The sequence below is a fragment of the Synechococcus elongatus PCC 6301 genome, assembly GCF_000010065.1.
GTDB lineage: Bacteria > Cyanobacteriota > Cyanobacteriia > Synechococcales > Synechococcaceae > Synechococcus > Synechococcus elongatus.
Map to the genome: position 1 here is coordinate 57,672 of NC_006576.1, position 55,275 is coordinate 112,946.

Sequence of the window (55,275 nt, forward strand, 5' to 3'; positions counted from 1 at the left end):
TCCAAGACTGCTTGGTCTAAGGCCTCTTCGCCAACCGCTAGAAAATCCTCGCCTCGCGTCCACTCCACCTGCAGATAGGCGCTGAGGCTAACATCCTGCTGCTGTAGATTCAGCCCCCGACTGTCGATCAGGCGCACCGCTTCCTGACTACAGGTCCATTCGCCGCTGCAGAGTACTGCCGGATAGCGGTCGCGGATGTGGGCGATCGCCGAGCGCCCTGCGGTCATCAACGCCTCTACCGCCACCGGCGATCGCGAATCGGGAAACTGCGCCTGCCAAGGATCGGCTAAAAGCGGTTCTTCTGGATCATTGAGATCACTGAGGGCACAGGCTCGGTCGACCAATTGCTGTGGATCGACGGCGCCATAGGCCACCGCTAGCCCGGGTTTGCCCTGCCGCCACAAGCGCAGAGCGACCCCCTCCGACTGAGTGGACTCCAGTTGCTTCAGTTCATTGGCTTCGAAGTAGACCGGACGGGATTCGCTGCTCGTCCAATAGACCTCAGCCAGCTCCGCGCCCGATCGCTGTGCTAAATCTAGCAGTTGTTCCGGCTGCAATTCGCTGCTCATCGCCTACCCTAGCGGCAACTCGCGCAGCAACCAGAAACCGGCAAAGCGATCGCTGTTGGGATCGACTTGCACGGCCAAGAAGTGCAGTCCCTTTGCCGCCTGTTTCGCAGCGTTAAACTGAGTCGCTTCCTGCTGAAGGGCTGGGACGTTCAGTGCTGCTAAAGTCCAGCGCTCACTGCCACCCGTTTCCAAGAGCAGTTGTTTGGCTGGCGAATCGTAGGTTAGCCAAGCCGGTTCCAGTCCCGAAAGCCAAGCGGCGATCGGCATGGCGCGACTTGCAAAGATGATCAGGCCAGGAATCGGTGTCTCGTCGGGCAAATCAATCCCAGCCAGCGGGAAAGCTTCCCCAAAATCGATCCCCCATTCCCCATGCTCCGCCAGTGCCGCGAAGGGCAAATCGACAAAGGCCCAGCGATCGCCCCGCAGGGCATCAGGCAAGGGCTGGGGGGCTTCGTCGGGCATCTGAACCCCTGCAACTGGGCCAGGGTTGTAGCCGGGATGCGTCGCATAGACCTGCTGTCGCCGCTCTTCCAGCCAGTTGTGGAGACTGACGGTTCGGCGACTGAGCTGACAGGGGAGCCCCAGATCCGTGCAGGCCTTGCGAATCATGTTGTTCATCGGCCGCCGGAAGTAGCGAATCCGATCGGGGGGCGTGCCTGCTTCGGCGATCGCGCTTTTCAAGGCATCCTGCAGCGTCACCGAGTTGACCTGATCGCCGGTGACAAAGTCGGCATAGCGAAAAGTCACGGCGGGAGCCTCAACAGTGGTCACGGTTTCCGCGATCGCCACTTCCCAAAGCTTTTTGCCTGCCTCATCAAGGATCGGCCGCGAGTAAAAATCGAGTTCCCAAATGCGGGTCATGCCCTACTGCGACTCCAGTTGCTTACGGGCTCGCTCAGCGCGATCGGCGGCAGAGGCTTGCAATTCCGCAACGTTTTCAAGAATTTCGCCGGGGTGATTTTCCAACACCTTGGTCGAGAGTGAAATCCGACCTTTGGTGTTGTCGATCGCCACGACCAAGGCTTGAATCGGGTCGCCAATTTTGAAGATTGCGCCGACATCCGCCACAAATTTCTGGCTGATTTGGTTGATCGGCAGCAGCGCCGTCGCCCCTCCCAAATCAACAAAGACGCCAAAGGGTTTCAGCCCCGTCACCTTGCCGTTGATCAACTGACCGACTTCAATTTCCCGCACCAAGGCCGTGCGAGCCGCTTGCCGTTCCGACAGCACCAGCTTTTTATCGGCGCGGTTAACTTCCAAGAACGCAACCGTCAGGGTTTTACCCTTGAGGCTGTCCAAGTCTTCTTTCTCGTTCAGGTGCGATCGCGGAATAAAAGCGCGTAGCCCTTCCAGATCTGCCGTGACGCCGCCCTTGTTGCTACCGGTGACCTTGACCTGTACGGTTTGGCCGCCTTCCTGTAGCTCAGCGACGCGGGTCCAAGCCTGTTCCAAGGCCAAGGCTCGCAGGGACACCGTCACCTGGCCATCTTCGTTTTGGTCGCGGATGACGAGGAACTCAAGCTCTTCATCTTTGGGGAGATGCGCTTCCAAGTCCAATACAGCGTGGAGAGCCGCTTCGCGCTTAGGTAAGAAGGCCGGCGCTTTGCCGCCAATGTCGATGTAGGCCCCATCGGTGCTGTATTCGCAGACCTTGCCGCGTACCAGTTGGCCTTTTTGGGAATCCAGCGACTGGGCTTCCAAGGCTAGGGCAAAGTCGTCGTAGGAAGGGGTGTTGGCGGCAGAAGGACTCATACTGTTCGGACGATGGACTTTCGCAGAATGCGGTTCTTCCTACTTTGACACTGCATTGCGATCGCTCACTAGCCCCTGAGGAGACAAGTCACGGCAATGTTGCATGGATCCATCCCCGCCGAGCGCTTCTTTCCTTACCTAAGCTGGCCTGAGATTGCGGCGCTACCCGATCCCGATCGCGTCCTGATCATTCAGCCGATCGGGGCGATCGAGCAGCACGGTCCGCATTTGCCGCTGGTAGTGGATACCGCGATCGCAACCGCTGTGACCGGCGAGGCATTACGAAGATTGCCTGCCGAAATTGCTGCCTATGCCCTGCCAACCCTCTGCTACGGCAAATCCAACGAACATTGCCAGTTTCCGGGCACGATCAGGCTGCGGACAGAAACCCTGCTGGCCGTTTTGATCGACAGCGCTCACAGCCTCTATGCTGCGGGGTTCCGGCGACTGATCTGGCTAAATGGCCATGGGGGGCAGCCCCAGGTTTTGCAACTCGCGGCTCGTGATCTGCGCGAACAATTTCCAGGTTTCGAAGTTCTGCCACTGTTCGTCTGGAATGTACCCAACCAGATTGGTGAGCTGTTGACACCTCGCGAGCAGACTTTGGGTCTCCATGCTGGCGATGCGGAAACCAGCCTGATGCTGCATCTGCTGCCCGATCAGGTGCGAATGGATCAGGCGATCGCGGAATATCCGCCAGACTTGGATGCTGAGGGTTTGCTGAGCTGGGAAGGCAATCTGCCGATCGCTTGGCTGACCCATGACCTCAGCCAGAGCGGTGTCATTGGCGATCCAACCCCAGCAACCGCTGCGAAAGGGGCAGAAATTTTTGAGCAATTGGTGCAGGGTTGGGTGCAAGTGCTGACGGTGATCGCCCACTGGCAGCGATCGTCCCTGCTGCCACCAAAGTAAATACCGCTAGAGTGTAGATTGGTGCGTACCCCCTGGGATCCACCAAATCCCACATTCTCCCTCTCATCCGTGTCAGGAGACCGCAGACTCATGCCGCAGCTTGAAGCCAGCCTTGAACTGGACTTTCAAAGCGAGTCCTACAAAGACGCTTACAGCCGCATCAACGCGATCGTGATTGAAGGCGAACAAGAGGCGTTCGACAACTACAATCGCCTTGCTGAGATGCTGCCCGACCAGCGGGATGAGCTTCACAAGCTAGCCAAGATGGAACAGCGCCACATGAAAGGCTTTATGGCCTGTGGCAAAAATCTCTCCGTCACTCCTGACATGGGTTTTGCCCAGAAATTTTTCGAGCGCTTGCACGAGAACTTCAAAGCGGCGGCTGCGGAAGGCAAGGTCGTCACCTGCCTACTGATTCAATCGCTAATCATCGAGTGCTTTGCGATCGCGGCTTACAACATCTACATCCCAGTGGCGGATGCTTTTGCCCGCAAAATCACGGAGGGGGTCGTGCGCGACGAATACCTGCACCGCAACTTCGGTGAAGAGTGGCTGAAGGCGAATTTTGATGCTTCCAAAGCCGAACTGGAAGAAGCCAATCGTCAGAACCTGCCCTTGGTTTGGCTAATGCTCAACGAAGTGGCCGATGATGCTCGCGAACTCGGGATGGAGCGTGAGTCGCTCGTCGAGGACTTTATGATTGCCTACGGTGAAGCTCTGGAAAACATCGGCTTCACAACGCGCGAAATCATGCGTATGTCCGCCTATGGCCTTGCGGCCGTTTGATCCAGGAAATCTGAATGTTCGGTCTTATCGGTCATCTCACCAGTTTGGAGCAGGCCCGCGACGTTTCTCGCAGGATGGGCTACGACGAATACGCCGATCAAGGATTGGAGTTTTGGAGTAGCGCTCCTCCTCAAATCGTTGATGAAATCACAGTCACCAGTGCCACAGGCAAGGTGATTCACGGTCGCTACATCGAATCGTGTTTCTTGCCGGAAATGCTGGCGGCGCGCCGCTTCAAAACAGCCACGCGCAAAGTTCTCAATGCCATGTCCCATGCCCAAAAACACGGCATCGACATCTCGGCCTTGGGGGGCTTTACCTCGATTATTTTCGAGAATTTCGATTTGGCCAGTTTGCGGCAAGTGCGCGACACTACCTTGGAGTTTGAACGGTTCACCACCGGCAATACTCACACGGCCTACGTAATCTGTAGACAGGTGGAAGCCGCTGCTAAAACGCTGGGCATCGACATTACCCAAGCGACAGTAGCGGTTGTCGGCGCGACTGGCGATATCGGTAGCGCTGTCTGCCGCTGGCTCGACCTCAAACTGGGTGTCGGTGATTTGATCCTGACGGCGCGCAATCAGGAGCGTTTGGATAACCTGCAGGCTGAACTCGGCCGGGGCAAGATTCTGCCCTTGGAAGCCGCTCTGCCGGAAGCTGACTTTATCGTGTGGGTCGCCAGTATGCCTCAGGGCGTAGTGATCGACCCAGCAACCCTGAAGCAACCCTGCGTCCTAATCGACGGGGGCTACCCCAAAAACTTGGGCAGCAAAGTCCAAGGTGAGGGCATCTATGTCCTCAATGGCGGGGTAGTTGAACATTGCTTCGACATCGACTGGCAGATCATGTCCGCTGCAGAGATGGCGCGGCCCGAGCGCCAGATGTTTGCCTGCTTTGCCGAGGCGATGCTCTTGGAATTTGAAGGCTGGCATACTAACTTCTCCTGGGGCCGCAACCAAATCACGATCGAGAAGATGGAAGCGATCGGTGAGGCATCGGTGCGCCACGGCTTCCAACCCTTGGCATTGGCAATTTGAGGTCTGTGCATGGCTGCACCTGTCACGAAGAAGCCAATTCTGCTGGAGTTTGAAAAGCCCCTAGTTGAGCTGGAGGAACGGATCACGCAAATCCGCACCCTCGCAGCGGACAACCAGGTGGATGTGAGCGGCCAAATTCAGCAACTGGAAGCCCGGGCGATTCAACTGCGGCGAGAAATTTTTAGTAATCTCTCGCCAGCCCAGCGCATCCAAGTGGCGCGTCATCCCCGACGTCCGAGTACCTTGGACTACATCCAAGCGATCAGCGACGAGTGGATTGAATTACACGGCGATCGCAACGGTAGTGATGACCTCGCACTCGTGGGTGGTGTTGGTGCGCTCGACGGCCAGCCAGTCGTTTTCTTGGGCCACCAAAAGGGGCGCGACACCAAGGACAACGTGCTGCGCAACTTCGGGATGGCTTCACCCGGCGGCTATCGCAAGGCACTGCGTTTGATGGAGCATGCCGATCGCTTCGGGATGCCGATTCTGACCTTTATCGATACACCCGGTGCTTACGCTGGGGTCAGTGCTGAAGAACTGGGTCAAGGTGAGGCAATCGCAGTCAACCTGCGCGAAATGTTCCGCTTCTCGGTGCCGATTCTCTGCACAGTGATTGGCGAAGGCGGTTCGGGCGGGGCCTTGGGCATTGGCGTCGGCGATCGCCTGCTGATGTTTGAGCATTCCGTCTACACTGTTGCCAGTCCCGAAGCCTGCGCATCAATTCTCTGGCGTGATGCGGGCAAGGCAGCCCAGGCGGCAGAAGCGCTCAAGATTACGGCGCGAGACCTCAAGCAATTAGGCATCCTTGACGAAATCATCACCGAACCTTTGGGCGGTGCCCATTCTGCACCGCTGGAAACGGCCCAGAGTTTGCGTCAGGTTTTGCTGCGCCATCTGAAGGATTTGCAAGCCCTCAGTCCGGCTCAGTTGCGCGAGCAGCGTTATCAAAAGTTTCGCCAGCTCGGGGTGTTTCTGGAAAGCAGTGACTAAACACCGCCGCCTGGCCCAAATGGTATAATCGGATGCGTTACATTTCGTCATGTCTTGGCGAATCTTGCATTCCCAGGCCGTCACGTCTTCGGCTAAACATCCACGCTTGACTGCCTGATGGCTGGCATGAGTTTTCTGCCTTCTCCTTTTGTTCTGATTACAGGTGCCAGTAGTGGCATCGGTGCAGCAACTGCCCACGCTTTTGCCCAAGCGGGTTGGTCCTTGCTGCTGTTAGGGCGCGATCGCGGTCGCCTGCAATCGGTTGCTGAGTCTGCCCGTTCTCAGGGTGCAGCGGCGGTGGCAACCTACAGTCTTGATTTGACCAACCTGACCGCTATTGGACCCGCGATCGCCCAGCTCGTCGAGCAGTTTGGGGTTCCCGACGTTCTGATTAACAACGCAGGGACTGCCCAAACGGGGCCGCTGGCGACCCTGTCCTTATCGGACCTGGAGTGCATCTTTGCGCTGAATGTTCACAGTCCGCTATTAGTCGTGCAAGCCCTGCTTCCGGGAATGCGCCAGCGTCAGCGCGGCTTGATTCTCAATGTGGCTTCCATCGCCGCCCAACAAGCCTTCCCCGACTGGGGTGCTTACTGTGCCAGTAAGTCGGCCTTGGCTGCCTGGTCGCGGGTGCTGGCTGCAGAAGAGCGATCGCACGGCATCCGGGTCTCGCTAATCTGCCCTGGCTCTGTTGATACGGCGCTCTGGGACCAACCCAGCGTGGGCGCTAACTTCGATCGCCAGGCCATGTTGCGGCCCGAAACAGTTGCCCAAGTGCTGCTGCAGGTGGCGACCTTGCCGGAGACGGCAGTGGTGGATGAGCTGACCCTCATGCCCAATGCGGGCACGTTTTAGATCGGAATCGCGATCGCCTTCTCAATTACTTTGAGGTTTCTTGTGACGATGACTTCTCCCTCCTTGAATGGCAGCAACAGCTTGGTTGATGCGATCCGCCCTGAGACGGAGGCTGTTTCCCAAGCCGAGATGGAAGCAGCAGTCCGCACGTTGCTGCTCGGGGTCGGAGAAGATCCAGAGCGGGAAGGGCTCCTGAAAACCCCGAAACGGGTCGCTGAGGCCTATCGCTTTTTGACCAGCGGCTACAGCCAATCCCTGGATGACTTGGTCAACGGCGCCATCTTCGACGAAGGTCACAACGAAATGGTGTTGGTGCGTGACATCACCGCCTTCAGCCTTTGTGAACACCACATGCTGCCGTTCATGGGCAAAGTTCACGTCGCTTACATCCCCAACCAAAAGGTTGTCGGCCTGAGCAAACTGGCTCGCATCGTCGAGATGTACAGTCGCCGTCTGCAGGTGCAAGAGCGCCTGACCCGCCAGATTGCTGAGTCGGTGCAGGAAATCCTCGACCCGCAAGGTGTGGCCGTCGTCATGGAAGCCACCCACATGTGCATGGTGATGCGCGGTGTCCAAAAGCCGGGCTCTTGGACCGTGACCAGCGCCATGGTCGGTGTTTTCCAAGAGGATCAACGCACCCGCGAGGAATTCCTCAGCCTGATTCGCCATCAACCTGCCGCATTTGCCTAAGCCAGGAATGGCCATCCCGCTCCTGCAAATTGATGCCTTTACGCAGCAGCCCTATCGGGGCAATCCGGCAGCGGTCTGTTTACTGACTGAGCCGCTGCCGGATACTCAGCTACAGGCGATCGCTGCAGAGATGAATCTGTCCGAAACGGCGTTTCTGCTCACGGATCAAACGGCTTGGCAGTTGCGTTGGTTTACCCCAGCTTGTGAAGTGGATCTCTGTGGCCATGCCACTTTGGCCGCTGCTCAGGCTCTCCAAGAGTGGGGGCGTGCTCAGCGTGGTCAGACGCTGCGCTTTCACACCCGCAGTGGACTTTTGCAAGCCAAGCTCAGCGATCGCGGTATCGAGCTGGATTTTCCCCTGCAGCCACCCCAAGGGCTAGAGACCTCGCTGGATTTAGCAGCCGGGATCGGCGCGCCGGTTGTCGCTAGCCGAACCAGTGAGCTGGGCTATTGGCTGCTGGAGTTGGCTTCGGTAGAACAGGTGCGCACCTTACAACCCGATCAAGCGGCGATCGCCCAATGGCCCTGTCAGGCTGTGGTGGTAACCGCTGCAGCTCAAGCAGGCGATGATTGTGATTTCGTCTCGCGCTTCTTTGCGCCACGCTTTGGCATTCCCGAGGATCCAGTCACCGGTTCTGCGCACTGCCTGCTAGCGCCCTATTGGCAGGCTAAACTAGGGCGCGACCGCCTCCAAGCTCGGCAATTGTCTGCCCGAGGCGGCGAGCTGGAAGTGGAAGTCGTGGGCGATCGCGTTTTTTTACGGGGCTATGCCGTGACAGTGTTGCGAGGAGAGTTGCAATGAACGGTCGGTCGGCACTGGCAGAGAAAACTACTGGGCGATCGCCGCAACTCGCTTGGTGGCAACAACCCAGGCGCTGGTTATTGGGTGGATCGGTGGTGCTTCCGGTGCTGGCGCTCTGGGGTGTCAACCATTTGCGACAGTCGCAGCCTAATGCGGCAGAGTTACAGGCGATTCAAGACTCAGAACGGGCGCTAGAGCGTCTGCTTAGCGTTAATCCTGCCGGTACTGCACCGGCAGCCAACTCCCAACCGGCAGCAGCGCCTTCAACGCCAGCCCGTTCCCCTACCGATACCAGTCAGGCTCGCCCCGATCCGCGATCGGCCCCGTCCTTAGCCATTCCCAGTAGTAATCAGCCCGCACCGGCTCTCCTGATTCGGGTTGCGATCGCCCGCGAAGGCTCTCAGGCCAGTGTTGGCAGCCAAACCGAGAGCTATCTGACCCGAGAAGATGGCCAAATTTTAGGGACGCTACCGGCGGGTCGGTCTGCTAATGTTGTCGCCAGCGCCGGTCGACTGCAGCTCGCGAGTTGGGCTTCGGGGGGGCCGCTCTGGCTGCAACCCTCGCAGGGAGGTGCGGTTCTCGTGAATGGCCAGCCCTATCGCGGCAAGCTCAAACTGATTGCTGAGGGCGATCGCCTGATTGCGGTTAACTACGTCGATCTGGAGCAGTATTTGGTCAGTGTGGTCGGAGCAGAAATGCCGGCCAGTTGGCCGATTGAAGCGCTGAAAGCCCAAGCCGTGGCCGCCCGTTCCTACGCGATCGCCCACATGGCTCGCCCCGCCAGTGCCTACTTTGATCTCGGCTCAACGACACGCTGGCAAGCCTACAACGGCATCAATAGTGAAGCCACTCGGTCAGCGCAAGCCGTGCAGCAAACAGCAGGCCTTCTATTGAGCTATCGCGGCGGCATCGTCGAGAGTCTCTATGCGGCAACCTATGAAATCGTTGCGGAAGCGCATGGTCATCTGGGAGCCAGTATGAGCCAGCACGGTGCTCGGGATCTGGCCGAACAGGGTTTTGATTTCACGCGCATTTTGGGCAACTATTATCGAGGTGCCCAGCTGGCGCGACTTTCCCTGTAAGCCCAATGCAAAATTTGCTGCAACTGGCCCAGGCGCAAACAGCAGCAGCCTTGGCCAATGGCGCGCTGCAACCGATCGCGACGGAATCTTGCTGGCTGGAAGACCGAGAGCAGCGGTTTTTGGTGCGGATGCTCAGTGGTTGGACCCGCAAGCACCCTCAGGGAAAACCGCACGGACCAAAACCTAACCCCTTTCAGCCCTACGACCCGCGTCTATTCGTCGCCGATGCAGGCGATCGCCATCTCTGGTTACTCAATAAATTTCCGGTGATCGACCAGCATCTGCTGCTAATCACTCGAACCTATGAACCTCAGACCCAGTGGTTGACGCTGGCAGATTTTGAGGCGATCGCTGTTGGGCTACAAGCAATCGATGGTTTTGCGTTTTTTAATGGTGGCCCCCTCGCCGGAGCCAGTCAGCCCCATAAGCACCTACAGCTTGTGCCATTGCCCCTCGACCGAGACTGTTGTCAGCCCCTACCCCTCAGCGATCGCTGGCAAGCCTCTTTGGCCGGGAATCCCAGTGCCCTGCCATTTCAACATGCGATCGCGGCGCTCCCCAATTTGCTTGAGCCCTCGCCCCAGCAGGCTGGCGTGCTCCTATTTGAGGTATATCGGCAGCTTTGGCAGCAATTGCAGATTGACATGAATGGCGATCGCCCACCTGCCTACAATTTGCTGCTGACTCGGCAGTGGTTGTTGATTGTGCCGCGCAGCCGCGAAAGTCATCTGCAGATCAACGTCAACGCCCTCGGCTTTGCTGGGGCTTTGCTAGTGCGTGATCAGCTGCAGTTGCAACAACTACAGGATTTAGGCCCGCTCCAGCTCTTGCAGAGCGTCGGCTGTTGAAGCCAACTCAACGATCACATTCAGAACCTAGGCAGGATCCTCACCGGTTTGACTAGCAGAAGACCGACGACGGCGACAGCGATCGGAGCAGTAGCGCACCTCTTCCCAGCAATCCTTCCACTTGCGTCGCCATTCAAACGGACGCCCGCAAACCAGACAATTCTTTTGCGGCAGATTCGACTTGGTGTAGCGCTGCGCCATGATTTGCCAAGAGCTGAACAAGTTCCGTCATTGTAGAAATTCTGTCCCTCAGCCCCGAAGCCCCATGAGTTTGCGCATCGTTCTGGTCGAGCCGGCGGGTGCCCGTAATGTCGGAGCGATCGCACGAGTGATGATGAATTTTGGCTTGTCAGACTGGGCGATCGTGCGGCCGCGCTGTGACATCCATGGTGGTGAGGCGCGCCAAATGGCGGTGCATGCAGCGGCGCTGCTTGAGCAAGCTGTCCTCGTGGACAACCTCCCCAGCGCGTTGGAGGGGTGTCAGTGGGTAGCAGCCACGACCGGCCAACGCGATTTGCGAGACCTGCCGCTGGAGTCGCCTACCCAAATCCTGCCGTGGTTGCGCCAAGGCCCCGCTGCCCTGATCTTTGGCCGAGAAGACAGCGGTTTGCAGCGATCGGAGCTCAGTTTGGCGCAGCGCTATCTAACCTTTCCCACCGACCCTGCCTATCCCTCGCTCAACTTAGCCCAAGCAGTTGGCCTCTGTTGCTATCACTACGCTTGCCTGTCTGAGGCGGATTCCCGAGGCGTGCCACAGCAGGAATCCAGTCCAGCAGCAGTCCGGGCAGCATTCGAGCAACTGCATGGCTACACCAGCGATCTCGAAGCCTTGCTCCTGCGTGTGGGTTACCTGCACTCCCACACAGCCGCCAGTCGCATGGAAAAAATTCGCGCGATCGCCCAGCGATCGGCCCTCACTGCGGAAGAGGTAGCTCTGTTGCGTGGCATGGTGCGTCAGCTCAATTGGGCACTAAATCAAGTCCCATCTAGCGATCGCCCTTGAAATTCAGGTAGTAGCGGTCAAATTTGCCGACTCTGCCCAGATTGTCCAGAGGCTGCTAGGCTGTTCGACAGTTTTGGCACATCGCTGCTGGAAGGAAAGGCCATGCCCCCTCGCGATCGCACTGCAAGGCGTCCCAATCGCTCTGCGCGACCTAATCCCAAAGCAGCCCGACCATTGCGAGCCGTCGACAGCCCCAGGCCTCCCCGGCGATCGCCTGCTCCGGCAAAACCACTGCGGATTCCCCCACTGTTGCAAAGTGTGTTGCGCTTACTGGTCTTGGGGGTAGGACTGGGCGTCTTGGCAGGCAGTCTGATTGCCGCTTGGGAACCCAACCTCAAACTCGCCCCCACTCCACAAGCGGCCTCAGCCGCCGCTCCCATACCGGTTGCACCAGTCAAGCCCATCGCTTTCCAAGAACCGCTTGCTCCTCTTCAAACCCAGCTTGCGGCCTTGATTCAGCAGCAACCGGCCCTGAAGGCCGAGTTATTCCTGACGGATCTCGACACGGGCAACTACGTCGATATCAACGGCACAACGTCGATTCCTGCTGCCAGCACCATCAAAATTCCTGTGCTAGCTGCCCTGATGGAAGCCGTTCAGCAAGGCAAAGTGCGGCTGGATGAACAGCTAACCATGACCCAGGACCTGGTTGCCTCGGAAGCAGGGGCGATGCAGTATCAGCCGGTGGGCAGCAAGTTTACGGTGTTGGAAACCGCGATCGAGATGATCCGCATCAGCGATAACACAGCAACTAATCTGCTGATTGCCCGTCTAGGGGGGATTGAAGCAGTCAATCAACGGTTTGCCGCTTGGGGATTACAGACGACCCGTATTCGCAATCTACTGCCCGATTTGGAAGGCACCAACAGCACCACACCCAAGGAAATGGTGGAATTGCTGGCCAAGGTGGAGAATGGTTCGCTCCTCGATCCGCGATCGCGCGATCGCTTTTTTGCCGTTCTTCGCACGACCGAAACCAATACCCTGCTCAGTCGTGGCCTGGGCGAGGAAGCAACGATCGCCCACAAAACCGGTGATATCGCCATGGTGGTGGGAGATGTCGGCCTGATCGATATGCCCAGCGGCAAACGCTACATTGCGGCGATGTTGGTGCGCCGTCCCGACAATGACCTCAAGGCCAACGAATTGATTCGCCAGGTCTCGCAACGTACCTATCAATTCCTCAACAGCTTGCCCGTTTCCAGCAACTCGACGCAACAACCCAGCTAGCCGATCGCTATGTTTTTGATTGCTCAAGCGCCTGCACCGCCGGCTGAAATCGTTCGTCTGCAAGAGGTGCGGCCCCTGCCGGGAGCCTTGGACACCATTCCCGTCTTCAACAGCAACAGCCCAGAACTGGTGCTGCAGGAGGGGATTTTACTCTCCACCTTCCCCGGCAGCGAGAAGCAGCATCCCGCAGCGCACCTCAACTACAGCTTTCAAGGTCGCTTTGACCTGTTCGCTCACCATATTGCCCGCGCTGATCAAGGGCGATCGCTGCGGACGCTGCATTTGGGGCTATTGGTCGGCAATCCCAGCGATCAAGCGGTGACGCTGCGCATTTTGGATGGGGCGAGCTACGTCAGCCAGCCCGATGCCCCCTTTAAGCCATTGCCCAGCCGCAGCGACAACAACGATGGCACCGTCTTTGCTGGGCCTGGCGATCGCGTCATGCTCGACCTGATTCAAGACCGCCGCTCGATCAACCTCCCGACTCGCATCACGATTCCACCCCGCAGCACGAGACTGCTGGCGGATTGGCCGATTCCCGTGGCCAGTCTGACGCCGCCCCTCAATGGCCGGTCGGCTTACCTGCGTCTAGAGAGTACGGGGCCAGTCTACGTTGCCAGTTTGGCTCAATACGCCAAGCTCGATGCCAACAACCAAGAGCGATCGCCCTCGCTGAGTGAATGGCAACGCCTGTTGCAAACCAGTCCAGTCGCAGGGCCGCGCGATCGCACGCCTTCAGCGCCGGATGCACCGGGGCCCGTAATCTACAGCCGGGTCGCAGGGGTCGCCATGGGCAGTCGCTGGCAAGCAACCCTGACCGATCCCAACTGGCGCACCCTGCAAATTCCCCAGCCTGGGCAAGCTTTTTCCTACGGCATCAGCACCCTACAGGGAGGGCGTCAGGGAACCGACCAGATCCAAACGGCACCGCTGGTGGTCCGCTACCCCGATACGGCCTATTCGGCCCACGGTAACTATGGTTTGGAATATGACCTGACGTTGCCGTTGGTCAACCTCGATCGCCAACCCCGCACGATCGATTTGCTGTTGGAAACACCAATCAAAGAAGACCGGCTAAGCAAAGGGGGGCTGCGCTTCTTTCAAGCGCTGCCCAACGCCACGTTCTTTCGAGGCAGCGTGCGGCTGCGCTACAGCGATGATCAAGGTCAGATCACAGTTCGTGATGTCCATCTGGTTCAGCGACGCGGCCAGCAAGGTGATTCCCTGTTGAGCTTGACCCTGCAACCGGGGGAACACCGTACCGTGCGGGTGCAGCTCCGCTATCCGCCCGATGCAACCCCGCCCCAAGTGCTAACGGTGAAAACTCAAGCCCAGGGCACGGCTGGGGTGTCTCAGCCTTAGGTGCTTAGGCATCTGGCGGTAACTCTGCAAAGATAATCGGCGCTTGTTGGAGGCGTTGATAGCTGCGATAGCGGTGGCGCAACTCACGCTTTTTAAAGATGATCAGCGAGACCGCCTCCCAGAGAAAGACCCAACCACTGACGACTGCGCCTTCGACCAAGGTTGAAATCAGGATGGTTTCACCAAGTCGATCGCGAAAGAGGGTGGCGCTGCCAATCAGGCTGAAACCAGCTAGGACAAACAATAGAACGCAGCGGTTCAGACGCTGCTGTTCTTGGCTGAGCAGATAGAGGCGAAAGGCCAAGCAGTTCTGGAAACCATCACAGACTGTCTTTTCTAAGGGGCGATCGCGCGACTTCTGGGGGAGCTGGAAGCAAATTTCCAAGGGATAGCGCAGGGGAATTTCATCGGAACTTTCTTCTAGATACTGCTGTAAATAGGGATCGAGATCACGACGTTTGAAGGGAGCCGGGTCCCATTCGTTAAAAATGTCACTGTATTGATCAAGAGCGATTTCAATCACGTAGCGACCATTCGCACGGTTTTGCGAGTAGACCTGCTGAAATCCTGGCTGATTCTGCATTGCGATCGCCCAATTCCGAAGTCTGCAGCCAATCTGCTGCTATAGGATTCCCAATGGATGACGCCAATTCTCATCACGGCTTTCTAGCCTAAAGCTGTAAGGAAGTCAGGCATTTGACGATCGCTAAACTTGTCATGCAAGTCATGTGACAATTCTGAAATTGTCTTCCTGTTTGAGTGATTTGGAACCCATGCAGAGCTTCTACGTCAAGATGAGGGTCTGTTGAGTTCATATCAACCTCAATGCATTTCTCTTCTCTATTCAAAGGAGCTCTTGTCTCTACGCTCGTCCTGAGCCCAATGCTGGGTTTAATGCCTGCACAGGCAGAAATGAATAAGCCCAACAAATCATCTACTGAAACCACAAAAATCAAAACCTCTCAGCAAGCTCAGACCTCAATTCTGGATATTGCGAAGAGCAACGAAAATTTCAGCACTTTGGTAGCTGCGTTCCAAGCAGCAGGGCTTGAAGAAGTGCTAGCTAGCAACGGTCAATTTACCGTTTTTGCGCCAACTAACGAAGCATTTGCTAAGCTTCCCCAAGGCCAATTAGAAGAATTGCTCAAGCCAGAAAATAAAGCGCAACTGGTCAGTCTTTTGACCTACCATGCTGTTCCGTCAGCGATCGCTTCAACTGCAATTCAGCCAGGTACAATCACGACCGTTGAGGGTCGGAGCTTACAACTCTCGATCGCGGATAGCAAACTGAAAGTGAATGATGCAACGGTGCTTGCAACTGATATTCAAGCCAGTAATGGGGTGATTCACGTCGTTGATAGCGTAATTATTCCCATGGCTCAGTAGCCTTTCGCTTGCCCCAGATTGCGATCGCTCACCTCTTGGATTCTAGAAAAAGTCCTGTCAGCTTGCTGACAGGACTTTCATCATGGTGTGTGGTTTGAGTTGTGCTTGAAATCAGAAGCGGAAGATGGTTCTCAGATAGGGAACGTAGCTGGTTCCGCCGTTCTCAAGACCGTTCGTATTGTTGAACAGATAAATCCCAGGCCAGTCGAAATATTGTCCGTCACTTGGAACTTATAGTTCACTTCCAATCCCAACGAGCCGGTGTCTTCAGCCGACTGTTGGCTAGCACTGGTTACGTAGGGCATTTGTCCCACTGTAATCACGCCAGAATTACCCTTCGCAAACAGATCAGGGAAGGTCAGACCGACATTCCAGGTCTGAATGGTGGCACTGTCAGAACCGCCAGCGACATTCGCGAAGCCAATGCCATACGCACCCGAAATCGTGAAGTTATCGCTGACTGCCCAGCCCATCGTCAGAGCAAGGTTGTTGGTGTTGTAGTTGGCTGCACCGAAGGGGCGCTCAGCGCGGGTTGTGCCTAAATCAGTGACATAGCGATCGTTACGTAGGCTATAGGCTAATGCCGCTCGGAATTTGCGGTTATCCGTTTCAAACCGCAACTGGGTTGCCACATCCCAACCCGATTTAGCGGTGCCAACGGTTCCTTGTCCAAAGAAACCGCCCTGATCTACGCCCACTTGGTCAGCACCTCGGTTGAGGTAGCCCAACTGGAAGCTGAAGTTCGGGTTGATACGCCAGTCGAAACCAACGCCAGCCTTACCGTTACTTTCGTAGATGTTGGCAGGGCCTTTGCGAAACGTCTTGCCTTCATTCGCTCCGCTCGAGAAGGTGGCGTCGCGCATACCATACTCCTGTACGCCAACCCCTACCGTTCCAACGGTGAAGCGAACGCTGCCGGCGGGGAAAGTGTAGTAGAGCTTGTCGATGAAGAAGGTGTTGTTGGAGTTACCGCCGTAGTCAAGCACGGAACCTGGCGCTCTAAAACCTGGGGCCAACCGGTTGGTAATTGGCTCAATGTTGCGGGCGCGCAGCCTTGTTTTCAGGAGGTCTTTGCCAGTGAAGCTGGTGTCTAAGTCTAGGTCGACTTTGTTGCCGAAGGAGACAGCGCCATTGCTGTTGACCTCATTACCGTTGCTGTTGGCCAAGGCATCCAGACCAAAGATGACCTCGCCTCGGAGCTTGGTCGTGCTGGAGAATCGAGTTGCTTCCAGTTCTTTAGTGCGGGCTTCCAAGGCATCGACTCGCCCGCGCAGCGTCGCGAGTTCTGCTTGAAATTCTTCGGTGAGGCGTTTGAGGGTATCGAGATCTTCTTTGGAAGCAGCAAACTCAATTACCTTGTCGAGACAAGCGTTGAGACCTGCCGCAAATTCATAGCGACTGAGTGGTCGGGCTCCCCGGAAGGTGCGGTCGGGATAACCCACAATGCAGCCATACCGCTCGACCAAAGACTGCAGCGCTTGATAGGCCCAGTCGGTTGGTTTGACATCACTCAATTCGTTAACTGAAGTGATTTGTCCTGAGGTGATGCCATCTGGCGTCACAGCATCAATTTTTTGGAGCTGATCAAGGCTCAGTGCTTGACCAGGCGCGATCGCAAGCAGGTTGGCACCAGTGACCACTAGGCCTGCTTTGACGAAAAAATTCATGATTCCGAACTTGAATGATTGGCAAGCGGCAAAGAGTGAGGTTGGGGCGAACCTATCACTGGCGTTTTCGGCGCCGTCGTGTGCCAATTCACGTTTGTGATCTGCTATACCAACCGTGCGCTAGGCGACGACCCCAGCGCTATTCAAGTCCTAGAAAGAAAGGCTCTGCGGTGACCTGACCTAGAACCCGCACCGAGACCATCGCTGCCTGCGGTATCTTGGGGCAGCCGACGCATTGCTGTGGAAAGTCCTCTCATGCTGGTTCCGGTCATCCTCTCCGGTGGGAGTGGGAGTCGCCTCTGGCCCCTCTCTCGCGAGAGTTATCCCAAGCAATTTCATGCGCTGCTGTCTGACTATTCCTTGCTGCAAGAGACACTGCTGCGCCTAGAGGGATTACCAGGGCTGGCGTCACCGCTCCTGATCTGCAATGAGCAACATCGCTTTCTGGTGGCCGAGCATCTGCGAGCGATCGGTCAAACTGCAGCGGCGATCGTGCTGGAACCGGAAGGCCGGAATACGGCTCCTGCTGTGGCGATCGCAGCATTGCAAGCCCAGTCTCAGGGCGAGGATCCACTGCTGCTAGTCCTGCCGTCGGATCATTCGATTGCTGACCCCGCAGCCTTTCGTGCCACCGTTCAAACGGCGATCGCGCTAGCGACGGCCGGCCATTTAGTTACTTTCGGCATAGTCCCTGAAGCACCGGAAACGGGCTATGGCTACATCAAAGCGGGGTCCGATCTAGACCTAGGGGGTTTCGCGATCGATCGCTTCATCGAGAAACCGAACCTCGCCACAGCCGAGAACTACGTCGCTTCCGGCTGCTACTACTGGAACAGCGGCATGTTTCTGATTCGAGCTTCGGTCTATCTCAGTGAGCTGGCTCGCTATGCTCCCGAGATGTTCACAGCTTGCGAAGCCGCTTGGCAGAAGCGCCAGGCTGATCTGGACTTCGTCCGCCTCGATCCTGCCACCTTTGCCCAATGCCCGAGTGATTCCATTGACTACGCCGTCATGGAACACACCCAGCAGGGGGCTGTCCTGCCGCTGCAAGCAGGCTGGACGGATGTGGGTTCTTGGAGCAGCCTTTGGCAAGCCCTAGAACAGGATGGGGCGGGCAATGTCACGGTGGGTGATAGCCTGGCCCTCGACTGTCGCAATGTCTATCTGCGGTCAGAAGGTCGCCTCGTCGTGGGTGTTGGGCTAGAAGACGTAGTCGCAGTCGAAACCGATGATGCCCTGCTGATTGCCCACCGCGATCGCACCCAAACCGTTAAGCAGGTTGTAGAAGCGCTGCAGCGGGAAGCTCGCCGCGAAAGTCGCGCCCACCGCAAGATTTATCGTCCTTGGGGGCGCTATGACTCTCTCGATCTGGGCGATCGCTTCCAGGTCAAACGGATCACGGTCAATCCGGGGGCTAGCCTCTCTCTGCAGATGCACCACCATCGTGCAGAGCACTGGATCGTTGTCAAAGGTACGGCTCTCGTTACTCGCGATAACGAAGAAGTGCTGCTGACGGAAAACCAATCCACTTATATCCCCGTTGGCTGCAAACACCGCCTCAGCAACCCGGGGCGTGTCCCCCTAGAAATGATTGAGGTACAGTCCGGTAGCTACCTCGAAGAAGATGACATTGTCCGCTTTGAAGACCACTACGGTCGTAGCTGAAATTCTCCAGCATCAGCTTTACATCACTTCATGATTTAGGGTTCAGTACCCTATAATCTGGCTGGGGACCCCATCCCTAGTGTTTCCAATAACTAACAGAGACTAAATACAATGGTGCAGGAGCTATCTCGGGTTCTCAAGATTAGTGATTTCCCCGCTACGGCTCCTGCGGCCAACCCTGTTTTTTACCGGACTTACAGTCGCAAGACTGCAACGGGTCGTGAGTCTTGGCAGGAAGTCAGCGATCGCACGATTCAAGGGCTAGCGGAACTCGGCAAGCTGACCCAAGCAGAAGTCGAGCTTCTGCAGCGCTACCAAGAGAAGCAGCAATCCTTGCCCTCTGGGCGCTGGCTCTGGGTGGGGGGCACCGACTGGATTGCCAAGCCGGAAAACTACAACGGTGGCTACAACTGCACCAGTACTAATGTCATTGACTGGCGCGCCTTCGGTCTGATGATGGATCTGGCAATGATGGGCTGCGGCACCGGCGCCATCCTTGAGCCGAAATACATCAACCAACTACCCGCGATTCGTAACGAACTGCAAGTTTCTATCGTTGGCGCACTGGGTCAAACACCCGCAGAAGAGCGACAAGAGCAGACTCGCGTTGCAATCGAGGGTAATAGCGTCACGATTCGCGTTGGCGATAGCCGTGCGGGTTGGGTCAAGTCTTACCAAACGCTGCTAGAACTGAGCAGCGACGATCGCTTTACCGGCCCTGTACAAGTTGCCATTGATCTGTCAGACGTGCGTCCGGCTGGGGAACGACTGAAAGGCTTTGGCGGTGTTGCCAATCCGGTCAAACTGCCGGAACTCTACGATCGCGTCGCGCAAATCCTCAATAAAGCAGTTGGTCGTCAACTTGATTCGATCGAGTGTTGCTTGCTGATTGACCAAGCTGCTGTTGTTGTCGTTGCTGGTAATGTGCGGCGATCGGCGGGGATGCGCCAGTTCGACAGTGGCGATTTGCGCGCTGCTGGTGCAAAAGAAAATCTTTGGCAGCAGGATGAAGCCGGTAACTGGCGAATTGACCCAGAGCGTGATGCTCTGCGGATGGCAAACCACACGCGGGTTTATCACCATAAGCCGACTCGCGAAGAAGTTCTAGAGGCTGTCACCAAGCAGTTCTACAGCGGCGAAGGGGCGATTCAGTATGCTCCAGAAGCGATCGCTCGTTCTAATGCTGACTTGTTGACCACGCCAGAACTCCGTCAGGAATTCATTCAAATCTACCTAGAACTAGGTGCAGAAGAAGCCAAGAACTGGTTGAAAACCAATTGGCCAAATCAAAGCGATCGTGAGTTAAATCACCGCTTGCAACGCTATGGTCTGAACCCCTGCGTGACGGCGGATACGTGGGTACATACCGGCGAAGGTCCGCGTCAAGTCAAAGATCTGATTGGTCAGCAACACAGCACCTATATCAATGGTGAACTGTTCAGTACCACACCGGATGGTTTCTTCTGCAGCGGCATCAAGCCAGTGCTGAAAATCCAAACCCAAGAAGGCTACAGCCTGCGACCGACGGCCAATCACCGTGTTCTCAAAGTCACGGCGCAAACCCAGAAGGCGCAGTACAGCGAGTGGGTTGAAGCTGGTGATCTGCAAGCGGGCGATCGCATATTGTTGCACAACCACCGCGGTCTGCAGGCTTGGGAAGGAGTCGGTACTGAAGCGGAAGGTTGGCTGCTTGGCAACTTCATCGGTGATGGTTGCTTCAGTGTCAATGAAGCAAATTATCAGCGTCAGGGGCTGTTGCGCTTCTGGGGCGAGACCCAGGCGGAAATGGCTGAAAAGGCACTGGCATTGGGAGAAGTCGCCTCAGTAACAACGGCAGCTCATGCAGCAGTCGTTCACCCTCGGAATGGCTACAGCCAAATCAATTCCGCCAAACTCTATCAATTGGCAACAAGCTTTGGCCTTAAGCAAGGGCTGAAGACGATTACGCCAGCGATCGAGCAGGCGAGTTACGCCTTCTATCAAGGTTTTCTGCGCGGTCTGTTTGATGCCGATGGCTCTGTCCAAGGCAGTCAGGAAAAAGGCGTGAGCGTGCGCCTTGCCCAAAGTGATTTAGGGCTACTGGAAGCGGTACAACGAATGCTGCTACGTCTGGGCATTGCGTCAACGATCTATCAAGAGCGACGTCCTGCTGGTGAGCGACTGTTGCCCGATTCACAACGTCAACCGAAGGCTTATTTCTGCAAAGCTCAGCATGAATTAGCGATCGCTAATGATAACTTGCAGATCTTTGCAGAGTTGATTGGCTTCTTGGATGAGGCAAAGCAAGAGAAGCTGACTGAGCTTCTGGGCGCTTACAAACGTCAACCCAATCGGGAGCGGTTTACTGCAACGGTTGTTAGCCTCGAAGCAGATGGCGTTGAAACGGTTTATGACTGCACGGTTCCTGGGCCTGCCCGCTTTGATGCCAATGGGCTCGTTGCTCACAACTGTGGTGAAATTTTGGGTGCAGATTTCCACTGCAATTTGGCGGAAGTTCACCTCAATCAAATTGATCCACAAGATACGAAAACGCAAGAAGATGCTTTCCGCGCTGGTGCCATTTCAGTGGCAGCCCTGCTAAATCATCAGTTCTCAGAAGAACGCTATCAATTCAGTCGAGAAGTTGACCCGATTGTTGGCGTTTCCTTTACGGGCCTGTTCGATTTCTTTGTCCATGCCTTTGGTACGCCGTGGCTGGAGTGGTGGACGGAAGGTCGTCCAGAAACAGAACAAGGCTTGGAGTTTAAGCGTCAAGAAGCGGCTTATCTCAACCGCTGGCGGGATGTGGTGCATGCAGCTGTTTGGGACTATTGCGATCGCCATGATCTGCGTCGTCCCAATCGCTGCACTACTGTTCAACCAACTGGCACGAAATCTTTGCTGACAGGTGCTTCACCCGGTTGGCATCCCCCCAAAGCGCAGCGGTTCCTGCGTCGGATTACCTTCCGTAAAAATGACCCAGTAGCGATGGCCTGCTTGGATTACGGCTATAGCATTGTGCCGTCCCAGTCCGACAAGGATGAAAATGGCAACTTGCTCAATGATCCCTTTGATCCGCGCTGTGCCGAATGGTTGGTGGAAATTCCAACGGAAGTAAGCTGGGCGAATCTACCCGGTGCTGATCAAGTCGATATCAGTCAGTTCTCGGCACTGGCGCAATTCGATTTCTACATGCAGGTGCAAACGCACTACACCACCCACAACACCAGTGCCACGATTGAGTTTCGGGAGCCGGAAATCCAGCCCCTTGCCGATCGCATTTATGAGGCGATCGCGAATAATCAGGGCTATATGTCGGCGGCACTGTTGGCACGCTTTGATGCCAATGCCACTTTCCCACGCTTGCCCTTTGAACCAATCGATAAAGCTACCTACGAGCGCCTAGAAGCAGAAGTGGTGCAGCGTCGTCGCACCGATGACTTCTTGGCTGCACTGCGGCTCTACGATTCTGGCTTCCAAGTGGAAGCAGGACCGGCAGGTTGTGACTCGGATAAGTGCATGATGCCCAGAGCAAAAACCGAATTAGAGAACTCGTGCTCAGGTAAGCATTTCTGCTGAAAAAAGAAGCCCTCTTCAGTCTTTGAAGAGGGCTTCTTAGGCATTCAAGGGAAAATCAGTGAATGAGAAAGAGGTCTAAGACAACTCTTTGACAGCTCCGACGAGTTGGGAAATGACTTCCCGAGCACTGCCAAACAGCATCACCGTGCGATCGCCGTAGAAGAGTGGATTATCGATGCCGGCATAGCCATTCGCCATACTGCGCTTAATTACAATCGTTTGGCGAGCACGATCGACATCCAAAATCGGCATACCGTAAATCGGGCTGCTGTTATCGAGGCGAGCGGCAGGATTGACGACATCATTGGCGCCAATCACCAGTGCAACATCTGTATGTTCAAACTCGGAGTTGATCGACTCGAGGTCGTAGAGCTGACCGTAGGGGACATTGGCTTCCGCCAACAACACATTCATGTGACCGGGCATCCGACCCGCTACGGGGTGAATGGCATATTTCACCTCAACGCCTAGCCGTTGGAGATGCTCCGCCAACCCACGCACTGTATGTTGGGCCTGAGCAACCGCCATGCCGTAGCCCGGTACAATCACGACCGATCGGGCGTAGCCCAGCAGCATTGCTCCCTCATCAGAATCGATCTGGCGAGCATTGCGATCGCCCGCTGCTGACGTTCCCCCATCAGCCTGACCACCAGCAGCAACCAAACCTGAAAACAGGACATTGGTTAGTGATCGGTTCATGGCTTTGCACATGATCACCGTCAGGATCAGTCCTGAGGCGCCGACCAGCGCGCCAGCAATGATCAGGAGGTTGTTGTTAACTGCAAAGCCTGCTGCACTGGCGGCCAAACCTGACAGAGAGTTCAACAGTGCAATCACCACTGGCATATCGCCACCCCCGACCGGCGCGACGAAGAAGAGCCCCAGCAATAGTGTTGCGATCACTAGAGCAGTCAGCACCGCCAAAGCGGTCGGGGCTTGAGGCGCGACCAAGAAGAGGACTGCACCGCTGACAAAACCCAGCAGCAAGAGCAAGCTCCAGAGTCGATGACTGGGCAAGGTCAGGGGTTGACCGCTGATCAAGCCCTGGAGTTTGGCGAAAGCAACAAGACTGCCACTGAGGGTGACGCCGCCAATCAACAGGCCCAACAGCAGTGCAATTAGGGTCGGCAGCTGTTGTGTTGCTGCCAAGGGCACCTGGGAGAGTCGCAAGTACTCCGCGATCGCCACGAGTGCGGAAGCTGCGCCCCCCAACCCATTGAGGAGGGCCACCATCTGGGGCATGGCCGTCATCACCACTCTCTGGGCGGACACAATGCCGGCAATGCTGCCCAGCCCCACGGCGAGAAGGGGCAACCACGGATCTTGGAGGTCAGGATGGAAAGCGGTGCCCAGCACCGCCAAACCCATGCCCGCAGCACCCAAATAGTTGCCTCGGCGAGCGGTGGCAGGATGGCCCAGTTGCTTCAAACCGAGAAAGAAAAAGATAGTTGCAGCGAGATAGCTGCTCTGAACCCAGATCTCGCGCATCACTTCGTCTCCCGTGCTTTGAACATCGCCAACATGCGATCGGTTACCCAAAAGCCACCCACCACATTCACCGTGGCCAGAATGGCAGCCGTAAACGCGAGTCCTTTCAGGAGCGGTGGCCCCTCACCACCCAAGAGTGTCAGGGCACCCAGCAGGACAATGCCAGAAATCGCATTCGCCCCCGACATCAGCGGGGTATGTAGCGTTGGCGGCACTTTATTAATGACTTCTAAGCCTGCAAAACTCGCCAAGGTGAAGACAAAGAGTGCAGCGAACCAATTGGTGATGCTCATACAGCCTCCGGCACAGGCAGGGGTTTAGGTTGGGGCGGGAAGCGACGCTCACCGGCGGTCACAACACAGCAGCCGGCGATGATTTCATCGTCCAAGGGCAACCGCAGCTCACCTTCGTGGCAGAGGAGCGGTAGCAGAGCCAGCAAATTGCGCCCGAACAGGAAGCTGGCATCGTGGGGGAGCCCAGCAGCGATCGCAGTGGGACCCAGTACCTTGACGCCATCGATATCAACTTCGCGGCCCGCGCAGGTCAGTTCGCAGTTGCCACCCCGTTCTGCGGCAGCATCGACAATGACCGTGCCTGGCTGTAGCTGGGCCACCATCTCGGCGGAGATGAGGCAAGGAGCCGGCTTACCCGGAACTTGTGCCGTCGTCACAATCAAATCGGCCTGTTGGAGATGGGGCAAAAGCCCCGCCCGCAAGCGCGCCATGCTGTCTTCGTTGAGCTGTTTAGCGTAGCCCCCGCTAGCCTCAGCAGACTCGCTCAGGTCCACATCGATGAACTTGGCACCTAAGCTTTGAACCTCTTCGCCAGCGGTCTTGCGTACATCAAAGGCGCTGACGACCGCCCCAAGGCGACGGGCCGTGGCGATCGCCTGCAGTCCAGCTACTCCAGCTCCCAAGACCAGCACCTTGGCGGGCGGAATTGTACCCGCAGCCGTAGTCAGCATCGGTAGATAGCGCCCTAGGGCCGTGGCTCCCAGCAGGACGCTGCGATAGCCAATAATGCTGGCCTGAGAGGATAAGACATCCATCGCTTGGGCACGACTAATGCGAGGAATCAGTTCCAAGCTAAGCGCCGAGACACCCTGCGCCGCGAGGCGATCGAGGCTGTCTGTCTGGGACCAAGGATCGAGCAAACCAATCAGGCAAGCTCCCGATCGCAGCCAATTGAGGGGCGTGGCTTGTTCGCTGCGCCAAGGGCCTATCGAGAGCACCAGATCAGCTTGTCGCCACAGTTGCTCTTCCTGATCACTGACTTCCGCTCCCGCCTCTTGATAGTCGCGATCGCTGAGTCCTAACGGCTGGCCGGCGCCACTTTGAACGGAGATCGTCCCGCCAGTTAGTTGTTTTAAGCGTGCAAGCTGGGAGGGCAGCATAGCGACACGGCGCTCTTGCAGCCCTGGCTCGCAGGGAATCAAAATCTTCATTACGGTTTGCTGACGGGACCCCGCCGCGTTGTCGAAACAGCCTTCTGCTGGGCAGTTGACCGGTGATCGCATCCTAGGAGCGGCTTTTGGCGGGATTCGCAATTTTCAAGATGCTTTCGGGATTCCAGACAAGGAAGCGTAACAATTCAGGAACCGTAATTCTGGCAAGCTCGTCATAATAATCGTGTTTGCCCACCCCCAATCCGCTATGGCTCGTTCTCGTCTCTTTCCTGTTGCTGCCGCGATCGCCTGTGCAACAGGTCTGGCAGCCGTTGCTGTGCCGCCGGCATTGGCACAAGGTCTGCCGGGTCTGACCCTGCGCTGGAATGGCAACGAGGGCGGCTTTCGCGAACTGAAGTATTTTCTGAACAATGGCACCGTGGGGGCGCTCGATCGCTATACCCTCGCGATTCCCGGACGCGATGTTGAGCAAGCGATCCAACAGCTGACGGTGACCTACCCGACCTACTACACCGGTAGCTTCAGCGACGACAAAGTTTCCCTGCGCATCTGCCGGTTGGGCAATGTCCTCTCGCGAACCCGGTGTGATGAAGTGGTGCCGCTCAGCGATCGCGACATCGACCGCGATAATGGCCGCATTGACTTCTATCCGCAAACACCGATTCCCGCAGGCACAACCCTGGGCGTTGTCTTTGAAGGCGTGATCAACCCGAATAACCCTGGCATGTTCCAGTTCAATGCCTCGGCGCTGTCGCCGGGTGACTTGCCGATCAGTCGTTATCTGGGCAGCTGGGTCCTCACCATCGACCTCCGCAACAACTAGAGACAGATGCTACGATTAAAAATTGTGATTTTTGAACCGGCAAAGTTATGACTAAGCGCACCCTCGAAGGAACGAACCGGAAGCGGAAGCGCACTTCTGGCTTTCGGGCGCGGATGCGCTCCGCCACCGGCCGTCGCGTGATCAAGGCTCGTCGCAGCAAAGGTCGGGCTCGCCTCGCTGTCTAGGTCCCTTGGCGCTGCCTCGTTGCCATCGACTGCGACAACGCGATCGCTTCCCAGCACTGTATCGAGGGGGTCGAAAACTTTCGACGCCCTCACTTTTGTTGCGCTGGTTGCCCCAAGCGGAAATAGAGTCCGTCAACGAAAGTCGATTTGCGATTGTTATCAGTCTCAAAGTTCACAAGCGAGCGGTGCGCCGCAATCGCCTACGACGGAGGCTGCAAGCGGCTTTGCTGCGGCTGCGCGATCGCCTGCGACCTGGCTTTGATGGCCTGCTCACGGTCAAGCCAGGCCTTGACCTCGACACCAGCACGAGTCAGTTTTTGCAAGAATTAGAAGACCTTTTAACTCGGGCGGAGATCATCCATGGCCGTCAATGAAGAAGTGTTCTACGAGGGTGGACCCCACAAGGGCGACCTGATCCTGAATGTGCTGATTGGGCTGACACTCGTGGGTCTACCCTTGGCCGTCGGCGCGATCGTGCGGGCGCTGTGGCTGCGGTTTCGGATCACTAACCGCCGGATCACAGTCACGGGTGGCTGGCAAGGGCGCGAACGCAGTGAGATTATCTACTCCGAAATTGCTGATTTGGTCAGCATCCCCCGCGGGCTGGGCTTCTGGGGCGATATCTGCCTGATTCTCAAGGATCGCTCTCGCCTCGAAATGCGATCGGTGCCCAACTACCGCGCCGTTGTCGAATTTATCAAGACCCAGATGGCTGAAAAACAGGCGAAAGCAACGACTGCTGCCTAGTTTTAGACATTCAGCCCTCCTGAGAGTTAACCTGCCAGCCCTCGATCGCTCAGGTCTGATTGGATTACCAGCAACACCTGTCGGGACGAGGGTTTTGGCTATTGGAGCTTCCTTTATATTGTCGAAAGCCAACAAGGGGCGCGGCAATTTCCAGTAGATTGGAAAGCGGTGTCTCCCATTTGCGTCTGACCCCGGGGCCTACATGGATTTCGGAATCGGTTTTCTTTCGAGCAACGTGATGTTGCCGATCCTAGACTTCTTCTACGGATTGGTGCCTAGCTACGGTCTGGCAATTATTGCCCTGACCTTGGTGATTCGGATCGCGCTTTATCCCCTCAGTGCCGGTGCGATTCGCAACGCGCGCCGCATGCGGATTGCCAACCCTGTCATGCAGAAGCGGCAACAGGAAATTCGGGAGCGCTATGCCAATGACCCCAGCAAGCTCCAGGAAGAAACCGCCAAGTTATTTAAGGAATTTGGTAACCCGCTAGCGGGTTGCTTCCCCTTATTGCTGCAAATGCCGCTGCTGTTTGCGCTGTTTGCCACCCTACGGGGATCGCCCTTCGCGGACATCAATTACACCGTCAACTTGCAGGTTCTGCCCTCGGAGCAGATTGCCCAAGTTCAGCCCCGCGCTTTTTCGACCAAGCCCCAAAACGTCTTTGTGGCGGATGGGGTCCACTACCGCGTTGCAGCCGTCCTGCCAGCTGGCACCCAGCTCGGGGTAGGCGATCGCTCGGCGGTAACTTTCCAAGGGACCAAGGGAGAGTCGTTTGAATCCTTAGTGGGCGATCGCGCGGCTGACTTAAAGCCAACTTGGAGTGTGACCAAGGGTAGCGAGCACATTCGTGTCGGTGAAGACGGGGTTGTCGAAGCCGTTTCGCCTGGTGATGCGACCCTGCAAGTCACCATTCCGGGCATCGCTGCTAACAATGGCTTCCTGTTCATCAAAGCCTTGGGCGAAGTCGGCATCCAGAGCGAAGACGGCATTAACTGGGATGTCTTGGGTCTTGTGTTGGCCTTTGGTGTCAGCCTCTACGTGAGCCAACAGCTCTCTTCGCAAGGTGCCGCCCCCAATCCTCAGCAAGATCAGGTCAACAAGATCACGCCGGTGCTGTTCTCGGGCATGTTCCTGTTCTTCCCGCTACCGGCTGGGGTTTTGATGTACATGGTGATCGCCAACATCTTCCAGACCTTGCAGACCTTTATCCTGATGCGGGAACCCCTGCCGGAAAACCTACAAAAGCTGGTGACTGAAGGGGCTGGTGCTGCTGGTGGTAGCGGTCTGAGTGCAGCTACGGCGAAAAACCAGACCATCGACACGACGGCGGAACGGTTGCCCTTTGAGCCGGGCGGCAATCGCAAGAAGAAAAACGGATGACCCACGAGCTCGCGCTGAATCAAGGACAAGCTTGGCTAACTGAAACACTGCAACTGATGGGATGTCCGGTTGCAGTCTCGGCCGAATTGCGGACAGAGGCAGTTCGGCCCGACCCCGAAGGCTGGTTGGAGCTGGATCCGGAAGGTGAGCTCTTGCCAGAGCGAGCAGCCGCCTTAATTGGCGATCGCGGGGTAGCGATCGATGCCTTGCAGTTCTTGGCTAACCTGGCTCTCAATCAGCATCGAGCAGCGGACGATCACCTCCATTTCACCTTGGAGCTGGGGGGCTACCGGCAGCAACGTCGGCAACTCTTGAGTCAAATCGCTATCCAAGTAGCCGATCGTGTCTTGAGTTCTGGGGAACCAGAAAAGCTGGAGGACTATTCCTCCGCCGATCGCCGAGTGCTGCATGAGCTGTTTGAGGCTTATCCTCACCTGCAGGCCGTGAGTGAAGGGCGGGAACCCCATCGATCGCTGCTGATCAGCCGTCGCGCTGAGGAATAACCATGGCCCGATCGCTACTTCGCGCCTTCCCAATTCAGCAACTACTCCAGCAACCCCAGCAAACCCGCAGCTGGGAACTAGCAGAGCCAGTTGAAGGCTTTGAGAGTCTGACACCAGTGCAGGGTGAGTTAACGGTGCGCCACGGCCATAGCTTCTTGGAAGTGACTGCTACCGCTGAGACGATCGTCAATCTCACCTGCGATCGCTGCCTCTGGCTGCTACAACCACCGCCTCCAAGTCAATACGCGGGAGCTAATCTGGCTACGGGGTGAAACGCCCGAGTTGATGGAATGGGAGCCAGAGGACGAACTAAAGGAGAGCTTGCCGCCGGACGGCAGTTTTGATCCGCAGCAATGGCTCTACGAGCAGCTGTGCTTAGCCCTGCCGCTGCGTAATGTCTGCGCTGAAGATTGTCCTGGCCCTGCGCAACCTGAATCGGAGTCCCCGCCCAGCGTCGTTGACGATCGCTGGTTGGCACTGGCCAAACTGCGTGATCGCCTCGGAGAATGAACTCTTTTCAAGCAGAACTCGGCCTCCTGTTGCGGGCGCGCTATCCCGTGCTCTATCTCGCCACCACTGAAGAGGAGCGGGCTGAAGCTGCGATCGCGGCGGTCGCTAAAAGTCAGGGCGATCGGGCAGTTTACTGCTGGGATTTTGTCGAGGGCTACCAAGGCACAGCCAACAGTGAAGGCTTTGGTAAGCGCAATCCGCTACAGGCTCTGGAATATCTCGATCAGTTACCGGCGACTGCTCCAGCACTGGTCATTCTGCGTGACTTCCATCGCTTCTTGGAAGATGCCGCCGTCTCGCGCAAGCTGCGCAACCTAGCGCGACGTCTCAAATCCCAGCCGAAAAACTTGTTGATCCTCAGCAGTCGCTTGGCGATTCCCGACGACCTAGCTGAGGTGATCACCGTCGTCGAGTTCCCGCTGCCGACGGCAACCGAAATTCGGGTCGAGCTGCAGCGGCTGCTGCAAGCCACCGGTCAGCGCTTCTCCGAAGCAAATTTAGATGCAGTAGTGCGCAGCTGCCAAGGACTGTCTCTAGAACGGATTCGCCGCGTTATTGCCCGCGCGATCGCCAAGCATGGCGAGCTGAATAGCGAAGATTTCGATCTGATTCTGGAAGAAAAACGCCAGACGATCCGCCAGACCCAAATCCTTGACTTCATTCCGGCCCACGAGCAGATGTCGGACATTGGCGGCTTGGATCTGCTCAAGGAATGGCTGCTACGCCGTGGTGGTGCGTTCTCCGAGGCCGCCCGTCGCTACGGCTTGCCCCACCCGCGCGGACTGTTGCTGGCCGGAATTCAGGGCACTGGCAAGTCCCTGACTGCCAAAGCGATCGCTCACTATTGGCATCTGCCCTTGCTGCGGTTGGACGTTGGGCGCTTGTTTGCGGGTCTGGTGGGGGAATCCGAGGCTCGTACCCGCCAGATGATTCAAATTGCTGAGGCTTTATCGCCCTGCGTGCTCTGGATCGATGAAATTGACAAAGCCTTCGCCGGGTTGGATGGACGCGGCGATAGCGGCACTGCCAATCGTGTTTTTGGCACGGTCTTGACTTGGATGGCCGAGAAGCAAAGCGCCGTCTTCGTGGTGGCGACTGCGAATAATGTCACCAGCTTGCCACCAGAGCTGCTGCGCAAGGGCCGCTTCGATGAAATCTTCTTTGTCGGGCTGCCAAATCAAGAGGAACGCCGCGCCATTTTTGAAGTCCATCTCAATCGGCTCCGTCCTTCAAGCCTACGCAACTATGACCTAGAGCGGCTGGCAGCGGCCACGCCTGGCTTTTCGGGGGCTGAAATTGAACAAGCGCTGATTGAAGCGATGCACCTTGGCTTTAGCCAAAGTCGCGACTTTAACACTGATGATGTGATTGATGCGATCGGACAGTTGGTGCCCTTAGCGCGGACGGCCCAGCAACAAATCCAGCAGCTTCAGGAATGGGCAGCATTAGGTCGGGTCCGACCAGCTTCCAACGCGATGTTGCCGCGCCCCGAGGGTCTCTAGGGCGCGGTCTGCAAGAAAGATTGGGGTTGCTCAAGGCAATCTAAGTTGGATTGACAGTCCGAATGCTTCAGACAGACGCGATCGCTACTGCTCGCACAGTCTTCAGGAACGGCACGAGCAGATCACAATCACAACAAAACTAAGCCGCGATCGCCGTTTCTGGGGCGTGACGTTCTGCCTGCTCCAAGTAGGCTTGGAGTTGCGCTTCAATCTGGTTGCGGACGATCTCGCGGTACTCCATGAAGTGCTCATTATGGGCACAGACAGCGATGTACTGTTCTGCCACTGCTGGATTGCGACGCAGAATGCTGAACAGGTGATGCCAGAACAGCCAGCGGGTTTTGCGAACCACGCCTTGACGCCAGCAGACTAGTAATAGTGCCCGCACGACCACCCATTCCGGCCACTGAAACTTGGGTTGTACCCGAGGCGCGCCCAGCTTGAGGAAGTATCGATAAACCCGATTCAGGTATTGCACCGGCTCGTAGAGCTTCCCGAAGGCATCAATATATTCACGAGCAATATCTTCGACCGGACGGGTGGGCACAAAGTTCATCAACGTTGTCTGGTTGATGTTGGCATCCGGTAGCCGTAGACGACCTTCTTTTTCCAGACGATGCCAGAGCGCCGTATTGGGGAGTGCTTGCAGCATGGCAAAGGTGGTCGTGGGAATGCCCGTCACTTCGGCAAAATCGACGATGCGCTGACCTGCACCCGGTTTCTCGCCATCGAAGCCGATGATGAAGCCAGCAATCACTCGCAGGCCCGATCGCGTCACCTTATCGATCGACTCCAGTAGCGGCGATCGCGTGTTTTGAAACTTCTTGGTCAGCTGCAGACTGTCGGTGTCAGGTGTTTCGATACCCATAAACACCGCCGCGAAGTTGCAGTCGAGCATCAACTCGATCAGCTCATCGTCATCAGCCAAGTCCAGGGACGCTTCCGTATCAAAGCGGAAGGGGTAGCCACGCTCGGACTGCCAAACTTTCAGGTCTTGCAGCAACCGTTTGACATTGCGCTTATTACCAATGAAGTTGTCATCGACCATAAACACGCCGCCGCGCCAGCCAAGGTCATAGAGCGCCTGCAGTTCTGCCAGCAGTTGCTGTGGCTCCTTGGTGCGGGGTTTGCGACCGTAGAGCACGATGATGTCGCAGAACTCGCACTGGAACGGGCAACCCCGCGAGAACTGCACCGACATCGAGTCGTAGGCACTGCGCTCTAGCAGGTCGTAGCGCGGAATCGGCGTGGTCGTCACATCCGGTTTTTCGCCATTGGAGCTAAAGCGACCCTGAGTCTCGCCTCGTTCCAAGGCTTCAACAAACATCGGCAGCGTGATTTCGCCCTCGTCAAGGATCAGGAAGTCAACGCCAGCTGCTTCCATTTCCTCGGGCACTGAGGTGGGGTAGGGGCCTCCAACAGCAACGCGCTTGCCATGCTGCTTCGCAAGGGAAATCTGATCGACCATGTCCTCTTTCTGGACAATCATGGCCGACAAAATCACAATGTCGGCCCAAGCCCACTCTTCTTCAGTGACGGCGCGGATATTGCGGTCAACCAACTTAAATTCCCATTCCTGCGGCAGGATGGCGGCGACAGTCACCAACCCCAGCGGCGGTAACAACACTTTCCGATTGACGAGTTCCAGAATTTTTTCGTAGGACCAGAACGTTTTGGGAAAGCGAGGATAAATCAGTAAAGCGCGCATGGTAGCAGATGGGCGGGGTGCCCTTAGTCTTTCACAACTTTTGCGAAAGTGTAGACTCCGCTGTCAGTCATTCATCTGGCTGCGATCGCATCTGGGTGTTCGCTAGAGCACAAACAGCCTGTCTCGCTACACCCCTTGGCAAACCTGTGTTAATGATCAAACTCAAGCACTTCACCGAGAACTCATGTCAGCGGAAAAACCTTGTCAGCACTGCGGTCGCACCAGTACCAATGGCAAAAAATGCAAGGGAAAGTGTGTCGGTGACAGTGACTATTAAAGTTACTGGTGCACCATCAAGAATCAATTACTAGAACAGCGATCGCAATCAGCCAGGCATTGCGCGAGATTGTCTAGCCTTGATCTCAACTAAAGACTTTAATCTTTTCTTTAGCTTTTAGGATTACAGGTAGTCGCAATGCGATAGTGCAGGTCCCCAGCCTGCGATTGCTGATCATCCACGAAGAAGACACCGCGAGCCATGGCGGCCAGCCGCCGAAGCTCTGACAAACAGAGGCACAGGTTAGGCTGAAAAGGCTCTTGGCGATCGCCCGTTCTCCCTTGCACCTCTATGGCTGTTGCTTCACTGTCCTGCCCAGAATTGTTGGCACCTGCGGGCGACTGGGACTGTCTGCGAGCTGCGATTGAAAATGGGGCGGATGCCGTCTACTTCGGCCTCGATCGCTTTAATGCACGGATGCGAGCCCACAACTTTACCGAGGCGGATCTACCAAAAGTGGTGGCGACGCTTCACCAACGGGGGCTCAAAGCTTATGTCACCCTCAATACCCTGATCTTCCCGCAGGAACTCCCTGCTGCTGAGCAATACCTGCGATCGATCATCAGTGCCGGCGTCGATGCCGCGATCGTGCAGGACGTGGGGTTGTGTCGGCTGATTCGGCACCTCTCGCCGACCTTCCCGATCCACGCCTCCACTCAAATGACGATCAGTAGCGCAGCAGGTGTGGCTTTTGCCCACGATCTGGGCTGTCAACTTGTGGTGTTAGCGCGGGAAAATTCTCTTGCCGAAATCCAAAAAATTCGCCAACAAACGACGGTTCTGAACAAAGCGTTGCCGCTGGAGGTCTTTGTCCACGGCGCATTGTGCGTGGCTTACAGCGGCGCTTGCCTCACCTCCGAAGCCTTGGGTGGGCGATCGGCCAATCGCGGCGAATGTGCCCAAGCTTGCCGCATGAGCTACGACCTGATTGCTGATGGTCAGACGATTGACCTAGGCGATCGCCAGTACTTGCTCAGTCCCCAAGATTTGATGGGCATTGAACTGTTGCCGGAACTGATCGCAGCTGGCGTCTGCAGTCTCAAAATCGAAGGTCGGCTCAAGGCACCCGAGTATGTGGCTAGTGTGACCCGCCGCTATCGCGAGGCGATTGATCGCGCTTGGTTGGGACAAAGCACAGAACTACCTCCCAGCGATCGCTATGAACTAGAGATGGCCTTTTCGCGGGGCCTCTCCTCTGGCTGGTTGCAGGGCATTGATAATCAAGCGTTAGTTCAAGGTCGCTACGCCAAAAAGCGAGGTGTTGATCTAGGGAGCGTCTTGGCAGTCGATCGCCGGGGCATTCAGGTCGAGCCGCTAGTGCCGATTCAGGCTGGAGATGGCTTGCTAATTGAAACCGAGCGGGGCGATCGCGGCGGCCGTGTCTATCAGGTGGAACCGATCGCAGGTCAACGTCTGCGCCTTTGTTTCAGCCGCGATTTTGATCTGCGAGCCGTGCAAGTGGGCGATCGCCTCTGGAAAACCAGTGATCCTGCTCTCGAAAAAGAACTGCGCCAAAGTTTTAGTGCGGAGCAACCCCGCTGGAAGCAGCCGGTGGATCTAACAGTGCAGGGTGCGATCGATCAGCCCTTAGTTGTGATTGCTGGCGATCGCCAAGGTCGTCAAGTCTCGGTGCAATCCGAACAAGTTTTGCAGGCCGCGACTCAGCATCCCCTCGATCGCGATCGCCTCGCGGCCCAGTTGGGACGGTTGGGAAACACTGCCTTTGAGTTAGGGTCCCTCGAAAATCAGCTGCCGGATGGCTTGATTCTGCCGATTAGTGAACTGAATCGCCTACGTCGGCAGTGGGTGAGTGCGTTGGAAGCGCTGCGATCGCAGCCGAATCATTGGCCGCTGAGTGCCACAGCGAAGCTGGCTGACCTCTTGCCCAAGCGATCGGCAACCCAACCGCGAACGCCGGAACTCACGGTGCTGGTTCGAGACTTGCCGCAACTGGAAGCCGCGATCGCTACTCAGGCGGTGCGACTCTATTGTGAATTTGAAGACCCCCGCCGCTACCGCGAAGCGGTCCAAGTCTTCCGGCAAGCCCAGCGATTAGAACAAACGATTTGGCTAGCGCCACCGCGCATTTACAAGCCAGGCGAAACTTGGATTTTGGAGCAGGTGCGACGGGCAGAGCCAGATGGTTTTCTGGTGCGCAACTACGATCATCTGGCTGCTTTTCAGGGCGATCGCTGTGTGGGCGATTTCTCCTTGAATGTCGCTAATCCTCTAACCGCGGCCCATTGGGTGGAGCAGGCCGGACTAGAGTGGCTGACGGCTTCCTACGACCTCAATGCTCAACAACTGTTGGATTTATTGGCGCAGACGCCGACCAATTGGCTGGAAGTGACGATTCATCAGCATATGCCGCTGTTCCACATGGAACACTGTGTGTTTTGCGCATTCCTCAGTGATGGTCATGACTTTCGCGATTGTGGTCGCCCCTGTGAGCAGCAAGAAGTGCGGCTACGCGATCGCGTTGGCGTAGAGCACATCCTCAAGGCCGATGCCGGCTGCCGCAACACGCTTTATAACGGCACGGCGCAAACTGGTGCCGAATTTGTTCCTGCTTTGCAGAGCCAAGGGCTTTTCCGTTTTCGCATCGATTGCTTACAGGAGTCACCTGCTCAGGTCACACAACTCTGCGATCGCTATTGGCAGCTCTTGCGAGGGCAATGCAGCGGCGAACAACTCTGGCGTGAGTTGAAGTTGATGCGTCAACTCGGTGTGACTCGCGGCACCCTCACGACCGTGATCCGTTAGTGCCTGTTCGATCAGTCTTGACAGAGGCAGGATGACTCGCTTCCCTCAAAAGGTCCTTCCTCTTAGCTACTCATGCCTTCTGAACCTCCCCTTGCTGGCCGCCGACTACGGCGGCTGTGGATTAAGCGCAATCTGATCAGCATGATTTGTGGACTAGCGCTTGGTAGCGCTTGGGGAGTTGGTAGCCTACTGGTTCGCGGATCTTTTGTGCCGTTTGGACTGATGTTGCTGTACTTGGGCGTTTGTCAGTACGGCCTCGGTGCCATTCTCTGCCTCGTGCTCGGGGTGATTTTGGAGAGCGCTCTCCTGTTTGGGGGAGTCGTAGGCTGGGCACAACAAAGACTGCTGCGAGGCTGGATTACCAGCCCTAAAATCTGGGTCGGTAGCGCCATCCTCGGTTGGGGCGTTTTCACCGTCGCGATCTTCAATTTTCTCGTCTCATTCTCCTATTCACCCGGTGGCGCGATCGCCAGTGGCTTGATTGCGATCGCAGCGGCTAGCGGTATGGGCTATGTGCAATCTCGGCACTTGGAGAGTGCGATCGCTGCGTCCGGTCGCTGGTTTCGTCTGCACGTTGTCATGAGTGTGGTTGCGATCGTTGCCATCAGCACAACTGAATTGCTCGGCCGTCCGCTGGGACTCAGCTTTTTAGGATCAAGCCTCCTGCTGGTCCTCGCAGTCCCCATCTATACGCTGCTGACGGCTTCCCTACTGGCTGAATTGACAGCTCAGACCGAAACCGCTGTGCTGGATCTAGCGGAATAGGGGCAGACCCGTTCACCTGAGACTGGTTCAGACATAGCCATGCTCTGTCAAGAACTCTAGGCTGATATCGGACTGGGGGGTGGGATGACCCGAATGACGCAGCAGCCGTTCCACATACTTACCGAGTATGTCGCCCTCAAGGTTGACGCGAACGCCGGCTTGCAGGCGTCTCAGAGTCGTCTCCTGATAGGTGTGGGGAATCACCGCCACGGTAAACCAATGCCCTTCGCGATCGCAGTCCGCGATCGTCAAACTGATGCCATTGACAGCGATACTGCCTTTCTCGACGAGATAGCGCTGCAGTGAACCGGCTGGTACTCCAAATTTCAGCAGCCAAGATTGTTCAGTAGCTTCAGCACTGATCAGCCAGCCGACGCCATCGACGTGACCCGTGACAAAGTGCCCGCCGACTTTACCGCCTGCCCGCAAGGAGCTTTCGAGGTTGACCAAACTGCCGGGGGGCAAATCCCCCAAGGTCGACCGCTGGAGCGTTTCCGGTGAAACATCCGCCAAGAACCCATTACCGAGGCATTGAGTTGCCGTCAGACAAATGCCATCGACAGCAATACTGTCGCCGATCGCTAGATCCTGCAAAATCGACTGTGTGTCGCCAGCAACGCAGTGGATTCGAACTGATCCCTCCAGAACCGTCAGTTCCCCGAGCGCTTGCACTAACCCTGTAAACATGACAATTTCCGCATGCCGCTTCTGAGTCTGATCTTCGCTTGGACCAGAACCCTTTAAGCAAGCGATCGCACCCATTGCATCTGCTGCGGCAGACAAACTCGTTGCAAATCGTAGTGATTCTGGGCAAAGAGTCGCGCTTTTTTGCCGAGCTTGGCCCGCGCTGATGGGCTAGCTAGTAACTCACTCACTGTTGCTGCTAATCCCGCTGGATCAAAGAAATTAACCAGTCGGCCCGTCTCACCGTCACTGATCACCTCGCGAACGGGTGCTGTGTCACTGGCCACGATCGCACAGCCACAGCTCATCGCCTCGATCAAGCTCCACGACAGCACGAATGGATAAGTCAAATAGACATGAACGCTGGAGACCTGGAGGAGTGACAGGAAAGCGTTGTAAGGAATTTTGCCAACGAAATGGACACGGCTGAGGTCAAGGCGATCCGCGACTTCTTTGAGGAAAATCTGTTTCCAAGTTCCTGCGGGTGGCCGTGCGCCATAGCTGACATCATCACCCCCAACCAAGATGACGCGTGCCTTCGGACGTTGCTGCAAAATCTCAGGAAGTGATCGCATAAAAATGTGATAGCCGCGATAGGGCTCAAGGTTGCGATTGACGAAGGTAATCACTTCATCATTCCGCCCTAACTTCAGTTGATTATTGAGGGTAATGGTAGCGCTAGGATTAGGCGCGATCGCTTCAGTATCAATCCCATCGTGCACCACTGTAATTTTGGAGCGCAGCGGTTCTGGGAACTGGTCGGCCTGCCAGTGCGTTGGCGCAATGCCTGCCGTAACGCGATCGCCCTGCATGGTGTAAATCAAGTTTTTGAGCTGCAGGCGGCAGGCTGTATCTTCTTCACCCTGCGGTCGTTGGAATTCTGGATCGAAATCGACATCACTCCCGGCACTGCGGTAGTAAAACTCGCAGTAGATTGCGAGCTTTGCAGCCGGCCACACATCTTGTAGAAACAGCGTTTCACCCCAGCCTGGATGCGCCAAAATCAGATCCGGTTGATAGCCCTGATTGCGCAGCTGGAGAGCAGCACGAAAACAAGCCTCTCCCCGAATGACCTTGGTCTCAAAGTCCCCAACCCAGGGATGAACCGTTGGACTGCTGTTTCGCTGAGCCCGATAGCGATGGACAGTCACCCCCTGCCACTGATCCGGTAGATCCTGCCGGAGAGTCAATGTTCTGACCTCATGGCCATTGGCCACCAAAGCCGGTGCCAAATGTTTGAATTGCCCCGGAAAGTTTTGGTGAATGAGCAAAATGCGCATTGATCCTGCAGTAAGGCGACCGATTCGACCAATCTTGAGGAGCGATCGGTCAGCCCCACGCTATCAGCTTCTGAGCTGTGCCCTGAGGCGCGATCGCCCGACAAGATCTCGCTGCCTTCTACCTACCCTGGATCTTGACCCTTGCCCTAGGGCTGGTTGGGTGCTGGCGGACAAGTGCAGGTGGGTTGAGGGGTGACTGCGGGTGTCGGCGTGCCACTTCGAATGGGGCCGTTATAGTCGGTGCGTACTGTCTTGCCATCAAAGGAGACACTGATCACAGATTCCACCGTCGGCGGTAGGCCCTGGGGCTGCCAGCCGGGAGCCCCCCCAACAAATTGGAAGGTAAAGAAGCCATTGGTGTAGGTATAGTCTGTGTTGCTACCACCGCCATACATTTTGCTTTCAGCAATGTAGCGATTGAGGCCGCCATTGGTCTGTTCGGCTGCTGCTCGCGCTAAGTTCTTAGCCCGATTGAGAGCGAGGAAGAAAGCCTGATTGCGAGGGCCATCATCGGGGGGAGCCGGAGGATTGAGAACATCCACCACGGTGGGATTGGTTGCGGGAGCCTGGGCCATCAAAGCTGGAGCTGCACAACTGAGTTGCGCCGCAATCAATAGGGCAAGAGACATGGATTAAGGTTCCTCAGGGTCAGTCTGCATCAGACGAGTTTGCCATTCGGCTGCGATCGCTGAGTCTTGTGCAAATTCCTGGTCTAATAAGTCCCGATCGCCACTGTAGATCAACTTATCGGGGTCAATTTTGGCTTGGGTTCGCCAAGGTGCCAGTTGCATAAGTTTCTCTCCCAGGGCCAACGATGGTTTACGCAGGCGATCGGCCCAGCTCTGGCGATCGCGGTTGCGGCGACGGATTTCTTGATTCTTGCGTTGGATCCACAACCAGCGCAGGGCTGGCACAGCTAAAAAGCCGATCGCGTAGACCAGCAGGAACCGATATAACCCGGCCACTACTGCCACGATTCCCCCGAGGCTGGCAACGCCAGGCAATAGGAGCAGACCACCGAAGACCGCCGCGAGCACGAGATTACGACCCCCAAGGCGATCGCCCCAAGGATTTGTCCGCGACTGGCTTGACTGAAGGACCAGAGACGCTCTTGCAAGCTGCGGGCAACCCGTGATCGGCCGTCAGCGGCACTCGCCGTGACCTGCAGGGCAGGAAATTGGTAAATCAGCTGGCCCCTTTCACTAACGCGAGGCTGACCATCAAAACGCACCAGCACGGGCAGGAGATCAGACTCGCTGGAATCTAAGGGGCGATCCAGGTAGGGCTGCAATTGCTCAGCGACCACAGCCCCCTGTTGGCTGCGGATGTAAGCGCCCATCAACTGCCAGCGCCGCTGTTCGAGATCGGCATTGGGGTCGCCATCCCCGAAGAGAAAGGAAAAAATTGCTTCGAGAAAGTTGAGCGATCGCCGCTCAGAGTTGGGATGACTCGGCCCATCGAAGGTTAGCCAAGGCCACCAATCTCCTCCCCAGCTAGGGGCGCTGGATCCACTGGAACCACTCCCACCACTACTATCTCCACCACCACCGCCGCCGATATCGCCCCCCTCGCTCAGGGCGACTACGATAGCGATGATTGCCACGACGAAAAGACCAATCGATAGCAGCAGGCCCAGACCAAACGAGATGCGGATCAGGTAGAAAAGCAGACGCCACAGCTGCTGCCCGAGCAGTTGCAATTGCTGCCGCCATGACTCCTGCTGCAAACGCTGCCGGAGGTTGTGCGGGAACTGAAATGCAATGTCGCCGCGATCGCTGACTTGAAGGGTCGCCTGACTCGCCGCCGCCAACTGCAAGAGTTGATGCTCGACCAAAGCCACGCGCAGACCCGACTGGGCTGCAACATCACCAACCGTGACGCGATAGCCCAAACGCTCGATCGCTTGAACTAAGGGCTGTAGCTCCTCCATCCAACACCTACTGCGATCGCTTCCAGTCTATCGACTAGGCCCTGCTCCAAGCTGCGGGGAGGGGGTGAGTAGGCGTTGTTGATTTTGCCGTTTTAGCTCTGGGCGAACTTTAACTTGAATTAGAATCCTCATATTCTTAAATCCTTTTTAGTGTCAAATTTTCTCTCAAAAATGCCCTCTGGATACTGACCTAGCTTTGCGATCGCAGGCTGTATTTTAATCAATCTTCCTTGCTGCTAGCATTCGAATACTTCATACTCTCTTGAGGATCAAGTCATTGTTGTTTCATGATTTGACTTTGCTTCTGCAGTTCTTCTAGGATTGAGCTGCATCTTCGACTCAAGTGATACTTAAGGAAAATTAGTCCTTGTTAGGTGCCATCACAATTGATGAATCTCAATGAAGTCAGCCAAAACGTCTCGTTTTAATCAACCATTCCTGCTGCGAATTCTGCATGGTGTCACTGGCGTGTCGCTAATCGCAGCTATTCTTACGGCTTACTGGACCTACGATACCTACGATGGGCGCTGGGGTCGCATCCCACTCCCTCAATTTCCTGAAATTGAGGGAATTCATGGCACGTTTGGGCTATGGACGCTGCTGATTTTCCCTGTATTTCTTATCTATGCAGTTCATCGTGGACAAAAGCGATTAGTTCAGGCTAACTCTTTGCAACAGTTAGCTCACATTGGTCATCCAAGCTGGTGGTACACCCTCAATCGTTGGATTAATACTGTCACTTTAGCTCTGCTAACCTTTGCCCTGTTTAGCGGCAAGATGATGGATGAGAAATGGTTGCCTAATGGTGAACTGCAGCATAGTTGGTATCTCGCTCATCTGCTGTCTTGGCTGCTGATGGTGGGTGCGATCGCCCTTCATTTAGTTGTCAACTTCAAAGTTGGTGGTGCTCTTTTCCTCCTATCAATGTGGCGCTGGCGCCATCACCGCTCCGAAAGTCCCTACTTCTGGCCCAGTTCCATCGCTCAGGGTTGGGCAGCTATTCAGCAAGGGACTTGGATCTGCTGGTTTCAGCCCCTCTCGGGTTTGATGATGATGGAACTCAGCATCCTCATCAGTCTCGCGGTCGCCTGGATTTTGCCCTATTTCAAAGCTGACTAGCCGTTGCCTCGGCAACCCATTTGGTTGTTCGCGTGGAATTGATTCTCGGGCAGGGCTGTTGCTCTTTTAATCAGAGGGACTCTTCCCCCAAGGTCTCTGATGCGCTACCGTCAGCAGTCCCTGATTGATCCCCAAGAAATCGGCTATCGTCGCTTCTGCCGTAACCACAAGCTCTTGAACCAAAAGATCGGTACGCCAGCCGCAACGGATCCCACTGTGGTGCTTGCCGCAGAAGTTGAGCTTGCGGTTCGCTATTGCTTAGCAACGCACTTCGGGTCTCTGTCGCCTCATCGAGTTCTCAGCTACGAGCGACGGAATGCGCTCGGCTATCAGCGTTGCTATCGGGAATTAGATGCCGTTGTGGGCGATCGCTGCCATCCCCAGTTTTTCGTAGAGATCAAGTCTGTCACCCAACGGGGACGTGGCATCAAAGCTGGACTGCCCCAGTTGCAACGAAGTTTGGTGATCGCGCAAGAACGGTGGCGATCGCTGCAGGGGATTCTGATCGAGGTTGCTTGGATGACAGAGCTGTCCGAGCAAGAATCCACACCGCTATTGGCTACTGACCTATTCGAAGACTTGGCCAGCTGTCAAAAAGACGAGAGCGATGAGAGGATCACTCCTATCTATTGGTCTGGCCAACAGTTAGCAGCAGGGTTAGCTGAGTTAGGGATGCCTCTCAATCCCGATATTTTGGGGTGGGCAAACGCCACTTGGTCTTCCCAGAATTTAGCGGGTTGAACCCCATGACCGCCTCCAATCTTGAAAACTGCCAGAGCAATGGCATCCTGAGTCAGGTGCGATCGCTCAATCGCCCTGGAATCGAGTTGAGGCCACTCTTGGGCGGCGGCTCAGTTTCAGATCTGGGAATGTAAACAAGCGTAAGTATTTTGGCTTAGTGATTGACTCAAAATGGGCTGTCTCAGCAGGATGGAGCCAGTTTTGTAAGCTTCCACACTGCATGAAACGAATTTTGGGTACGGCGATCGCGGCGCTGGTTGTGCTGTTGGCCTTCATCGCTCCTGCTCAAGCAGCGGATCTTGCCCATGGTGGCCAAGTCTTTTCTGCAAACTGTGCTGCCTGCCACCTGGGCGGACGCAATGTTGTCAACCCCGCCAAGACCTTGCAGAAGGCAGATCTTGACCAGTACGGCATGGCCTCGATTGAAGCCATCACCACCCAAGTCACGAATGGTAAGGGGGCAATGCCTGCTTTTGGCAGCAAGCTAAGCGCTGACGACATCGCTGACGTGGCAAGCTACGTCCTTGACCAGTCTGAGAAAGGCTGGCAGGGCTAAATGGCCGTTTGGCTGAAGCTCAGTCTGATTGTGCTCTGTGGTTGTCTCAGCTGCTGGGTAGGTTCGGTCTGGGCTCAGCCGCCCCTCCCGGGGTTTGCGGCCCTCAGTGCGGGGCAATATCCCCTAGCGGATCGGCAACTGTCGCAGGCGATCGCCCATGGGAAAGCAACGGCTGCTTTGTATGGCAACCGCTGTTGGGTGCGGCTCTCGCTAGAGCGATACGAGGAGGCGATCAAAGATTGCAGCGTCGCGTTGGATTTGCAGCCCCATGAGCCAGAAACTTGGTTGAATCGCGGCCTTGCTTACTACCGCCAAGGGCAATCTCAAGCTGCGATCGCTGACTTCGACCAGTTGCTCCAGCAGTCTCCCACTGACTATCGTGCTTACTACAATCGCGGGCTGGCCTACCTCGACCTCGCTCAGCCCGAGCAAGCGATCGCCGATTTTCAACAGGCCCTCGAACGGCTGCCAGCGACTGAGATCGGCGCTGCTGTCGATCTACACACCGATCGCTGCATGGGTGAGTTACACCGCGCCCAGCCGGGCCCAGCGGTTAGTGCCTGCAGCCAAGCCCTAGAACTCCAGCCCAGCGCCGCGCGGGCTCGATATTTGCGGGCCTTGGCTTACTGGCAATTGCATCAGCCGCAAGCCGCGATCGCTGATTTACGACAAGCCTGTGATGCCTTTGCACAAGCTGGAGCAACGGTCCAACTCGATCGAGCCCGTCAGCTTCTGCAACACTGGCAGCAACAGTCCAGCCTCGTCGCCCAGGCTCCTCGCCTACAATCCAAGAACTGGCCTGGAGCTGTAACCTATGCAATGGATTTGGCGAACTGCCACGATCGCAGTCCTCTTAACGAGTTGGAGTTCTGCTGCGATCGCGCATTCCAACAATGCTGATGTCAATCAGTGTCATCACGATCGTCGCACCGGCGAATATCACTGCCACTAGGCCTGACAATAGAGTCGTTTTGATCTTTGCTGATTAGCTTCAATGATGCTTCCGACCCTGAGCACCCTGAAAACAGCGGTGCTCCTGCTTCCTTTGGCAATTCCAACGGCTGCTCTTGCCCTACCTCAAACCGCTGTTTGGCGACTGGCTGATGCTCAAAATCATCAGCACCAGAATCATCAACATCAAAGCGGGGCTGGCCATTCCCATGGCAGCTTGGCGGTGCCAACAGGCACTCCACAACCGACTGTCAATTTAGTGGTTGAACGCGACCGCAAAAGTGGTTGGAATCTCCGGCTAACTACCACTAACTTCCAGTTTGCCCCCGAGGAACTTGACAAAACAAATCGAGTTGATTCCGGGCATGCCCATTTGTTCCTTAATGGGAAAAAGATTGCGAGACTTTACGGACCTTGGTATCACTTGGCTTCGCTCCCAGCCGGGAAGCAGACTCTCATGGTGGAATTGACCAGCAATCAACACAATGTAATTACGGTTAATGGTCAACCTGTCATTGCCAAAGTGACTGTAGACGTTCCAGCGATGAAGTAATTTTCATACTGAGCTACTACGGTAGCCTCTGCCTCTCTTCCAGCAAATGGGGAGAGGCCTTGACAACTAACAGTGTTCAATCGACAGATTTTCAGACCTTGAACGATCGGATCGTAATCCTACCTGAGCGATCGTAAAATCTGTCACGGCAAAGGATATAAATACACTTGAGTTAAAGGTTTAATTCTCAGTCGCTACAGTTGTTTTTTGATTGACTGAATGAAGGTCAAGGAATCAGTTTTAGCGATAGCTTTTCAGTATTAATAATAGTAACCTTCATGCATCGGCCGTAGCTGAAAATGCAAAATAATACTTTGACTATCGTAGGCCAATATCGAGTGACTTATTGCCTGCTCTTAGTCAATGGAATAAATAAAATGCCCATCAAGCTGTCAGTGCTGGCTCGAAGCGATCTGAATCTTGTCCTAGTAGGCTAGCAAGATAATCTCGATGAGAAAAGCGATCGCCCTTAAACCAGATTTTTTGACTTTCTTGATCAATCTATTGTCCAAAAAGACCTAGGTGCGATAATTATAAAAACTATAATTCACTCTAGGGATAGAAGCTTGGCTTTGCACTCTCGTCGTTGGCTATTGATGGTGCTCACAAGCTGCTTCGCGACTAGCCTGTTCGCTAGACCTGCAATCGCTGCTGATGGCTGGTGGATCGATCAGTATGCGGTCATTCTCTTTACTGCCACGGGACGGCTCGATGCAGAACTGAAAGAAATGCGCATCGAAGGAGCCGATACGCTGCTCGTCCATGCGGATAGCCTGCCCCCACTGCTGCTACGTTGGGTTGCTTGGCGTGCCTCTCTACAGAATATGAAGTCAGTCGCCTGGGTTCAGCGTCCCACTCTCCAGCGACTCAAACATGCTAGCTCTCTCAATGGCTATGCTGCGTTGCAAGTGGATGATCACTTTTTTGCTGATCCCATTGTGAGCTTCAGTCAGCTGCGCCAAATGATTGGCAAGAAGCAGCTTTGGTGCTCTTTTCAACCGAATCAATTTTCGGAGTTTCTAGCGCGGAATTGTGATCATGTGGATGTACAAATCTACCGAATGAGTTGCCCTGCCACAATCGATTTAGCCGATAGATTGGGGTTGCTAGGTCGTCCTCAATCTGCGATCGCGGTCTATCATGATGGCACCTCTCAAGCCGATCGCGATCTCCAATGCTTCCGTCAAGCAGGTCGCGATGTTCGTAATTCAATCTTTGTTTTCAAATGGAAGAATCCAGGATCTGTCTTGTCGCGATTTTTGAAGCATCCATTAGTAGCACGACTGGAACGGATATATATTCAGCTATTTAAGGACTAGCGCTGAACTATAATCGAGCGATCAAATTTTATTGTCATCACTAAATTCTTGTGCAATTTCCCTCAAAAATTGGTTGATTTGTTGAGGCGATCGCAAATGGTAGACTTTGCGGTTTGTTCGAGCTGTCTCAATATACTCTCGATATTGAGGTGTTAATCGCTGGTGGCAAAGCCAAAGAACGCGGTAGCTACTCATTGAGCTTTTAAATAAAGGACTGTCCTCAGGCCAGCCTTTTGGCGCTTGAAAGTAGCCCCCTATCCAACGCTTTGTTACCCACCAAAAATGTCGCCAGAGTGGTAGGTCAATGTACACGAGTGTATCAGCTTGGTCGAGACGAGGCCAGAGTGTATCTAGTGATCCAAAACCATCAATAATCCAGCAATCTGTCTCTAAAATTTCCTGATGCACCTGTTGGTAGGCCGCTAAGGGAAGTTCAACACCCCCTGGCTGATACTTAATCTTGTCCAAGGTGTGGAGAGGTAAGCCAGTGATTGCCGCCAAACGCCGACTAAGCGCTGATTTTCCGCCGCCAGCATTGCCAAAAATCGCAACTCTGTTCACCTTGACAACCTAATCAGCCGTTCCTATCCCATTTAACAATAGGTAATAGTAATGTCTTCACGAAACTGTCTGAGTCTTGCAGTCAGCGATCGCCACAACAATAGCTGAAGTCGCACCGTCCAGACTAGCAAAAGGCGATCTTCTGGACGGCTGCAGATCAGCTCAATGAACTAGAACAAGAACTCGGTCTTGAGTACTGGCACCCAATAGTCGCCATTCGCAAGGTTCCCAAGGGTGAGTCCGCCCCCTGCATTCGTGACAGCATAGAGGGCAGGCGTGATGGCGATATTGTCAGTCAGTTGCAGCTTGTAATAGACCTCAAAGGCAAATGGCCCACTATCGGCAAAAGCTGCACCTCGGCTATCACTGGTGACGTAGGGAATTTGACCGATTGCCAAGCCCAATTCATTGCCATCCGCAAATAGGTTCGGGAAGGTCAAGCCGATATTCCATGACTGAACCGTCGAGCTCCCTGCTGAACCACTGAGAAAGCTGATGCCATAGGAACCACTGATCGTAAAGTTCTCACTGACTGCCCACCCTAGGCTCAAACCGATGTTGTTGCTACTGATCAGATCCGTTGGTGAATTGGAGGGTCCAATCAGCGATCGCACTGTGCCATAGGAGACCCCGCCAAACTGAGCCGGTAAGCCGACGCCATCAGGATTGACAGGATCAAAGGCTGGTCCTTTGCGATAGGCATAGGCCAAGGCCCCGATGAAGGTACCATCATCATTTTTGAAGGCCAGTTGCGCCGTGGTTTGTGAGTCGGCTCCAAAGACCCCAGCCGTTGGATCGGCCTCTAAGTTCTGGCCAGAAGTCGGCCCCTGTTGGTTGATGTAGGCCAACCCAAGATTGAAGTTGGGATTGATTTGCCAATTGAAGCCAGCCCCAGCAGAGTTTGAGGTGTCGGCATCGTTGTAGATACCCGGCACTGGATTGTTGAAGAAGTAAGACAATTCGGGGGCGTAGAAGGAGCCGTTGGTGGAGAACACATCATCGACTTGCACGTTGGAGGTGCCAACCGTGAAGTTCACAGAGCCAACCGGAAACTGATAAATCAGGGTGTTGAGCGTGAAGTTGGGGTCTGCTCCTGTTGCCGCATTGTCGTAGGCCAAGGCTGCCCCGGGACTCGGGATGCCTGCGCCCGCAGCAAACCCATTCAGATCACGCAGGCCAGGTGAGGTAATGCTGTTGGTTTCGAGGCGGGTTTTGAGCAGGTCTTTACCAGTGAAGCTGGTGTTGAAATCTAGACCAACCCGCTGTGAGAAAGAGGTGCCGGTATCCAAGCCACTGGGACCAAAGGCGCGATCGAGGCTGAACAGTACGTCGCCTTGCAGTTTGGTCGTGGTTGAAAACTGAGTGGCTTCGAGTTCCGTGACCCGTGCTTCGAGTCCATCGACGCGGCCGCGCAGGGTTGCTAGCTCAGACTGAAACTCTTCTGTCAGCTTTTTGAGGGTGTCGAGGTCTTCTTTGGAGGCGGCAAATTCAATCACTTTGTCGAGACAGGCGTTCAAACCCGCTGCAAATTCATAGCGAGTCAGAGCGCGGCTCCCGCGATAGGTGCGATCGGGATAACCAACGATGCAGCCGTAGCGTTCAACCAAGGACTGCAGTGCTTGATAGGCCCAATCAGTCGGGCGAACGTCACTCAGTTGGGTGATTGAAGTGACTTGGGCTGCGGGTAAATCTTCATTGGCGATCGCATTCACCTGTCGGATTGTGCTGGCGTCAAAGGCGATCGTGGCTGGTGCTAGCCCCAACCAAAGTCCTGTTCCCATCCAAAGGGCTGCAGGTACGTGCATACTCACTCCTCTTTCTAAAAATAATTATTATTCTCATTTTTAAGAGTGTCAATTGACTACTTTTCTTCCGTAACTCATGGCCTAGCTCTGTTTCTGACGTTGCTATGGCCAAGCTTGCGAGACACCGATTCACCAGGGAAGTAGTGGAGCCTACGTGGAGTGTGATGCCACACTTCCTTGCCCGCGAGTGATCGCTTTAGTGAGAGGTTGTTCGGTCGTAGTGGCTGGTGATCGTGACAGGCTCTCAGGTCAGGCAAGGTTTAAACACTTGGTTTGTGCTCCCGCTGCGTAGGACTGCGATCGGCCTGGGCTGCGCCGGAGTTGCAACGCTCTTCTCTGCCTGTGGTCAAACCCAGGCATTGATTACCAATCAGACCATTCAAGGATTTGTCGATCAGGTTGTCGTTCCTAGCTATGTCAGCGTTGCTGCTGGCGCAACTCAGCTGGAACAAGCCCTCCAAACCTATCAGCAGGCACCGACTGCTGCCAATTTGGAGGCGGCTCGACAAGCCTGGCGGGTCGCCCGCGATCGCTGGGAGCAGACTGAATGTTTTGCTTTTGGGCCAGCGGATAGCGAAGGGTTTGATGGGGCAATGGACACCTGGCCTATCGATCGCCAAGGCTTGAAAACTGCCGCAGCTCAGCCAGTGGAGCAACGGGAAGATAGCCGTAAGGGCTTCCACGCGATCGAGGAGTTGTTGTTTGCCGCAACGGAACCGACGCTGAGCGATCGCCAGCATCTTGTGATCTTGGCGACGGACCTTACCAAGCAAGCACAGGGGTTGGTCACCCGTTGGCAACAAGCGAGTGATCAGCCTGCCTATCGCTCAGTTTTGCTCAGCGCTGGCTCGACAGATTCGGCCTATCCCACCCTGAATGCTGCGGGAACCGAGATTGTTCAAGGCCTGGTTGATAGCCTCTCAGAGGTCGCCAGCGAAAAGATCGGCGGGCCACTCGAGACTCAAGAACCCGATCGCTTTGAAAGTTTTGTTAGCCGCAATACTCTGTCTGACCTGCGCAACAACTGGACTGGCGCTTGGAATGTCTATCGCGGTCAGCGGTCTGATGGGGTCGCGGCAGGAAGTCTGCAACAGCGTTTACAGCAACAACATCCAGTGATCGCTCAGCAACTCGATCAGCAATTTGCAACTGCCCGCCAAGCCCTTTGGGCTATTCCTGAACCGATTGAAACCAACCTTGCCAGCCCAAGAGGCAAAGTGGCTGTCCTCACGGCTCAAACTGCGATCGCAGCAGTCAGCGACACCCTAGAGCGTCAAGTTCTCCCGCTGGTTCAGTAGCTGATGACTCTCCCAGGGATTCCCCAACGACGCTGGATCAAACGCTCTCGACTGAGCTGGGCTGGACTCGGGTTAATTCTGAGCCTCGTTCTGGGCTGGTGGTGGATGGCGCCAGAATCAGTTGCAGCAGGCGGTGCAACGACAATCCATAACCGTAGTGCCCGAGCCTACTCGCAACCCGCGCCAGGGCTGAATCCTCAGCAGGCTGCTGAACATCGACAGGGCGATCGTCGCTTTGCGGATGTCTTTATTCCAGCCCCAGCAACCTTCAACGCCGGACTTGGCCCCCATTTCAACAATCAGTCTTGTCTGGGGTGTCACATTCGCGATGGTCGGGGGCAGCCGCAAGCCGGACAACTTCTAGCCCGTCTCAGTTTGCCGCCAGACCGAGGGACACCAGAACAGCCCGGAGGGCGCCATTCCCGTTCCAGGGCTAGGGAGCCAACTGCAGGATCACAGCATTCCAGGAGTGCCGCCGCTCGGTAGTTTTCAGCTGACGTGGGAGGAAGTGTTTGGTCGCTACGCAGACGGTCGCTCCTACTCGCTGCGGCGGCCCCAGATTCAGCTGCTGGACGGCACAGGCAAAGCCCTCGATCCAAGCATTCAAGTCTCGCTTCGGTTGCCCCCGCCAGTATTTGGCCGGGGTCTCCTTGAAGCCGTGCCAGAGGAGGTTTTAGCCGCGATCGCAGATCCAGAGGATCGCAATCACGATGGCATTTCTGGTCGTCTCAATCAGGTTTGGGACATTGCGCAACAAAAACAGGCGATCGGGCGCTTTGGCTGGAAAGCGGGTCAGCCCACGCTCCAGCAGCAAAATGCAGCTGCCTATGCCCACGATATGGGTGTCAGCAATCCGCTATTTCCCGATGCTAATGGCCATCAGGATATCGATGCTCAAACCCTGACAGCCACGACCTTCTATACGCAAACCCTCGCCGTCCCGGCACCGTTGCGCATTGACGATCGCCAATTTCGACAAGGGTTTGCCTTGTTCCAAGACGCTGGCTGTGCCGCTTGTCATCTCCCGAAACTGAAGACAGGCCGATCTGCGATCGCGGCACTCTCAGAACAGACCTTTGCCCCCTATACCGACCTCCTGCTGCACGATTTAGGCCCGGGTCTCGCTGATCAGCGACCTGAGTTTTTAGCTAACGGACAGGAATGGCGAACAGCACCGCTCTGGGGACTGGGACTGAGCCAAACCGTCTTGCCCGGAGCAACGTATCTGCATGACGGCCGAGCCCGCACGATCGCGGAAGCGATTCTCTGGCACGGCGGTGAAGCTGAGTTAGCGCGCGAATGGTTCCGGACAGCCTCTGCCCGCGATCGCAAACGCCTAGAACGATTTCTCAAGCAACTCTGAGCAGGCGATCGACCCCAGTCCGGCAGCGGCCATATTCAACTCCCATTACTTAAAAATCTTGTTGTAGTGGTTTCTCCAGAGTTGAAAAGGCTGGGCTAAGGTAGGGGCAAGTTGCCTGAGGACTTAGGCGATGTGTATTTGCATTCACTGTGCGTTGGTCGATCGGTGTCGGACCTACCATGAGGTTGAGACCCAACACCAACAGCAGCACCTCACCGATCAGCCAGATTTCGAGCCCAAGTCACCCACGATCAACGTCAACATTCGGATGGCGGATGACTCCCACGACCACATTGAGATGGAGTGGGATGTGGTGAGTTGCGAGAGTTTCGTTGCCGATCGCGGGCGTTGGGCGCGGCTGCGTCCGGGGGAATTGATTCCCACCTGAGCCACCGTTGAACAAACACTGAAGCTCAAGGCCGCACTCTGGCTAGCAGCGATCGCGACTGTCCTGCGATGATCGGAAAGGAAAAGACAGCGATCGCAGGGGAAAACAGTGCTGGGTCTGGCGATTCATACTTCCACCCCCACCTTGGGGCTAGCGCTCAGTCAAGGAGCTGAGCTTCCGCTGGGGCAGACTTGGGAGGTTGGTCGCGATACAGCAGCGGTCCTACTGCAGCACCTACAAGACTTTATTGCTCCGCATCGTTGGACAGATTTAGACTTTCTAGCTGTTGCCTATGGGCCGGGCGGCTTTACGGGAACGCGAATTGGCGTTGTCACAGCCCGCACCTTGGCTCAACAATTAGAAATCCCTCTCTTTGGCCTCTCAACCTTGGCGGGGTTGGCTGCCGCCCAATGGCGACAAACAGGGCAGAACCAAGCGATTGCCGTGTCGATGGATGCCCAGCGGGGTCAGTTGATTGGCGCACTGTATGGCTGTCAGGATGGCATTCCCGTTGCCCTAGAAGCAGAGCAGGTCTACGAACCAGTGGCCTGGACTGAGCGATTGGCCAGTTGGGGACAGGAAGATTGCCGAGCAGATGCCGCGATCGCAACCACGGTGACGGATCTCCTCGCGATCGCAGAACGCCAGTGGCAACGGGGCGATCGCCCTGATTGGTCTTCTGCTTTGCCCTACTACGGCCAGCATCCAGTAACCATCACGGCAGGCTAGGCTGTCGAAGACTGTGTAGCAGTGCTAAGGTACAGCCGTTTCTGCTTTGCGTCTGACAAGCTCATGCATCGTCTGATACCGATCACCCTTTTGCTCAGCCTAGGTGTGGTCTGGGGACTCAACCGAGTTGCTGTCGCCCAGCGATCGCCCCAGGCGATCTTTGTTTTGGGTGGCGATCCGCAGCGGGAGCAATTTGCAGCTGAGCTGGCCCAAACTCACCCCGATCTACCGATTTGGGTGTCCTCGGGCTCCAATCCTGAATATGCCGAATGGGTGTTTGGTCAAGCAGGCGTCCCTCGGTCACGCCTACATTTGGACTACCAGGCCACCGACACCCTCAGCAACTTCACCAGCTTGGCCGATCGCTTTCAGCAGCAGGGCATCCAGCACGTCTACCTCGTGACCTCGGACTATCACATGCGCCGCGCTTTAGTGATCGCCAATATTGTCTTTGCTAGCCGGGGCATCACGTTTGAGCCAGTTCCTGTCCCCTTCGACAGGGCTTCCGAGTCTTGGCGCAAAGCCATCCGCGATGGGGGACGGGCGATTATTTGGGTGCTACTTGGCCCCGAAGCAGAACTCTGGCTCAGCAAGGCTTGGCCGCAAGTGCTAGCGACCCAGACTGTGTAAATGGTTAATCGCGGCGGCACAGCTCAAGGTAACCCGCTCCAGTTCCGCGCGATCGCCTGATTGGGGCGGTGCGATCGGCTCGCCAATGCGAATCGTCAGCGGCACGGGGCGCGGTAAAAAGGAGCCTCGTTGGAGAATGCGCTCGGTTCCCCAGAGACTGACCGGCAAGAGCGGTGCCCCCGTTTTGAGCGCTACCAGCGCTGCCCCCAGCTTGGGCTGGTGAATGCGAGCATCGCGAGTGCGTGTCCCTTCCAGAAAGACACCGGTTGCCCAGCCGGATTCCACTGCCGCGATCGCCGCTTGTAGGGCCTTGCGATCGCTGCTGCCCCGCCGGACTGGATAGGCACCGTAGAGACGGATCGCCTGCGCTAAGACAGGAACGCGAAACAGCTCCTCTTTTGCCATGAAAGCGACGGGTCGCCGCACACAGTTGGAGACAATCGGCGGGTCGAAATCGCTGGCATGGTTACTGACCACAATCAGCGGCCCCGATCGCGGGACATTACCCGCCCCGTAAATCCGTCCCCGGAAGTAGAGGTGCAGCATGGGGCTGACCACCGACCACTTGAACAGGTGGTAGAGCAGCAGCGAGTTGAAGGGTTCGCGATCGCGGCGAGCCAGAAGATTAGACCGTGAGGTCTGCTGCTGTTCCAACATTGCGCAATCCGATTGCAGGACAAGTCCGTTTCATCAAGCCCGTCAGGACCTTACCGGGACCAACTTCAACCAGTTCTTCAACGCCCAGGGCTTCGATTGCCAGACAGGTTTCGCGCCAGCGCACCGAGCCTGTCATCTGTTGCAACAGGTTTTGCTTGAGCACAGCAGCATCGGTGCTAGGAGTCGCGCTGACATTTGAAAGCACAGGGACCTGCGCATCCTGAAAATCCACTGCTGCCAGGGTGGCCGCAAACGTCGTTGCCGCCTCAGCCATAAACGGCGAGTGGAATGCCCCGGAGACTGTCAGGGGGACAGCCCGTTTACTCTTGACGGCTGCCAAGATCGCGTCGACCGCTGCTGGAGTTCCAGAAATCACAACTTGGGCGGCGCTATTGTCATTGGCGAGCACTACGCCTTCGGTGTTGGCGATCGCTGCCGCTAGTGCCTCAGCATCAAAGCCAATTAGAGCGGCCATCTTGCCACCGGAAGCGGCCTGCATCAGTTCTGCCCGTTTCTGAACCAGTTGCAGCCCCGTCGCGAAGTTAAAGACACCTGCGGTGTAGAGGGCTGAATATTCGCCAAGGCTGTGGCCAGCGACAGCATCAGGCTGCTCACCCTGTTGCTTCAAGCGATCACTCAGAATCGCCTCCAGCACGTAGAGACAGGGCTGCGTGTTAATCGTCTGCGACAGCGTTTCTAAATCGGCTTGGCAGCGCTCCAGCACCGACCATCCGAGAAGCGCCTCAGCTTCGGCCAAACGCTGTTGAGCTTCTGGCCAATCCTGCAGGTCAACGCCCATTCCCGTTGCCTGAGATCCTTGCCCCGGAAACACCCACACCGTTTTAGCCATAGCGATCGCTCAACTCCTCTCTGTCTCAACGTCTATTTGCTGGCAATCCGTGGCTAAACCACCGTGCCCCAACGGAACAGCGCTGCGCCCCAGCTCAACCCTGCTCCAAACCCTGAAGCAGCGATTAAGTCGCCCGATTGAATCTTCCCAGCTTTGACGGCCTCATCCAAAACCAAGGGGATCGTGGCGGAGGAGGTATTGCCGTAGTTCACCAAGTTGCTAAGTACGCGATCACGGGAAATATCAAGGCGATCGGCGACTGCATCGAGAATGCGTTGGTTGGCCTGGTGTAGCAGTAACCAATCGACTTCTTGGCGATCGATCCCGGCGTGGAACAGCGTCTTCTCGAGGATCTCGGGAACCCGCTTCACCGCAAAACGATAGACCTCTTGGCCATTCATTGCTACCGGCTGATAAGTGCCCTGAGCAATCTCAATATCCGAGAGCAGCGACTGGTTATCAGCTTGATAAGCCAGGGTCAAACAGCCGTTGAGGCTGCCATCACTGCGCATTTCAAAGCCGAGCAGTTGATCAATCTCGCTGGCCTGCAGAACAACGGCCCCGGCGCCATCCCCAAACAGCACACAGGTGCGGCGATCGCTCCAGTCTGTCCAGCGCGACAGCACATCCGCCCCAATCACCAAAACGGTGCGGTAGGCTCCACTGCGGATAAACTGAGCGCCGGTTACGAGGGCAAACAAGAAGCCGGAACAAGCAGCGGTCAGGTCAAAGGCTACGGCTTGGGTCGCGCCCAAGGCGGCTTGCACTTGGCAGGCACTGCCGAACAGATCGTCGGGGGTTGACGTCGCCAGCAAAATCAAATCAACCGATGTCGCTTCTAGCCCTGCAGCTTCGAGAGCTGACTGACCTGCCGCCGCCGCCAAGGAAGAGAGACTTTCAATTTGAGGCTGTGCGACTCGGCGCTGACCAATCCCAGTCCGGCTTCGGATCCATTCATCCGAGGTTTCAACCAACTGGGAGAGTTGGTCATTACTGAGGGTTGTAGAAGGAACAGCGGACCCACTGCCAGTGATTGCAACGCCAACGCCAGGTCGAGTCAAATTAACACTCCGTCACATGCCGGAGTCTTCAGTAAATCACAAGAGAGGGGACGATCGAACAGCGATCGCCTAGCTCACCACTGGCTCAGTCACCAGGTCAGCTGCTGGAGAAGGCGGCTCTTGAATCTGGTGGAGATGGTCAATGACGCGGTTTTCAGCAGCTTCGACGGCCAAGCGAATGGCGCTGTAAATCGAGGGTGCCTTGGAGCTGCCATGGCTAATGATGCAAATGCCGTTCACACCCAAAAGCAGCGCCCCCCCATGCTCAGCATGGTCAAGCCGCTGTTTAATTCGGCGCAGGTTGCGGCGCAGCAGAGTCGATCCCACTTTGCCCCGCATGCCACGTGGCAGTTCGTCGCGAATAATTTCGAGGAAAACGCTGCCAACCGCTTCGGCAAATTTCAACAAGACGTTGCCGACAAAACCATCGCAGACCACCACATCAAACTGGCCTGAGAGCACATCGCGCCCCTCGGCATTGCCGACAAAGCAAATGCGCGGGTTGTTGCGCAGCAGCTGGTGGCTAGCGAGGGCAAGCTCGTT

General features: G+C 56.0%; 61 protein-coding genes (2 of these 61 running past the window's edge). 40 read left to right on the top strand and 21 right to left on the bottom strand.

The window, feature by feature from the left end:
• The 3 genes in view from SYC_RS00250 to SYC_RS00260 are tightly spaced (at most 3 nt apart) and all read right to left on the bottom strand, a layout consistent with a single transcriptional unit that may run on beyond the window.
• On the bottom strand, window positions 1-569 hold the 5' portion of the coding sequence (locus SYC_RS00250; RefSeq protein WP_011242359.1) for a TldD/PmbA family protein. The gene continues 721 nt to the left of window position 1, outside the view; the window shows 569 of its 1,290 coding nt (coding positions 1-569); its start codon is at window positions 567-569; its stop codon lies off the left edge, out of view.
• A 3-nt stretch (window positions 570-572) separates the two neighbouring features.
• The gene (locus tag SYC_RS00255) at window positions 573-1,430 is read right to left on the bottom strand and encodes a Tab2/Atab2 family RNA-binding protein (RefSeq protein ID WP_011242360.1); all 858 of its coding nucleotides are present in this window, start codon (window positions 1,428-1,430) and stop codon (window positions 573-575) included.
• A gap of 3 nt (window positions 1,431-1,433) precedes the next feature.
• Window positions 1,434-2,321, bottom strand: a complete 888-nt coding sequence (locus tag SYC_RS00260) for a S1 RNA-binding domain-containing protein (RefSeq protein ID WP_011242361.1) — start codon at window positions 2,319-2,321, stop codon at window positions 1,434-1,436.
• Window positions 2,322-2,417: 96 nt separating this feature from the next.
• Between SYC_RS00260 and SYC_RS00265 the strand changes: the two genes are divergently transcribed.
• The 9 genes from SYC_RS00265 to SYC_RS00305 all read left to right on the top strand — a co-directional run bounded on the left by SYC_RS00265 (window position 2,418) and on the right by SYC_RS00305 (window position 10,329).
• Window positions 2,418-3,233: a creatininase family protein gene (locus tag SYC_RS00265; RefSeq protein ID WP_011242362.1), complete on the top strand. Its 816-nt coding sequence runs from the start codon at window positions 2,418-2,420 to the stop codon at window positions 3,231-3,233.
• A gap of 90 nt (window positions 3,234-3,323) precedes the next feature.
• The gene (locus SYC_RS00270) at window positions 3,324-4,019 is read left to right on the top strand and encodes an aldehyde oxygenase (deformylating) (RefSeq protein ID WP_011378104.1); all 696 of its coding nucleotides are present in this window, start codon (window positions 3,324-3,326) and stop codon (window positions 4,017-4,019) included.
• 14 nt (window positions 4,020-4,033) lie between these two features.
• Window positions 4,034-5,059, top strand: coding sequence for a long-chain acyl-[acyl-carrier-protein] reductase (locus tag SYC_RS00275; RefSeq protein WP_011242364.1), 1,026 nt, complete (start codon window positions 4,034-4,036; stop codon window positions 5,057-5,059).
• A gap of 9 nt (window positions 5,060-5,068) precedes the next feature.
• Entirely contained in the window at window positions 5,069-6,052 is a 984-nt protein-coding gene (locus tag SYC_RS00280) for an acetyl-CoA carboxylase carboxyltransferase subunit alpha (protein WP_011242365.1), read from the top strand.
• 117 nt (window positions 6,053-6,169) lie between these two features.
• Window positions 6,170-6,907 (top strand): SDR family oxidoreductase, encoded by a 738-nt coding sequence (locus SYC_RS00285; protein ID WP_011242366.1) that lies wholly within the window; start codon window positions 6,170-6,172, stop codon window positions 6,905-6,907.
• Between the two features lie 48 nt (window positions 6,908-6,955).
• Window positions 6,956-7,597: a GTP cyclohydrolase I FolE gene (gene folE / locus SYC_RS00290; protein WP_011242367.1), complete on the top strand. Its 642-nt coding sequence runs from the start codon at window positions 6,956-6,958 to the stop codon at window positions 7,595-7,597.
• A gap of 7 nt (window positions 7,598-7,604) precedes the next feature.
• On the top strand, window positions 7,605-8,399 hold the full coding sequence (locus tag SYC_RS00295; RefSeq protein ID WP_011242368.1) for a PhzF family phenazine biosynthesis protein: 795 nt from the start codon (window positions 7,605-7,607) through the stop codon (window positions 8,397-8,399).
• Window positions 8,396-9,481, top strand: coding sequence for a SpoIID/LytB domain-containing protein (locus tag SYC_RS00300; protein ID WP_011242369.1), 1,086 nt, complete (start codon window positions 8,396-8,398; stop codon window positions 9,479-9,481). The genes SYC_RS00295 and SYC_RS00300 overlap by 4 nt, the downstream gene beginning before the upstream one ends.
• Window positions 9,482-9,486: 5 nt before the next feature.
• A complete protein-coding gene (locus tag SYC_RS00305; protein ID WP_011242370.1) occupies window positions 9,487-10,329 on the top strand; it encodes an ATP adenylyltransferase family protein in 843 nt (280 codons plus the stop codon).
• A 27-nt stretch (window positions 10,330-10,356) separates the two neighbouring features.
• On the opposite strand, the gene SYC_RS13460 is transcribed toward SYC_RS00305, so the two are convergent.
• Window positions 10,357-10,530 (bottom strand): DUF2256 domain-containing protein, encoded by a 174-nt coding sequence (locus SYC_RS13460; protein WP_011242371.1) that lies wholly within the window; start codon window positions 10,528-10,530, stop codon window positions 10,357-10,359.
• A gap of 64 nt (window positions 10,531-10,594) precedes the next feature.
• Here SYC_RS13460 and SYC_RS00310 point away from each other — a divergent pair, with 64 nt between their 5' ends.
• The 3 genes from SYC_RS00310 to SYC_RS00320 all read left to right on the top strand — a co-directional run bounded on the left by SYC_RS00310 (window position 10,595) and on the right by SYC_RS00320 (window position 13,924).
• The gene (locus SYC_RS00310; protein WP_011378105.1) at window positions 10,595-11,332 is read left to right on the top strand and encodes an RNA methyltransferase; all 738 of its coding nucleotides are present in this window, start codon (window positions 10,595-10,597) and stop codon (window positions 11,330-11,332) included.
• A gap of 102 nt (window positions 11,333-11,434) precedes the next feature.
• Window positions 11,435-12,562 carry a serine hydrolase gene (locus SYC_RS00315; protein WP_011378106.1) on the top strand — a complete coding sequence of 376 codons (1,128 nt, stop codon included), beginning with the start codon at window positions 11,435-11,437 and terminating at the stop codon, window positions 12,560-12,562.
• 9 nt (window positions 12,563-12,571) lie between these two features.
• Entirely contained in the window at window positions 12,572-13,924 is a 1,353-nt protein-coding gene (locus SYC_RS00320) for a DUF3370 domain-containing protein (protein WP_011242374.1), read from the top strand.
• Between the two features lie 4 nt (window positions 13,925-13,928).
• Here SYC_RS00320 and SYC_RS00325 read toward each other — a convergent pair whose 3' ends face one another.
• Window positions 13,929-14,507, bottom strand: a complete 579-nt coding sequence (locus tag SYC_RS00325) for a hypothetical protein (RefSeq protein WP_011242375.1) — start codon at window positions 14,505-14,507, stop codon at window positions 13,929-13,931.
• Window positions 14,508-14,749: 242 nt separating this feature from the next.
• On the opposite strand from SYC_RS00325, the gene SYC_RS00330 reads away from it, so the two are divergent.
• Entirely contained in the window at window positions 14,750-15,310 is a 561-nt protein-coding gene (locus SYC_RS00330) for a fasciclin domain-containing protein (RefSeq protein ID WP_011242376.1), read from the top strand.
• A gap of 131 nt (window positions 15,311-15,441) precedes the next feature.
• On the opposite strand, the gene SYC_RS00335 is transcribed toward SYC_RS00330, so the two are convergent.
• Complete coding sequence (locus SYC_RS00335) at window positions 15,442-16,977, bottom strand: iron uptake porin (protein WP_011242377.1); 1,536 nt, start codon at window positions 16,975-16,977, stop codon at window positions 15,442-15,444.
• A gap of 255 nt (window positions 16,978-17,232) precedes the next feature.
• On the opposite strand from SYC_RS00335, the gene SYC_RS00340 reads away from it, so the two are divergent.
• On the top strand, window positions 17,233-18,642 hold the full coding sequence (locus tag SYC_RS00340; RefSeq protein ID WP_011378111.1) for a mannose-1-phosphate guanylyltransferase/mannose-6-phosphate isomerase: 1,410 nt from the start codon (window positions 17,233-17,235) through the stop codon (window positions 18,640-18,642).
• A gap of 111 nt (window positions 18,643-18,753) precedes the next feature.
• Window positions 18,754-22,200 carry a ribonucleoside-triphosphate reductase, adenosylcobalamin-dependent gene (gene nrdJ, locus SYC_RS00345; protein ID WP_011242379.1) on the top strand — a complete coding sequence of 1,149 codons (3,447 nt, stop codon included), beginning with the start codon at window positions 18,754-18,756 and terminating at the stop codon, window positions 22,198-22,200.
• A 75-nt stretch (window positions 22,201-22,275) separates the two neighbouring features.
• Here nrdJ and SYC_RS00350 read toward each other — a convergent pair whose 3' ends face one another.
• From SYC_RS00350 to SYC_RS00360, 3 genes are read right to left on the bottom strand one after another with little or no spacing between them, the layout of a single operon-like run.
• Window positions 22,276-23,688 (bottom strand): NAD(P)(+) transhydrogenase (Re/Si-specific) subunit beta, encoded by a 1,413-nt coding sequence (locus tag SYC_RS00350; protein ID WP_041676890.1) that lies wholly within the window; start codon window positions 23,686-23,688, stop codon window positions 22,276-22,278.
• The gene (locus SYC_RS00355) at window positions 23,688-23,981 is read right to left on the bottom strand and encodes an NAD(P) transhydrogenase subunit alpha (RefSeq protein WP_011242381.1); all 294 of its coding nucleotides are present in this window, start codon (window positions 23,979-23,981) and stop codon (window positions 23,688-23,690) included. The genes SYC_RS00350 and SYC_RS00355 overlap by 1 nt, the downstream gene beginning before the upstream one ends.
• Window positions 23,978-25,132 carry an NAD(P) transhydrogenase subunit alpha gene (locus tag SYC_RS00360; RefSeq protein ID WP_234701785.1) on the bottom strand — a complete coding sequence of 385 codons (1,155 nt, stop codon included), beginning with the start codon at window positions 25,130-25,132 and terminating at the stop codon, window positions 23,978-23,980. The genes SYC_RS00355 and SYC_RS00360 overlap by 4 nt, the downstream gene beginning before the upstream one ends.
• A gap of 208 nt (window positions 25,133-25,340) precedes the next feature.
• Here SYC_RS00360 and SYC_RS00365 point away from each other — a divergent pair, with 208 nt between their 5' ends.
• The 9 genes from SYC_RS00365 to SYC_RS00400 all read left to right on the top strand — a co-directional run bounded on the left by SYC_RS00365 (window position 25,341) and on the right by SYC_RS00400 (window position 30,744).
• Window positions 25,341-25,916 (top strand): DUF2808 domain-containing protein, encoded by a 576-nt coding sequence (locus tag SYC_RS00365; protein ID WP_011378114.1) that lies wholly within the window; start codon window positions 25,341-25,343, stop codon window positions 25,914-25,916.
• 47 nt (window positions 25,917-25,963) lie between these two features.
• On the top strand, window positions 25,964-26,101 hold the full coding sequence (rpmH, locus tag SYC_RS00370) for a 50S ribosomal protein L34 (RefSeq protein WP_011242384.1): 138 nt from the start codon (window positions 25,964-25,966) through the stop codon (window positions 26,099-26,101).
• Between the two features lie 5 nt (window positions 26,102-26,106).
• Window positions 26,107-26,475 (top strand): ribonuclease P protein component, encoded by a 369-nt coding sequence (gene rnpA, locus SYC_RS00375; RefSeq protein WP_011242385.1) that lies wholly within the window; start codon window positions 26,107-26,109, stop codon window positions 26,473-26,475.
• Window positions 26,462-26,848: a PH domain-containing protein gene (locus tag SYC_RS00380; protein WP_011242386.1), complete on the top strand. Its 387-nt coding sequence runs from the start codon at window positions 26,462-26,464 to the stop codon at window positions 26,846-26,848. The genes rnpA and SYC_RS00380 overlap by 14 nt, the downstream gene beginning before the upstream one ends.
• Window positions 26,849-27,050: 202 nt before the next feature.
• Window positions 27,051-28,229, top strand: coding sequence for a membrane protein insertase YidC (yidC, locus tag SYC_RS00385; protein ID WP_011242387.1), 1,179 nt, complete (start codon window positions 27,051-27,053; stop codon window positions 28,227-28,229).
• Window positions 28,226-28,732 carry a protein jag gene (locus SYC_RS00390; RefSeq protein WP_011242388.1) on the top strand — a complete coding sequence of 169 codons (507 nt, stop codon included), beginning with the start codon at window positions 28,226-28,228 and terminating at the stop codon, window positions 28,730-28,732. The genes yidC and SYC_RS00390 overlap by 4 nt, the downstream gene beginning before the upstream one ends.
• 2 nt (window positions 28,733-28,734) lie before the next feature.
• Window positions 28,735-29,004 carry a YceD family protein gene (locus tag SYC_RS14070; protein ID WP_011242389.1) on the top strand — a complete coding sequence of 90 codons (270 nt, stop codon included), beginning with the start codon at window positions 28,735-28,737 and terminating at the stop codon, window positions 29,002-29,004.
• Window positions 28,988-29,242 (top strand): YceD family protein, encoded by a 255-nt coding sequence (locus SYC_RS14075; RefSeq protein ID WP_419756858.1) that lies wholly within the window; start codon window positions 28,988-28,990, stop codon window positions 29,240-29,242. The genes SYC_RS14070 and SYC_RS14075 overlap by 17 nt, the downstream gene beginning before the upstream one ends.
• Window positions 29,239-30,744 (top strand): AAA family ATPase, encoded by a 1,506-nt coding sequence (locus SYC_RS00400; protein WP_011242391.1) that lies wholly within the window; start codon window positions 29,239-29,241, stop codon window positions 30,742-30,744. The genes SYC_RS14075 and SYC_RS00400 overlap by 4 nt, the downstream gene beginning before the upstream one ends.
• 139 nt (window positions 30,745-30,883) lie before the next feature.
• Here the strand turns inward: SYC_RS00400 and SYC_RS00405 are convergent, their stop codons facing one another.
• A complete protein-coding gene (locus tag SYC_RS00405; RefSeq protein WP_011242392.1) occupies window positions 30,884-32,452 on the bottom strand; it encodes a B12-binding domain-containing radical SAM protein in 1,569 nt (522 codons plus the stop codon).
• A gap of 568 nt (window positions 32,453-33,020) precedes the next feature.
• Here SYC_RS00405 and SYC_RS00410 point away from each other — a divergent pair.
• Both SYC_RS00410 and SYC_RS00415 read left to right on the top strand, forming a co-directional pair.
• Entirely contained in the window at window positions 33,021-35,492 is a 2,472-nt protein-coding gene (locus SYC_RS00410) for a peptidase U32 family protein (RefSeq protein ID WP_011242393.1), read from the top strand.
• A 72-nt stretch (window positions 35,493-35,564) separates the two neighbouring features.
• On the top strand, window positions 35,565-36,257 hold the full coding sequence (locus tag SYC_RS00415; protein WP_011242394.1) for a hypothetical protein: 693 nt from the start codon (window positions 35,565-35,567) through the stop codon (window positions 36,255-36,257).
• 27 nt (window positions 36,258-36,284) lie between these two features.
• Here SYC_RS00415 and ribE read toward each other — a convergent pair whose 3' ends face one another.
• From ribE to SYC_RS00435, 5 genes are all read right to left on the bottom strand, one after another.
• Window positions 36,285-36,944, bottom strand: a complete 660-nt coding sequence (gene ribE, locus SYC_RS00420; protein WP_011242395.1) for a riboflavin synthase — start codon at window positions 36,942-36,944, stop codon at window positions 36,285-36,287.
• Between the two features lie 53 nt (window positions 36,945-36,997).
• On the bottom strand, window positions 36,998-38,221 hold the full coding sequence (locus tag SYC_RS00425; RefSeq protein WP_011242396.1) for a glycosyltransferase family 4 protein: 1,224 nt from the start codon (window positions 38,219-38,221) through the stop codon (window positions 36,998-37,000).
• 146 nt (window positions 38,222-38,367) lie between these two features.
• The gene (locus tag SYC_RS00430) at window positions 38,368-38,850 is read right to left on the bottom strand and encodes a hypothetical protein (RefSeq protein ID WP_011242397.1); all 483 of its coding nucleotides are present in this window, start codon (window positions 38,848-38,850) and stop codon (window positions 38,368-38,370) included.
• 3 nt (window positions 38,851-38,853) lie between these two features.
• Entirely contained in the window at window positions 38,854-39,186 is a 333-nt protein-coding gene (locus SYC_RS13465; RefSeq protein ID WP_050738277.1) for a hypothetical protein, read from the bottom strand.
• Entirely contained in the window at window positions 39,186-40,151 is a 966-nt protein-coding gene (locus SYC_RS00435; protein WP_011242399.1) for a hypothetical protein, read from the bottom strand. The genes SYC_RS13465 and SYC_RS00435 overlap by 1 nt, the downstream gene beginning before the upstream one ends.
• A gap of 399 nt (window positions 40,152-40,550) precedes the next feature.
• Here SYC_RS00435 and SYC_RS00440 point away from each other — a divergent pair, with 399 nt between their 5' ends.
• The 8 genes from SYC_RS00440 (at window position 40,551) to SYC_RS00465 (ending at window position 45,390) form a co-directional block, all read left to right on the top strand.
• On the top strand, window positions 40,551-41,270 hold the full coding sequence (locus SYC_RS00440) for a cytochrome b/b6 domain-containing protein (RefSeq protein WP_011242400.1): 720 nt from the start codon (window positions 40,551-40,553) through the stop codon (window positions 41,268-41,270).
• A 99-nt stretch (window positions 41,271-41,369) separates the two neighbouring features.
• Complete coding sequence (locus SYC_RS00445; RefSeq protein ID WP_011242401.1) at window positions 41,370-42,011, top strand: hypothetical protein; 642 nt, start codon at window positions 41,370-41,372, stop codon at window positions 42,009-42,011.
• A gap of 5 nt (window positions 42,012-42,016) precedes the next feature.
• On the top strand, window positions 42,017-42,145 hold the full coding sequence (locus tag SYC_RS14110; RefSeq protein ID WP_265575009.1) for a hypothetical protein: 129 nt from the start codon (window positions 42,017-42,019) through the stop codon (window positions 42,143-42,145).
• A gap of 86 nt (window positions 42,146-42,231) precedes the next feature.
• Complete coding sequence (petJ, locus tag SYC_RS00450; protein ID WP_011242402.1) at window positions 42,232-42,567, top strand: cytochrome c6 PetJ; 336 nt, start codon at window positions 42,232-42,234, stop codon at window positions 42,565-42,567.
• A complete protein-coding gene (locus SYC_RS00455; protein ID WP_011242403.1) occupies window positions 42,568-43,467 on the top strand; it encodes a tetratricopeptide repeat protein in 900 nt (299 codons plus the stop codon).
• On the top strand, window positions 43,445-43,519 hold the full coding sequence (locus SYC_RS14200; RefSeq protein ID WP_367892162.1) for a YHYH domain-containing protein: 75 nt from the start codon (window positions 43,445-43,447) through the stop codon (window positions 43,517-43,519). The genes SYC_RS00455 and SYC_RS14200 overlap by 23 nt, the downstream gene beginning before the upstream one ends.
• Window positions 43,520-43,561: 42 nt before the next feature.
• The gene (locus tag SYC_RS00460; RefSeq protein WP_011242404.1) at window positions 43,562-44,071 is read left to right on the top strand and encodes a hypothetical protein; all 510 of its coding nucleotides are present in this window, start codon (window positions 43,562-43,564) and stop codon (window positions 44,069-44,071) included.
• A 566-nt stretch (window positions 44,072-44,637) separates the two neighbouring features.
• Complete coding sequence (locus SYC_RS00465) at window positions 44,638-45,390, top strand: hypothetical protein (protein WP_231621299.1); 753 nt, start codon at window positions 44,638-44,640, stop codon at window positions 45,388-45,390.
• A gap of 21 nt (window positions 45,391-45,411) precedes the next feature.
• On the opposite strand, the gene SYC_RS00470 is transcribed toward SYC_RS00465, so the two are convergent.
• Together SYC_RS00470 and SYC_RS00475 are read right to left on the bottom strand one after the other, a co-directional pair.
• Entirely contained in the window at window positions 45,412-45,951 is a 540-nt protein-coding gene (locus SYC_RS00470; RefSeq protein ID WP_011242406.1) for a hypothetical protein, read from the bottom strand.
• Between the two features lie 170 nt (window positions 45,952-46,121).
• Window positions 46,122-47,756: an iron uptake porin gene (locus tag SYC_RS00475; RefSeq protein ID WP_039755710.1), complete on the bottom strand. Its 1,635-nt coding sequence runs from the start codon at window positions 47,754-47,756 to the stop codon at window positions 46,122-46,124.
• A 227-nt stretch (window positions 47,757-47,983) separates the two neighbouring features.
• Here SYC_RS00475 and SYC_RS00480 point away from each other — a divergent pair, with 227 nt between their 5' ends.
• The 6 genes from SYC_RS00480 to SYC_RS00500 all read left to right on the top strand — a co-directional run bounded on the left by SYC_RS00480 (window position 47,984) and on the right by SYC_RS00500 (window position 52,164).
• Window positions 47,984-49,054 carry an iron-regulated protein A gene (locus SYC_RS00480; protein WP_011242408.1) on the top strand — a complete coding sequence of 357 codons (1,071 nt, stop codon included), beginning with the start codon at window positions 47,984-47,986 and terminating at the stop codon, window positions 49,052-49,054.
• 3 nt (window positions 49,055-49,057) lie between these two features.
• The gene (locus tag SYC_RS14115; RefSeq protein ID WP_081422166.1) at window positions 49,058-49,540 is read left to right on the top strand and encodes a di-heme oxidoredictase family protein; all 483 of its coding nucleotides are present in this window, start codon (window positions 49,058-49,060) and stop codon (window positions 49,538-49,540) included.
• On the top strand, window positions 49,524-50,417 hold the full coding sequence (locus SYC_RS00485) for a di-heme oxidoredictase family protein (RefSeq protein ID WP_011242409.1): 894 nt from the start codon (window positions 49,524-49,526) through the stop codon (window positions 50,415-50,417). The genes SYC_RS14115 and SYC_RS00485 overlap by 17 nt, the downstream gene beginning before the upstream one ends.
• A 130-nt stretch (window positions 50,418-50,547) precedes the next feature.
• Window positions 50,548-50,805: a Ycf34 family protein gene (locus tag SYC_RS00490; protein ID WP_011242410.1), complete on the top strand. Its 258-nt coding sequence runs from the start codon at window positions 50,548-50,550 to the stop codon at window positions 50,803-50,805.
• Between the two features lie 108 nt (window positions 50,806-50,913).
• Window positions 50,914-51,534, top strand: coding sequence for a tRNA (adenosine(37)-N6)-threonylcarbamoyltransferase complex dimerization subunit type 1 TsaB (gene tsaB, locus SYC_RS00495; RefSeq protein ID WP_011242411.1), 621 nt, complete (start codon window positions 50,914-50,916; stop codon window positions 51,532-51,534).
• 63 nt (window positions 51,535-51,597) lie between these two features.
• Window positions 51,598-52,164 carry a YdcF family protein gene (locus SYC_RS00500; RefSeq protein WP_011242412.1) on the top strand — a complete coding sequence of 189 codons (567 nt, stop codon included), beginning with the start codon at window positions 51,598-51,600 and terminating at the stop codon, window positions 52,162-52,164.
• Here the strand turns inward: SYC_RS00500 and SYC_RS00505 are convergent.
• The 4 genes from SYC_RS00505 to plsX all read right to left on the bottom strand — a co-directional run.
• A complete protein-coding gene (locus SYC_RS00505; protein WP_011242413.1) occupies window positions 52,144-52,821 on the bottom strand; it encodes a lysophospholipid acyltransferase family protein in 678 nt (225 codons plus the stop codon). The two genes, SYC_RS00500 and SYC_RS00505, sit on opposite strands and share 21 nt — an antisense overlap.
• Window positions 52,790-53,671, bottom strand: a complete 882-nt coding sequence (fabD, locus tag SYC_RS00510; protein ID WP_011242414.1) for an ACP S-malonyltransferase — start codon at window positions 53,669-53,671, stop codon at window positions 52,790-52,792. Before fabD ends, SYC_RS00505 begins: the two co-directional genes overlap by 32 nt.
• Window positions 53,672-53,724: 53 nt before the next feature.
• Window positions 53,725-54,732, bottom strand: coding sequence for a beta-ketoacyl-ACP synthase III (locus SYC_RS00515; protein ID WP_011242415.1), 1,008 nt, complete (start codon window positions 54,730-54,732; stop codon window positions 53,725-53,727).
• A 69-nt stretch (window positions 54,733-54,801) separates the two neighbouring features.
• On the bottom strand, window positions 54,802-55,275 hold the 3' portion of the coding sequence (gene plsX, locus SYC_RS00520) for a phosphate acyltransferase PlsX (RefSeq protein ID WP_011242416.1). Its footprint extends 567 nt past the window's final position; the window shows 474 of its 1,041 coding nt (coding positions 568-1,041); the start codon falls outside the window, past its right edge; its stop codon occupies window positions 54,802-54,804.

Bases quoted from the DNA above. Each gene is read 5' to 3' on its own strand.
- SYC_RS00255 (WP_011242360.1), bottom strand. From the start codon at position 1,430: ATGACCCGCATTTGGGAACTCGATTTTTACTCGCGGCCGATCCTTGAT.
- SYC_RS00260 (WP_011242361.1), bottom strand. From the start codon at position 2,321: ATGAGTCCTTCTGCCGCCAACACCCCTTCCTACGACGACTTTGCCCTA.
- SYC_RS00265 (WP_011242362.1), top strand. From the start codon at position 2,418: ATGTTGCATGGATCCATCCCCGCCGAGCGCTTCTTTCCTTACCTAAGC.
- SYC_RS00270 (WP_011378104.1), top strand. From the start codon at position 3,324: ATGCCGCAGCTTGAAGCCAGCCTTGAACTGGACTTTCAAAGCGAGTCC.
- SYC_RS00275 (WP_011242364.1), top strand. From the start codon at position 4,034: ATGTTCGGTCTTATCGGTCATCTCACCAGTTTGGAGCAGGCCCGCGAC.
- SYC_RS00280 (WP_011242365.1), top strand. From the start codon at position 5,069: ATGGCTGCACCTGTCACGAAGAAGCCAATTCTGCTGGAGTTTGAAAAG.
- SYC_RS00285 (WP_011242366.1), top strand. From the start codon at position 6,170: ATGGCTGGCATGAGTTTTCTGCCTTCTCCTTTTGTTCTGATTACAGGT.
- folE (WP_011242367.1), top strand. From the start codon at position 6,956: ATGACTTCTCCCTCCTTGAATGGCAGCAACAGCTTGGTTGATGCGATC.
- SYC_RS00295 (WP_011242368.1), top strand. From the start codon at position 7,605: ATGGCCATCCCGCTCCTGCAAATTGATGCCTTTACGCAGCAGCCCTAT.
- SYC_RS00300 (WP_011242369.1), top strand. From the start codon at position 8,396: ATGAACGGTCGGTCGGCACTGGCAGAGAAAACTACTGGGCGATCGCCG.
- SYC_RS00305 (WP_011242370.1), top strand. From the start codon at position 9,487: ATGCAAAATTTGCTGCAACTGGCCCAGGCGCAAACAGCAGCAGCCTTG.
- SYC_RS13460 (WP_011242371.1), bottom strand. From the start codon at position 10,530: ATGGCGCAGCGCTACACCAAGTCGAATCTGCCGCAAAAGAATTGTCTG.
- SYC_RS00310 (WP_011378105.1), top strand. From the start codon at position 10,595: ATGAGTTTGCGCATCGTTCTGGTCGAGCCGGCGGGTGCCCGTAATGTC.
- SYC_RS00315 (WP_011378106.1), top strand. From the start codon at position 11,435: ATGCCCCCTCGCGATCGCACTGCAAGGCGTCCCAATCGCTCTGCGCGA.
- SYC_RS00320 (WP_011242374.1), top strand. From the start codon at position 12,572: ATGTTTTTGATTGCTCAAGCGCCTGCACCGCCGGCTGAAATCGTTCGT.
- SYC_RS00325 (WP_011242375.1), bottom strand. From the start codon at position 14,507: ATGCAGAATCAGCCAGGATTTCAGCAGGTCTACTCGCAAAACCGTGCG.
- SYC_RS00330 (WP_011242376.1), top strand. From the start codon at position 14,750: ATGCATTTCTCTTCTCTATTCAAAGGAGCTCTTGTCTCTACGCTCGTC.
- SYC_RS00335 (WP_011242377.1), bottom strand. From the start codon at position 16,977: ATGAATTTTTTCGTCAAAGCAGGCCTAGTGGTCACTGGTGCCAACCTG.
- SYC_RS00340 (WP_011378111.1), top strand. From the start codon at position 17,233: ATGCTGGTTCCGGTCATCCTCTCCGGTGGGAGTGGGAGTCGCCTCTGG.
- nrdJ (WP_011242379.1), top strand. From the start codon at position 18,754: ATGGTGCAGGAGCTATCTCGGGTTCTCAAGATTAGTGATTTCCCCGCT.
- SYC_RS00350 (WP_041676890.1), bottom strand. From the start codon at position 23,688: ATGCGCGAGATCTGGGTTCAGAGCAGCTATCTCGCTGCAACTATCTTT.
- SYC_RS00355 (WP_011242381.1), bottom strand. From the start codon at position 23,981: ATGAGCATCACCAATTGGTTCGCTGCACTCTTTGTCTTCACCTTGGCG.
- SYC_RS00360 (WP_234701785.1), bottom strand. From the start codon at position 25,132: ATGAAGATTTTGATTCCCTGCGAGCCAGGGCTGCAAGAGCGCCGTGTC.
- SYC_RS00365 (WP_011378114.1), top strand. From the start codon at position 25,341: ATGGCTCGTTCTCGTCTCTTTCCTGTTGCTGCCGCGATCGCCTGTGCA.
- rpmH (WP_011242384.1), top strand. From the start codon at position 25,964: ATGACTAAGCGCACCCTCGAAGGAACGAACCGGAAGCGGAAGCGCACT.
- SYC_RS00380 (WP_011242386.1), top strand. From the start codon at position 26,462: ATGGCCGTCAATGAAGAAGTGTTCTACGAGGGTGGACCCCACAAGGGC.
- yidC (WP_011242387.1), top strand. From the start codon at position 27,051: ATGGATTTCGGAATCGGTTTTCTTTCGAGCAACGTGATGTTGCCGATC.
- SYC_RS00390 (WP_011242388.1), top strand. From the start codon at position 28,226: ATGACCCACGAGCTCGCGCTGAATCAAGGACAAGCTTGGCTAACTGAA.
- SYC_RS14070 (WP_011242389.1), top strand. From the start codon at position 28,735: ATGGCCCGATCGCTACTTCGCGCCTTCCCAATTCAGCAACTACTCCAG.
- SYC_RS00400 (WP_011242391.1), top strand. From the start codon at position 29,239: ATGAACTCTTTTCAAGCAGAACTCGGCCTCCTGTTGCGGGCGCGCTAT.
- SYC_RS00405 (WP_011242392.1), bottom strand. From the start codon at position 32,452: ATGCGCGCTTTACTGATTTATCCTCGCTTTCCCAAAACGTTCTGGTCC.
- SYC_RS00410 (WP_011242393.1), top strand. From the start codon at position 33,021: ATGGCTGTTGCTTCACTGTCCTGCCCAGAATTGTTGGCACCTGCGGGC.
- SYC_RS00415 (WP_011242394.1), top strand. From the start codon at position 35,565: ATGCCTTCTGAACCTCCCCTTGCTGGCCGCCGACTACGGCGGCTGTGG.
- ribE (WP_011242395.1), bottom strand. From the start codon at position 36,944: ATGTTTACAGGGTTAGTGCAAGCGCTCGGGGAACTGACGGTTCTGGAG.
- SYC_RS00425 (WP_011242396.1), bottom strand. From the start codon at position 38,221: ATGCGCATTTTGCTCATTCACCAAAACTTTCCGGGGCAATTCAAACAT.
- SYC_RS00430 (WP_011242397.1), bottom strand. From the start codon at position 38,850: ATGTCTCTTGCCCTATTGATTGCGGCGCAACTCAGTTGTGCAGCTCCA.
- SYC_RS00435 (WP_011242399.1), bottom strand. From the start codon at position 40,151: ATGGAGGAGCTACAGCCCTTAGTTCAAGCGATCGAGCGTTTGGGCTAT.
- SYC_RS00440 (WP_011242400.1), top strand. From the start codon at position 40,551: ATGAAGTCAGCCAAAACGTCTCGTTTTAATCAACCATTCCTGCTGCGA.
- SYC_RS00445 (WP_011242401.1), top strand. From the start codon at position 41,370: ATGCGCTACCGTCAGCAGTCCCTGATTGATCCCCAAGAAATCGGCTAT.
- SYC_RS14110 (WP_265575009.1), top strand. From the start codon at position 42,017: ATGACCGCCTCCAATCTTGAAAACTGCCAGAGCAATGGCATCCTGAGT.
- petJ (WP_011242402.1), top strand. From the start codon at position 42,232: ATGAAACGAATTTTGGGTACGGCGATCGCGGCGCTGGTTGTGCTGTTG.
- SYC_RS00455 (WP_011242403.1), top strand. From the start codon at position 42,568: ATGGCCGTTTGGCTGAAGCTCAGTCTGATTGTGCTCTGTGGTTGTCTC.
- SYC_RS00460 (WP_011242404.1), top strand. From the start codon at position 43,562: ATGATGCTTCCGACCCTGAGCACCCTGAAAACAGCGGTGCTCCTGCTT.
- SYC_RS00475 (WP_039755710.1), bottom strand. From the start codon at position 47,756: ATGCACGTACCTGCAGCCCTTTGGATGGGAACAGGACTTTGGTTGGGG.
- SYC_RS14115 (WP_081422166.1), top strand. From the start codon at position 49,058: ATGACTCTCCCAGGGATTCCCCAACGACGCTGGATCAAACGCTCTCGA.
- SYC_RS00490 (WP_011242410.1), top strand. From the start codon at position 50,548: ATGTGTATTTGCATTCACTGTGCGTTGGTCGATCGGTGTCGGACCTAC.
- SYC_RS00500 (WP_011242412.1), top strand. From the start codon at position 51,598: ATGCATCGTCTGATACCGATCACCCTTTTGCTCAGCCTAGGTGTGGTC.
- SYC_RS00505 (WP_011242413.1), bottom strand. From the start codon at position 52,821: ATGTTGGAACAGCAGCAGACCTCACGGTCTAATCTTCTGGCTCGCCGC.
- fabD (WP_011242414.1), bottom strand. From the start codon at position 53,671: ATGGCTAAAACGGTGTGGGTGTTTCCGGGGCAAGGATCTCAGGCAACG.